Origin of the sequence: Leclercia adecarboxylata, assembly GCF_035787115.1 — a bacterium.
GTDB classification, from domain to species: domain Bacteria; phylum Pseudomonadota; class Gammaproteobacteria; order Enterobacterales; family Enterobacteriaceae; genus Enterobacter; species Enterobacter adecarboxylatus_E.
On record NZ_JALKTL010000007.1, the window covers coordinates 1 to 57,671 of the forward strand.

The window sequence follows — 57,671 nt, forward strand, 5'->3', positions numbered from 1 at the left end:
TGTCATATTCAACGTGAGAAGTGTTGATGGTGATACCACGAGCTTTTTCTTCTGGTGCGTTATCGATCTGGTCGAAAGCACGAGCAGCACCGCCGTAGGTTTTAGCCAGTACGGTAGTGATTGCAGCGGTCAGCGTTGTTTTACCATGGTCAACGTGGCCGATAGTACCGACGTTAACGTGCGGTTTTGTACGTTCAAACTTTTCTTTAGACATCGATTGTCCCTCTAAGACACGGATAAATCGGTGATATCACCACATCAACCAGGCGAAATGCCTGAACTGTTGAATACATTTAAATTGAAACAGAGAGAAAGGGGAGGGAGAAGTGAAGTGGTGCTGATACCCAGAGTCGAACTGGGGACCTCACCCTTACCAAGGGTGCGCTCTACCAACTGAGCCATATCAGCACGTATTGGAGCGGGCAGCGGGAATCGAACCCGCATCATCAGCTTGGAAGGCTGAGGTAATAGCCATTATACGATGCCCGCATCCTGAAACTCGGCTACCCAGTTCTTTCTGTAACAAAAAAAGAGATTTCTCTCTTTTTAAGTTCGAGCTGGTTAATTTTTTCAACCAACTCCGGCTGCGTTAACGCTGCCAGAAAGTGGTGGTGGGGGAAGGATTCGAACCTTCGAAGTCTGTGACGGCAGATTTACAGTCTGCTCCCTTTGGCCGCTCGGGAACCCCACCGGACTTGATGGTGCCGACTACCGGAATCGAACTGGTGACCTACTGATTACAAGTCAGTTGCTCTACCTACTGAGCTAAGTCGGCATCAAGTAGCGCGCATTCTATGGAGACCTGCGCAGTCATGCAACTAAAAATTTGCATAAATCGTTCTTTCGCTCACATTTTGTGCGAGAAGAGAGAATAACGCTGTATTTCCAGGCAAACACGCGCAAATATTCACCTTATACCGCTCTGAAATGGGTGCAAACCCGGTCTGTGACGATTCACGCTTAACGCAACACGGGGCCACATTTTTTCTTATTATTCGGCTCATCTGGTGTTAACCTCCTGCCCATTGTCCAAAATTAACTAATACGTGATGTGCCTTCCCCCATAGGGTAAGTCTCCGTTGTGGGGTGCAATGGCTCACACAAGCATGCTTATGAGCAAAAAAGAGCAAACGTTAATATCGCCATATCTCCACTTTAGCCGCAGCCAGTGGGCTGCTCTGCGTGCTTCCGTCCCGATGACCTTAACGGAAGGCGAAATCGCACGGCTAAAAGGGATAAACGAAGACCTGTCGCTTGAAGAAGTGGCCGAAATTTATTTGCCTCTGTCACGTTTGCTGAATTTCTATATCAGTTCTAACCTGCGTCGACAGGCGGTACTGGAGCAGTTCCTCGGGACTAACGGACAGCGCATTCCTTATATCATCAGTATTGCCGGCAGCGTGGCCGTGGGGAAAAGCACTACCGCACGCGTACTGCAGGCGCTGCTGAGCCGCTGGCCGGAACACCGTAGCGTTGAGCTGATCACCACCGACGGCTTCCTGCACCCCAACGAGGTGTTAAAAGAACGCGGCCTGATGAAGAAGAAGGGCTTCCCGCTCTCATATGATATGCATCGCCTGGTGAAATTCGTGTCGGATCTGAAATCAGGCGTGCCGAACGTCACGGCTCCGGTCTATTCGCACCTGATCTATGACCGCATCCCCGACGGGGACAAAACGGTGGTGCAGCCGGACATTCTGATCCTGGAGGGGTTAAATGTCCTGCAAAGCGGGATGGACTATCCCCATGACCCACATCATGTCTTTGTCTCCGACTTTGTCGACTTCTCTATTTATGTTGATGCACCGGAAGATTTGCTGCAAAACTGGTATATCAACCGCTTCCTGAAGTTCCGCGAAGGGGCATTCACTGACCCGGACTCCTATTTCCACAACTACGCTCAGCTCTCAAAAGAAGAAGCGGTCAACGTGGCGACCTCGCTGTGGAATGAGATTAACTACGTAAACCTGAAAGAGAACATTCTGCCGACACGCGAACGCGCCAGCCTGATCCTCACCAAGAGCGAAAAGCACGCTGTCGACCAAATCCGTTTACGAAAATAGCGTCGCGCAACCCAATAAAAAAACCGGCTTATCGCCGGTTTTTTTATCACTTACGTCTGAGGCTTTTCGCCGTTTTCGTCCTGGTCCACCGCAAAGCAGGCCACCAGCTGTCCACTGTAGTCTTTTAACTGCGGTTGTAGCTGGGTGCAGGGCCCAAAACGACGGCGGCAGCGGGCGTTGAACGCACAACCCGGCGGCGGATTGAGCGGGCTTGGCAGCTCACCGGTCAGCTTAATACGCTCCCGACGTTCATCCGGGTTCAGGCGCGGTGTCGCAGAGAGCAACGCCTGCGTATAAGGATGGCGCGGGTTATTAAAGATCTGATCCTTCGTCCCCTTCTCCACGCAGCGGCCCAGATACATCACCATGACTTCATCAGCGATGTGCTCCACCACCGACAGGTCGTGCGAGATGAAAACGTACGAAAGACCTAAATCCTGCTGCAAATCCATCATCAGGTTCAGCACCTGCGCCCGCACAGAAACGTCCAGCGCAGAGACCGGTTCATCGGCGATCACCACGTCCGGGTCGAGCATCAGGCCACGGGCGATGGCGATACGCTGGCGCTGACCGCCCGAGAACATATGCGGATAGCGATCGTAGTGTTCGGTCTTAAGCCCCACTTTCGCCATCATCGCCAGCGCCTTCTCGCGCCGCTGCTCCTTGCTCAATGCGGAGTTAATTTGCAGCGGCTCCTCCAGAATTTGTCCCACTTTTTTACGCGGGTTCAGCGAACCATAGGGGTTCTGGAACACAATCTGGATTTTCTGCCGCCGCAGCTTCTGGGCGTCAGGGTCGTGCTTGAGCAGATCCTGCCCCTGGTAATAAAGCTCGCCCCCGGTCGGCGTTTCAATCATCGTCAACAGACGTCCCAGCGTGGATTTCCCGCATCCGGATTCCCCCACCACCGCCAGCGTTTTACCGCGCTCCAGGGTAAAGGAGACGCCATCCAGCGCTTTTACCAGGCGTTCCGGGGTAAACAACCCTTTCTTCACCGGGTAGTGTTTTTTCAGATCGATAGCCTGCAACAGCGGCTGTTGCATGGTGGCCTCTTGCGTACTCATAGTGTGGGCCTCCCGGCATCATCGAGTGGGTAGTGGCATTTAGACTGACGACCGTCACTGAGCGTATAGAGATCCGGTTCATCAACGCGGCATTTGTCCGTGGCATACGGGCAACGCGGGTTCAACAGACAGCCTGTCGGGCGGTCATATTTACCCGGTACCACGCCCGGCAGTGACGCCAGACGCGCTTTATCCTGGGCGAACTCCGGCAACGCACGCAGCAGTGCCTGGGTATAAGGGTGACGCGGCGCGCGGAAAATATCGTGCGAGCTGCCGGTTTCCACTACCTGCCCGGCATACATTACGATGATTTTATGCGCCGCCTCGGCCACTAACGCCAGGTCATGGGTGATCAGGATCAGCGCCATGTTCTCTTTCTGCTGCAACTCCAGCAGCAGCTCGATGATCTGCGCCTGAATGGTCACGTCCAGCGCGGTTGTCGGTTCATCGGCAATCAGCAGTTTTGGACGACAGGCAATCGCCATGGCGATCATCACGCGCTGGCTCATCCCGCCGGAGAGCTGGTGCGGATAGACATCCAGACGCGACGCCGGATCAGGAATACCCACCTGCGTCAGCAGGTCGATCGCGCGCTGGCGACGGGTTTTCTTATTACCACCTTGATGCACCTTGATGGCTTCCATAATCTGGAAGCCCACGGTGTAGCATGGGTTGAGGCTGGTCATCGGATCCTGGAAGATCATCGCCACTTCAGCACCGACCAGATTGCGGCGCTCTTTTTCAGAAATACGCTTCAGATCCTGACCGTTAAATTCCAGGTTCTCCGCCATCACGCGGCCAGGGAAATCAATCAGCCCCATGATCGCCAGTGAACTTACCGACTTACCGGAACCGGATTCACCAACAATGCCGACCACTTCACCCTGATTTACGCTGTAGCTAACACGGTCTACGGCGCGAAACTCGGAGCCTACGTCACCGAAGTGCACCGATAATTTATCTACATTTAATAACGCCATCTCGTGCCTCTTACTGCTTCAGTTTGGGATCAAGTGCATCACGCAGACCATCACCCATCAGGTTAAATGCCAGCACCGTCAGCAGGATCGCCAGACCCGGGAAGGTCACGACCCACCAGGCGCTTTGCGCGAACTGCAACACGTCGGAGAGCATGGTGCCCCACTCCGGTGTTGGCGGCTGCGCACCCATGCCAAGGAAGCCAAGAGCGGCCATATCGAGAATGGCGTTAGAGAAACCGAGCGACGCCTGAACAATCAGCGGCGCAAGGCAGTTCGGAAGAATGTTGATGAACATCTGGCGCATCGCACCGGCACCCGCCACGCGAGACGCGGTAACGTAGTCACGGTTCACTTCCACCAGCACCGCCGCGCGGGTTAATCGCACATAGTGAGGAAGCGCAACAAACGTCAGGGCCAGCGCGGCGTTGCCGATTGACGGGCCGAAGATCGCCACCAGCACCAGCGCCAGCAGCAGGCTTGGCAGGGCCAGCATTATGTCGACGATACGCATAATCACGTTATCCACCAGACCGCCGAAATAACCGGCGATCAGGCCCAGCACCACGCCGAGGATCAGCGAAAGCACCACCACCAGACAGCCGACCAGCAGTGACAAGCGCGCACCGTACATCAGGCGGGACAGCACATCGCGACCCACATCGTCGGTACCCAGAAGGTGCGCTAATGATCCCCCTTCCTGCCAGGCCGGCGGTGCCAGCAGCACGTCGCGGAACTGCTCCGCCGGGTTATGCGGCGCAAGCACGTTCGCAAACACGGCAATCAGGATCATGATGGAAACGTACACCAGCCCGACGACCGCGCCTTTGTTGCGCTTGAAGTAGTGCCAGAACTCCTGCAGCGGCGTCATTGGCACCGGTGCAGCTTTATTTGCAGAAACTTGTGACATGATGGCCCCTTACTTCTTATGACGAATACGCGGGTTCACCACGCCGTACAGCAAATCGACCAGCAGGTTGACGAGGATAATCATCGTCGCCACCAGCAGCACACCGCCCTGCACAACCGGATAGTCACGGCGCTGCAGTGCGTCAATCAGCCAGCGACCCAGGCCCGGCCAGGAGAAGATGGTTTCGGTCAGGATTGCACCTGCCAGTAGCGTACCCACCTGCAGACCGATAACCGTGACCACCGGCAGCATGGCGTTACGCAGGGCATGGACGATGATCACGCGCATGCGGGTCAGCCCTTTGGCGCGAGCAGTACGGATATAATCCTCGCCCAGCACTTCCAGCATCGACGAGCGGGTCATACGCACGATAACCGCCAGCGGGATCGTTCCGAGCACCATTGCAGGCAGGATCATGTGCGCCAGCGCATCAATAAAGTTGCCCTCTTCACCCCAGATAGCCGTGTCGATCAGCATAAAGCCGGTCAGCGGATTAGTGTCATCGAGGAAGACCATATCGCTGACGCGTCCTGAAACAGGGGTCAGGTTTAGCTGCACCGAAACCAGCATAATCAGCATCATGCCCCACCAGAAGATAGGCATGGAGTAGCCGGTCAGCGCCAGGCCAACCGCAGTGTGATCAAAGATTGAGCCGCGTTTCACCGCAGCCAGCACGCCCACCGGAATACCAACGGCGACGGCAAAAATCATAGCGCAGACACCGAGCTCCAGCGTCGCCTGAAAACGTGGTACGAACTCTTCCCATACCGGAAGACGGCTTTTCAGCGAAATACCCAAATCACCATGCATTACACCCCAGATATAATGGAGATACTGCTGCCACATCGGCTTATCCAGCCCCAGTTCAGCCAACAGTTGTGCATGACGTTCAGGAGAAATGCCACGCTCGCCCGCCATAATCATGACCGGATCACCGGGGATCATATGGACGAAAGCGAAGGTGAGAAGGGTGATACCGATAAACGTGGGGATAACAAGTCCCAGACGTCGGAGGATGAACTGCAACATAACCCGGATTCTCTCTAATGACGCTCGCCTGATGGCGTAACGTCTGTATTGCTCACAAATGTAAATTCCCTCTCCCTTTGGGAGAGGGTTAGGGTGAGGAGATGCATGCACAGCCCTCACCCCTGCCCTCTCTTAAAAGGAGAGGGAGAACACCCTACTTATTATTCAACAGAGACGTTTTCGAAGTGGTGTTTGCCCAGTGGATCAACCACATAGCCTTTAACTTCTTTACGCACTGGTTCGTATACGGTTGAGTGAGCCACGATCAGCGCCGGAGCCTGCTCATGCATTACAACCTGAGCCTGTTTGTACAGTTCGATACGCTTGTTGTGATCTTCCGCAGCACGCGCTGGCTGAATCAGATCTTCAAACGGCTTGTAGCACCAGCGAGAGTAGTTAGAACCATCCTTCGCCGCTGCGCAGCTGAACAGGGTTGCGAAGAAGTTATCCGGATCCCCGTTGTCACCGGTCCAGCCCATCATCACAGCCTGGTGTTCGCCTGCTTTCGCACGCTTCAGGTACTCGCCCCACTCGTAGGTCACGATCTTGGCCTGAACGCCAATCTTAGCCCAGTCAGCCTGAACCATTTCCGCCATACGGCGTGCGTTCGGGTTGTATGGACGCTGAACTGGCATCGCCCACAGCTCAACGGTAAAGCCTTTATCCTGGCCTGCTTCTTTCAGCAGCGCTTTCGCTTTCTCAGGATCGTAGGTGTAGTCTTTAACGTCGTCGTTATAGCCCCACATTGTTGGTGGGATCAGGTTCTTGGCAGCAACGCCAGCGCCCTGGTAAACGGCTTTGATGATCGCTTCTTTGTTCACCGCATAGGTCAGCGCCTGACGCACTTTCACGTCATCAAACGGTTTTTTCTCGGTGTTGAAGGAGAGGTAGCCGACGTTCAGACCCGCCTGCTCCAGCAGGTTGATGTTTTTGTCCTGCTTCATACGCGCGATGTCAGCCGGGTTCGGGTACGGCATCACCTGGCATTCGTTCTTCTGCAGCTTGGCGTAACGCACAGAAGCGTCAGGCGTGATGGAGAAGACCAGACGGTCGATCTGCGGCTTGGTGCCCCAGTAACCTTCGAAGGCTTTATACAGGATGCGGGAGTCTTTCTGGTACTGCAGCATCTGGAACGGACCGGTACCGATTGGGTTCAGGTCAACTTTCTCCGGGGTGCCAGCTTTCAGCATGTTGTCCGCATACTCTTTTGACAGAATAGAGGCGAAGTCCATAGCCAGGTCAGCCAGGAATGGCGCTTCCGGACGCGTCAGCACGAACTGAACGGTGTTGTCGTCCACTTTTTTGATTTCGCTGATCAGATCCGGCAGACCCATGCCTTCGAAGTACTCATAGCTGCCGCCGGAGACTTTGTGGTACGGGTTCTGGGCATTTTTCTGACGATCGAAGGAGAACACCACGTCGTCTGCATTCAGATCGCGTGTAGGTTTGAATTCTTTGCTGTCCTGCCACTTCACGCCCTGACGCAGGTGGAAGGTGTAGGTTTTGCCGTCTTCGCTGACTTCCCACTTCTCTGCCAGACCCGGAATGACTTCCGTAGTACCGGTTTTGAATTCAACCAGGCGGTTATAGATAGGTACAGAGCTTGCGTCGTACGTTGTACCAGAGGTAAAGAGCTGTGGGTTAAAGCCTTCCGGTGAGCCTTCAGAACAGTAGACCAGGGTTTTTGCCTGTACGCTTGCTGCGACAGTCATGGCTACCAGGCTCAGGCCAAGCTTCAGCATCCCTGACTTCTTCAAGGAAATTCTCATTGTTATTCTGCTCCAATGTGATGTTTTTTGTTGTGTTACTCCGCCTGACCTTTAATTTATTTTTTACCCGGTCCGGTCGGTGCTGCCCTGAGGCGTTATAAGGGATGGAGATTCCTTTCAGAAGAGCGACTGAGTTGCAGCGCAGATCCTCCCTGAAGTGCCCCTCGTGCCCTACAATCTGTCAACAGAATGTGAAAACGTCAATACAGGTGACGGGGATTTGCGCTAAGTGTGAGAATTCGCAAACAAAGATTAAAAAAACTACCGGGGCCTATTTTCAGCAGGGAAATTTATGCTACCCGCCATGATGCAGCACAACGCTCTGCACATTCTGCTACAACCAGTGATTAACATTTATTCAATCAGGATAAATTTTCTTACGGAATGGCGATTATCTGCGCACTAAATGCCGTGAACGTTAAAACGCACAGGGGAAAATGCTGAGGTTATGTATAAGCAACGCGAAAAAAGATCATTCCATATATAAAAAAATACAATGGAATATGTCACATAATCGTTAACAGGCAGAGTGAAACAGAGGTAAGGCGTATTTTGGTCAGTTAAGTCAGATAAGCCATTCGGGGAGTTAATTTCTGCAGGTGATAAATGCAAAAAACCCCGCTCTGAGAGCGGGGTTTTCGAATGTGGTCGGCGAGAGAGGATTCGAACCTCCGACCCACTGGTCCCAAACCAGTTGCGCTACCAAGCTGCGCTACTCGCCGAATGCGGAGCGCATCTTACTGCTACGCTACGCCCCCGTCAATCCCTTATTCTGAAAAAGCCATTCGATCGGCTATAAAGTCGCCAGGCCAGTTAATTCGCGGCTTTCGCGGCACTGTCCGGGACTTTACACCAGTTGTTATTCTCGTTAATCCCGCCGTCTGGCGAGGTATAACCGAGGCAACCAAGAATGGTGTCGTACAGCTCCACATGACGACGCGCCACCTTCATATCCGCCTGCTCCTTGAGATGAGCAAACATTTTGGCTTTCTCCGGGTTCTCCAGATACTTGTCAGACATCCATACCATCATCGGTACGCGGAACTGCTCCGGCGGCGCCATCTTACGTGGCGTACCGTGCAGATGCTCTTTCTCGTTAATCGACTCACCATGATCGGCGGCGTAGAAGACAATCGCTTTCTTATCACGTACCTGGTCAATCACGCTGTCAATAAAGTGATCCACATAGGTCACCGAGTTGTCATAGGAGTTGATCAGCTGCTGTTTAGAGCAGTCTTTATCCACGCCCTTACACTCCGGCGTCCATTTCGCAAAGCTGCGCGGATAACGCTGGGTGTAGTTAAAGTGCGACCCTTTGGTATGCAGAATGATCATATGCTTACCGTCCTGGTTGCCCTGCAGCGAACGTTTCATCTCATCGATCAGCAGCATATCGTCTACGCTCTTGCCGCGGTTACGCGGCTCGGCGCCAATCTGCTCACGATAGGCAATGTTGTTAGCCATGGTGTTGCTGTAGAACCACATCTCGCTCTGCATGGCGTAGAGGTCGGAGCTAAAGCCCAGCTGGTGCAGTACCGCGAAGACATTCTGCTCTTTCAGGGTTCGCTGCGGGTTATCGCTTGCCCCGCCCTCACGCACGAACATACAGCGCAACGAAAGCTTGGTCGCGGTATCGCACGAGTAACCGCGGAAGGCGACGAGGTTTTTCTCCTGCGCCAGCTTCGGTGTGGTATCCCGCTCATAACCCAGGAGACCCATATGATCCCAGCGCGTGGTTTCACCAATAATGAAGATCATATAGGTATCATCAATATCAGCAGGCGCCTGATAGGTGAATTTCTTCGCCGGGTTCATCAGTGATTTATTGTCGGAAGATTCATCCACCTGCGCCCAGGCATATAAACCCAGCGCGGAGATCCAGTTGGAAGGCAGATAAGAGTTCGCCACCACACCGCCGTAGCTCGGCATATCCACGCCGGAAGTACGCTCAACGTTCTTCTGCTGTAAATCCAGCAGTCGGATAGGCCCCCAGACCATTAATCCCGCCAGTACGACCACCGCTGCGCTTCTGATGCGCTGCCCGGGGGTACGCAGCTGGCGCAACAGCGTATAGCGGCAACGATTGTTCCAGATAAGGAGCAGCGGCAGAATGCTGACGCACACCAGCCAGATCATAAAGTGTAAACCGACCACCTCTTTCGAGAGGTCGATGTCCGTGGTCATCACCGAGGCAATAATGCCGTAGCCGATCACCACGTTCATAAAGGTCATATAATAGCTGGCACCTGCCGAGCACAGCACCACCAGCGTGGCGAGTACGCGCCAGATACGGCGGCCAAATAGCGACAGCAAACGCAGTAAAAAGAAGGTAACCAGCACAGTGGCAACCAGTTCAACGACCGCAGCGACTCCTTTCCAGGCGGTAAAATCTTGCGCATAACCATCAAACCGACGGAAAAAAACCGCGCCATTCATAAACAGGCCGATGTACAACGCGAGCAAAAAACTGAGCTTTTGTTGCGTCATCGCTTTGATATATTTCATTAATGTAACCTGGAAAAAGATAAAGTAGAGCCGCTTCACTGTTGATTGAAAAGTGAACAGGATGATTCATTGCCTGGGAGTACGTTATAGGAAACGTCTGTAAGCGCGGTAAGTAGACCACAGGGAAAAGAAAAAGTGGCAGCAGAGAATGTGATCCCTGCAAATATTTACAAAAAAACAAGTCCGATGACATACCGGCAACCTGTTCTTTACCCTTTCCAGAGACAAAAAAGGCCGGAATATCCGGCCCTTAGGGAGAGTGCTAATCAAGCATGCGCTTGTTTGAATATTTCACGTTGCGGCTGGCGAATGGTGGTGGACAGCGCCAGGGAAAGTATCAATAAAGCGAATATTACGCAGAAGGTCACATAAAAACCGCCAAACAGCGAAGCAATCAGCGAACCGCAAATACTGCCAATCCCAAACCCTAAATAAATCACGCCGTAGTTTTTCGCCAGGTTATTTAGCCCGAAGAACTCACTCACCAGCGACGGGAAGACGGTAATGGTGCCGCCGAAGTTAAACGCGACGCAGGCAATGGCAGCGAAGAAGGTCACTTCATTGAGCGGGGCGAAAAGCAGTGCAGCCATCCCCACCAGCGAAACCACCTGGCCCAGGGTAATAACGCGGATACGGGCAATTTTATCAGACAGGATCCCCAGCACCAGACGACCAGAGAGGTTGGCGATAGAGATAATGGTTACCGCATTAGCCGCCGTAGCAGCATCCAGTTTTACCATGCCCTGGGCGATATCTTTCGCCACGCCAATCACATACAGTCCACTCATGCATGCGGTCAGGAACATCACCGCCAGCATCCAGTACTGTGGCTTACGCATCGACTGCGCCAGCGTAAAATCGTTCTCTATCACGCCGTTAACGGCTTTTACTTCCTGCTGCGGTGCATCTTTCATCAGCGTGGCGCCGAACAGAATCATCACCAGTACGATTGCGCCCCAGATCATAAAGGTCTTTTCAAGGCCGACAGTGGCCAGTAAGTGGCTGTCGATAAATTTGAAGCCCAGGCTGCCCAGGCCATAAGACCCGATCGCAAAGGCGGAGATCAGCCCTTTGCGTTCCGGGAACCATTTCACGCAGTTCGACAGGGTTAACAGATAGCCCGCGCCATCTGCCAGCCCAACCAGCACCCCGGCACTCAGCCACAGCATCATCAGATTGTTAGAATGCGCAGTCAGGAAGAAGCCGAGCCCCAGCAATATACCGGAAGCCATAGTGACGCGTTTAACGCCGAAACGTTCCTGTAATTTACCGGCGACGGACGATGAAAGCGCCAGGCCCAGGCTCAGCAAGCCAAAGGAGAAAGCCACCTGGCTCACCGGTGCATCGAGCTTATCGGAAAGGGCGCTATTAAACAGGCTCCAGGTATAGACTGAGCCCAGAGCAAACTGGGTCACGATGGTACCGATAAGGGTCAGCCACCGGGTGCGGTTGTAAGATGATGTGTTCATGGCAGTTGTCCTGCAGCAGAAAAAAGGGAAATTCACTGCTGACAACGATATCCAAAACCTTACCTTACCAGGGGTAAAACGGCATGAAATGCAGGGGGCGTGGAATGAAATGCCGAAAATCAGGAATGAATGACCTGGACCGACACGCGAACCGCACCGGAGAAGGCTCACTTCCGGTGCAGCTGCTCAGGCCGCTCATCTGCTCTTTTCAGAACCTCGCGCTGACGCCAAGGGTATAAAGATAATCTTCTCCGGTAGTCATGTTTTCGGCCTGCGACATTGAGGCGTACGCTGCCATATATGGATTGATCAGCATATCGGCCCCGACGGTGACATCCATCCAGTTACCGTATTGCGTGGACGGTGCAAGGCGACCCAGGCCGGACTGCATTTTCCACTGATTATCACCAAACTGCTGGTTATAGCTGATTTGCGCCCAGGGTCGCAGATCGCCCATTCGCGTATCGACGCGCCAGCCGAGCGTGCTCACGCTTGCATGCCAGAGCGGATCCGTCAGCGACTGGGTATTGATGCTGTCGCCAAACTCGTTATACATGTTGGGCGTGGAGCCATCATAGTGCCAGGCAGCAACCGGCCCGGTGGTAAAACGGCGGGCCACGGGAATACTCCAGCCAACGCTCATTGAGCTGGTCGCCTCTACCGGCGAAGAGTCAGGTAAATTCAGCGCTAAACCGGGCATATTCTGCGAAGAGAGGATCCGCTCTTTAAGAATGTCCTCATAACGCGGTTGGTGATCGTCGTCCCAGGTATAACGCTCCGTGGTATTACTTTTTGTATCCGAAACGATATATTCCTGTTGCCAGGCATTTGCTGTGTTGCCTGAAAGCAGACAGGCCAACAAGCTCACCAGACCTGTCACGGTATGGCGGCCACTGATTTTTTTTATCATCATCAAAGCGACTCCAGAGAAGAGCCGAATTCGGCGATTTTTGTGATTGTTTAAGAGAGGCCAGTTGCGACATGAGGGATGTTGCGTATCAGCCTGTATTAACTATTGTCTCTTTAGGTGACACGTCAAGCCGGGTCGGTTGAAATTTTTGTAATTTCAGGAGCAAAAGGGAGAGAACCGATGCAACGTTGTGGCTGGGTTAGTCAGGATCCGCTTTATATCGCCTATCACGATGAAGAGTGGGGCGTGCCAGAAACTGACGGAAAATATTTATTCGAGATGATCTGTCTTGAGGGTCAGCAGGCCGGTTTATCCTGGATCACGGTGCTTAAAAAACGGGAAAACTATCGTCAGGCCTTTCACCGGTTTGATCCGGTTCTTGTCGCCGGGATGACCTCTGCCGACGTCGACAGGCTAGTGCTGGACGCGGGCATCATTCGTCATCGCGGCAAAATCGAAGCCATTATCGGTAACGCCCGGGCTTATCTGGCGATGGAAGAGAACGGCGAGCGGTTTTCCGATTTTATCTGGTCCTTTGTCGATAACACCCCGCAGGTGACCCGGGCGGCGACGCTGGCGGAGATCCCCGCCTCAACGCCCATATCCGACGCCCTGTCGAAGGCGTTAAAAAAACGCGGCTTTAAATTTGTCGGCACCACTATCTGTTACGCCTTTATGCAGGCCTGTGGGCTGGTCAACGATCACGTCACCACCTGCCACTGTCACCCCGGAGGTCAACATGATCCGCAAATGGCTCAGCGATGACCTCGAGCCGCTGCTGGCACTCTGGCTGGAGAGCACCACCGTCGCCCATCCGTTTATCGATGCGCAATACTGGGTGGAGAGCGAAGCGGTGGTGCGCGAGGTTTACCTGCCTGCGGCCGAGACATGGGTTTGGGAAGAGGAAGGCGCGCTTCGCGGGTTTATCAGCGTGATGGAGTCCAGGTTCATCGGCGCGCTGTTTGTCGATCCGGCCTGGGCCGGACAGGGGATCGGGCACGCGCTGATAAACCACGTTCAACAGCGCTACCCCGCTTTAAGCCTCGAGGTTTACCAGAAAAACAATCGGGCGGTGAATTTCTACCATGCGCAGGGCTTTCGCATTGAAGACAGCGCCTGGCAGGAAGATACCCAACACCCGACCTGGCTTATGAGCTGGCAGGCGGATCAAATGCCGTCAGCGTAAGCGTCGGTCCCTGATACTTTTCCAGCCACGCCAGCGCGGTATTCCCCGCGCAGCCATTCCCCAGCTTCGAGCTGGGGAGATCTTTGGTCAGCACGTTGACCGCCCCGTTCTTACAAATCCCGTCGTTATCAGCATCCAGATCCGGCCATGCCCCCTGATGAATGCAGATCACTCCCGGCTTAATGCCTTCGCTGACCACCGCGCCTGCCAGCACCTGACCGCGAGGGTTCCAGACGCGTACCACGTCGCCATCGACAATGCCGCGCGCTTTTGCGTCATCCGGGTGCAGCGTCACCGGCTCGCGTCCGGCCACCGCGTACTGCTCGCGCAGGGAGGAGTAGTTCAGCTGGCTGTGCAGACGGTGCGCCGGGTGAGCGGAGAGGATTTGTAACTGCCCCGGTTCGGCATTGCCATGCCACTCATCCGGCTCCAGCCACATCGGGTGAGGCGGACAGTCGGCATACTGGAAGCTGGCAATGCGCTCTGAGTAGATCACAATTTTGCCGCTCTCGGTTTTGAGCGGATGGTTCTCGGGATCGCGACGGAAATCGGCGAAGCGCACGAACCTGGCGTTGTCTTCGGATTCCGGCATTTCGACGATGGCATTGGCCTCCCAGAACTCAGCAAAGGGTGCTAAGGTCACCCCCTGTGCCGCGCCGCGCTGCCCGGCAATCTCATAAAACGTCTCCAGCCACTCCAGATCGGTTTTGCCTTCGGTAAAGCGCTCGCCGCCCCCCTGTTCCCAGCGCTCGCTCAGCTCCGCGAACACATCCAGATCGTCACGCGCCTCATCGCGCGGCGCCACCACCCGCTTCATCGGCACCATATGCTGGTTGCTGTAGTCGCCGGTCATGGTCATGTCGTTACGTTCAAATGAGGTGGTGGCCGGCAGCACAATATCGGCGTGCTTCGCCGCCGCCGTCCAGAAACACTCCGAAATCACCACCAGCTCCGGCTTTTGCCAGGCGCGGATCAGGCGGTTGGTGTCCTGATGATGGGTGAAGTTGGCGCCGCCTGCCCACCAGACAAAGCGAATATCCGGGAAGTGGCGATCCAGACCGTTGTGCTGATAAAAACCGCCGGGATTTTCCAGCGCTTCCACAATACGGGCGACCGGGATTTTATCCACCGCGTCGGTACCGCCCTTGACCGAGCCCTGCATCGAGGCCAGCACTGCAGCACGACGCGTCGGGTTACCACCGTTGGCAAAGTGATACGACAGCCCAAAACCGCCGCCCGGAGTACCGATCTGGCCGAGCATCGCCGCGAGCGTGACCAGCATCCAGTGTTTTTGCTCGCCAAACTGCTGGCGCTGCATGCCCCAGCCGGACATCAACATGGTGGTGTTATGGTGGAATAATGCCGCCAGTTCACGAATTTTAGCCGCCGAAACGCCGCAAATGTCGGCGGCCCATTCCGCGGTTTTGACGATACCGTCTGTTATCCCCAGAAGATAGTCGGCGAACGCCTCATAACCGGAGGTACAGCGCGCCAGAAATGCTTCATCCTGCCAGCCGTTTTCCACCAGCGTATGCGCGATGCCAAGCATCATCGCCACATCGGTACCCATGTGCGGAGCGATCCACTCGGCGCTGTCGCCAAAGAAATCCATGGTTTCGGAGCGCATCGGATCGATGCAGATCAGGCGCTTGCCGCTTTTACGCAGCGCGTCGAAATAGGAAATGCCCTGCTCGTCGCTGGCATTCCACGCAATCTTAAGGGTGTTGAGCGGGTTAGCGCTCCACAGCACCACTACCTCGCTGTGCTCCAGCACCAGCGGCCAGCTGGTCTGCTGCTGATACACTTCGTTGCCGCCCACCACATAGGGCATGATGGCCTGCGCCGCGCCGGTTGAGTAATCCCCCAGATGGCCGGTGTAGCCGCCCGCCAGGCTCATATAACGCTGAAGCAGAGTGGCGGCTTTATGCAGCACGCCATTGGAACGCCAGCCGTACGAACCGGCGAAAATGGACGATGGACCATAACTCTGACGAATACGTTTATGCTGCGCATCGATAAGCGTTAACGCTTCATCCCAGCTGACGCGCACAAACTCATCCTGCCCGCGTACCCCCTGTGGGTTGTCCGGCGAGGCGAGAAATCCCTTACGCACCATCGGCCAGCGCACGCGCGTTTTGCTGTGCACCTGATCGCGTACAACGGTCTGCAGGGAGTTGGGGTGCTGTGTAGGCAAAGCGCCGCGGGATGACAGCACGCTATCGCCGTCGGTCTCTACCAGCATGGGCCCCCAGTGGGCTGCAGTCAGAATGGTTTTTGTTGATGTGGTCACAGCATGTGCTCCTGGATTGCCGGTTGCAGGTTTTCTCAGCCTTCATTGAGGCTGTTTATGATTAGACACAAATTTAAGAGTTATCCCCGGAATTTTCTCCGTAACTGCACGTCATAATCAACCGCCACGCCCGTCGTGGCAAAGAATAAAAAAGCTTAAGGAAAGAAGATGAAAAAAAGCGCACTTATGATTGCCGCCGTGGTTAGCGGCGCACTGGTTGTTTCAGGCTGTACAACGAACCCCTACACCGGCGAACGCGAAGCGGGTAAATCAGGTATTGGCGCGGGCATCGGCTCACTGGTAGGCGCCGGTGTTGGCGCACTCTCCTCCTCGAAAAAAGATCGCGGTAAAGGGGCACTCATCGGTGCAGCGGCAGGCGCAGCACTGGGCGGCGGCGTCGGTTATTACATGGACGTGCAGGAAGCCAAGCTGCGCGACAAAATGCAGGGTACCGGCGTGAGCGTGACCCGCAGCGGCGATAACATCATCCTGAACATGCCAAACAATGTCACCTTCGACAGCAACAGCTCAACGCTGAAACCGGCGGGCGCCAACACCCTGACCGGGGTGGCTATGGTGCTGAAAGAGTATGAAAAAACCGCGGTAAACGTGCTGGGCTATACCGACAGCACCGGCAGCCAGGATCTGAACATGCGTCTCTCCCAGCAGCGTGCTGACGCGGTGGCCAGCGCGCTGATCACCCAGGGCGTGGCGGTGAACCGCATTCGCACCAGCGGCATGGGTCCGGCAAATCCAATCGCCAGCAACAGCACGGCAGAAGGCAAAGCGCAGAACCGCCGCGTTGAGATCACCTTAAGCCCAATTCAGTAGGTAAAAGCAAAACGGCAACCCGGTTGCCGTTTTTAGTGTTTGCCCCCTCTCCCTGTGAGAGAGGGCCGGAGTGAGGGCATCAGGCCGCCCCCCCTCCAGCGCAGGCCGGATGAGCGAAGCGCCATCCGGCATCAAGCGCTTGCCATCGTTGATTTTCACGCTAAGGTGTTCTCACCCAAGGTAAGGAAATCAGCGATGAGCAAATCTACACGGCCCACCATCAGCGATGTGGCAAAAGCCGCAAAAACCGGTAAAACCAGCATTTCCCGTTATCTCAATGGCGAGAAACACCTGCTGTCCGACGCGCTGCTGGCCCGCATTGAACAGGCCGTCGCCGAACTCGACTATCGTCCGAGCCTGATGGCCCGGGGCCTTAAACGTGGCCGGACCCGCCTGATCGGGCTCATTATCGCTGATATCACCAACCCCTACTCCGTTAACGTCCTCAGCGGCATCGAAGCCGCCTGCCGGGAAAAAGGATTCACCCCGCTGGTGTGTAACACCAACAACGAAGTCGACCAGGAGCTGCACTACCTCGATCTGCTGCGCAGCTATCAGGTGGAGGGCATCGTTGTTAACGCCGTGGGCATGCGCGAAGAGGGGCTAAACCGCCTGCAACAGTCGGCCCTGCCCATGGTGCTGATTGACCGCAAAATCCCGGATTTCGCCTGCGACGTGGTGGGGCTGGATAATACCCAGGCCGCCACCACCGCCACCGAACACCTGATAGACCAGGGCTTTGAAGCGATCCTCTTTCTGAGCGAACCGCTGGGCATGGTCAATACCCGCCGCGAGCGCCTGAACGCGTTTCGCGCCACCCTCTCCCGCTATGCTGGCGTGGTTGCTGAAAATATCGAAATTCCCCTGCACGAAGCCGAACAGCTGGATAATGCCCTGCGCCAGTTCCATACCCGGCATCGCGGCATGCGCAAGGCGGTCATCTCCGCTAACGGCGCGTTAACGCTGCAGGTCGCCCGATCGCTCAAGCGCATTGGCCTGCACTGGGGCAGCGATATCGGCCTGCTGGGCTTTGACGAGCTGGAGTGGGCGGAGCTGGCCGGCGTCGGTATTACCACCCTCAAACAGCCCACCTGGCAGATTGGCTTCGCCGCTGTCGAGCAGGTTGTCCGCCGTATCAACGGCGCCGATGAGGCCGTGCGCGAGCAGGTTTTCTCCGGCGAGCTGATCGTCCGCGGCTCCACGGCACGTTAACTCCCCTTCGTGATGGCGATCATAAATCCGGCATCATGACCTTTTCTTTGGAACCGGTTCCATCTAGCGTAAAGAGTATCAGCTACGTGATGGAGTCCGCCGATGGGCAGAAAAATTATTGTCGTCACCGCCGCGTACGGCGCTGACAAGGTACGGGAAGCCGGTGGTCAGCGCGCCTTACTGCCGGTGATAGCCGGTGCAGGCGCCGATGGCGTCGAGATCCGTCGTGAGTTATTCAGCGATGCCGAACTGGCAACCTTACCCATGCTTGCCGAGTCCATTGAACTGCTCGGCCTGCTGGCTTGCTATTCCGCGCCCGATGCTCTCTTTACCCCGGATGGCGTTCTCAACCCGATGCTGCCCCGCTATTTTGCCGAAGCCGCGACGCTTAACGCCCTGTGGCTGAAGGTCTCCCTCGGCCACTTCAACGATAAGCAGCAGCTCGATGCGCTGCGTGCCCTGCTCGATGAAACGGGCATGACGCTGGTGGTGGAAAACGACCAGACACAGTGCGGTCAGCTGGCGCCGATGCAGCGTTTTAAAGCGGCCTGCCGGGTGATGAGTCTGCCGGTCACGCTGACGTTTGATATGGGCAACTGGCTGTGGGTAGGCGAATCACCGGAGGAAGCGGCAAAGCATCTGGCCCCTGCGGTGAGCTATATCCACGTCAAAGCCGCTATCCCCCATAAACAGCACTATCGCGCTGTGCCGCCGGACACCGACAGCATCCGCTGGCAGGCGCTGCTGGAGCAGCTGCCTGCGGACGTCCCTCGCGGGATCGAATTTCCGCTTGAAGGGCCAGACCTGACGGCTGTCACCCGTCACTACGTCAATTTACTGCGCGAGGAGTAACGCGATGCCGGACGCTCTGGATGTCATCACCATTGGTGAAGCCATGGCCATGTTTGTGGCCACGAACCCTGGCGACTTAAGCGAAGTCGATCAATTTATGAAGCGCGTTGCGGGTGCGGAACTGAACGTTGCCACCGGGCTGGCGCGCCTTGGCCTGAAGGTGGGCTGGGTGAGCCGCGTAGGCAATGACAGCTTTGGCCAGTTTGTGCTCGACACCCTGAAAAAAGAGGGGATCGACACCGCAGGCGTAACCCTGGACGGGCGTTATCCCACCGGTTTTCAGCTGAAATCGAAAGTTACCGATGGAACCGATCCCATTGTGGAGTATTTCCGTAAAGGCTCGGCGGCCAGCCATCTCTCCGTAGAAGATTTCAATCCGGTCTGGTTTACCGCGGCACGACATCTGCACCTGAGCGGCGTGGCGGCGGCATTGTCTGCCAGCTCTTACGCGCTGCTCGATCACGCCGCAGGGGCAATGAAAGCCGCGGGTAAAACCATCTCGTTCGATCCCAACCTGCGCCCGGTGCTGTGGAAGAGCGAAGCAGAGATGGTAGAGAAGCTGAACCACCTCGCCTTCCAGGCCGACTGGGTGTTACCCGGGCTGAAAGAGGGCGTCATCCTGACCGGAGAAAACACCCCGGAGGGGATCGCCGATTTTTACCTGAACAAGGGGGTGAAAGCCGTGATCCTGAAAACGGGCAGTGACGGTGCCTGGTATAAAACCGCCGACGGCGAGCAGGGTGCCGTGGCGGCGGTGAAGGTTGAGAACGTCGTCGATACCGTCGGCGCGGGAGACGGCTTTGCCGTGGGTGTGGTCAGCGCCCTGCTGGAAGGCAAAACGCTGCATCAGGCCGTCACGCGCGGCAATGTTATTGGTTCGCTGGCGATCCAGGTTCAGGGCGACAGCGAAGGATTACCCACCCGGGCGCAGCTGGACGCATAAATTCCCTCTCCCCACGGGGAGAGTGGGCTAACGATTAAGCCACCCTGTACCCTACAGACAGCGGCGGTCATTTCCTCAACCACAGAGGCAAGCCTATGAACAATGCAACAAACGCAGTAAAACGCTGGTGGTACATCATGCCGGTCGTGTTTATCACCTACAGCCTGGCGTACCTTGATCGTGCCAACTTTAGCTTCGCGTCTGCCGCAGGCATTACGGAAGATCTGGGGATCACCAAAGGCGTCTCCTCGCTGCTGGGCGCCCTCTTCTTCCTTGGTTACTTCTTTTTCCAGATCCCTGGCGCCATCTATGCCGAACGCCGCAGCGTCCGCAAGCTGATCTTCATCTGCCTGATCCTCTGGGGTGCCTGTGCCTCCCTGACCGGCGTGGTGAATAACATCCCGGCGCTGGCGGCCATTCGCTTTATCCTTGGCGTGGTGGAAGCGGCAGTCATGCCCGCAATGCTGATCTACATCAGCAACTGGTTCACCAAATCCGAACGCTCGCGCGCCAATACCTTCCTTATTCTCGGCAACCCGGTCACCGTGCTGTGGATGTCGGTGGTCTCCGGATATCTGATCCAGTCTTTCGGCTGGCGGGAGATGTTCATTATTGAAGGTGTACCGGCCATTATCTGGGCCTTCTGCTGGTGGGTGCTGGTAAAAGACAAACCGGCGCAGGCCAAATGGCTGTCGGAAGATGAAAAAGCCGCTCTGCAGGCGCAGCTGGATAAAGAGCAGCAGGGGCTGAAAGCGGTGCGTAACTATGGCGAAGCCTTCCGTTCCCGCAATGTAGTGCTGCTGTGCATGCAGTACTTCACCTGGAGCATCGGGGTTTACGGTTTCGTTCTGTGGCTGCCGTCCATCATCCGTAGCGCGGGCGATAACCTCGGCATGGTCGAGGTTGGCTGGCTGTCTTCCGTACCTTACCTGGCGGCTACCATCGCCATGATCGTGGTCTCCTGGGCGTCGGATAAACTGCAAAACCGCAAGCTGTTCGTCTGGCCGCTGTTGCTGATTGCTGCCTGCGCCTTTATTGGTTCGTGGGCGGTGGGCGCAAACCACTTCTGGGTTTCTTACACCTTGCTGGTGATCGCCGGTGCTGCCATGTACGCCCCTTATGGCCCATTCTTTGCCATCATCCCGGAAATGCTGCCGCGTAACGTGGCGGGTGGCGCGATGGCACTGATCAACAGCATGGGTGCGCTGGGCTCATTCTTTGGTTCATGGTTCGTGGGCTATCTGAACGGGGTGACCGGCGGCCCGTCGGCTTCGTACATCTTTATGGGGGTGGCGCTTTTTGCCTCAGTGTGGCTTACTTTAATTGTTAAGCCTGCTAATAATCAAAACATTCCCGTCGGCGCACGCCACGCCTGAACCCTTTTAAAATCAACGGAGATTAGCATGAAGCCGTCCGTCATTTTGTATAAAGCCCTGCCTGATGCCCTGCAGCAGCGCCTTGAAGATCATTTTACCGTTACCCGGGTTAACAACCTGAGCCCGGAGACGGTACAGCAGCATGCTGAGGCGTTTGCCGGCGCCGTCGGGCTGCTGGGCTCCAGCGAAAAAGTGGATGCCGCGCTGCTGGAGAAAATGCCCGCGCTGCGTGCAACCTCGACCATTTCGGTGGGCTATGACAACTTCGACGTCGATGCGCTGAATGCCCGCAACGTTCTGCTAATGCACACTCCAACCGTGCTCACCGAAACCGTCGCGGATACGCTGATGGCACTGGTGCTCAGCAGCGCGCGTCGCGTGGTGGAAGTGGCCGAACGCGTCAAAGCCGGGGAATGGACCAAAAGTATCGGCCCGGACTGGTTTGGCGTTGACGTACATGGCAAAACGCTGGGCATTGTCGGGATGGGCCGCATCGGCCTGGCACTGGCCCAGCGCGCCCATTTCGGTTTCAACATGCCGATCCTGTATAACGCGCGCCGCCAGCATAAAGAAGCCGAGGATCGCTTTAATGCCCGCCACTGTGACCTGGATACGCTATTGCAGGAAGCGGACTTTGTCTGCCTGATCCTGCCCCTGACCGATGAAACGCATCACATGATCGGTAAGGCGCAGTTTGAGAAGATGAAGAAATCCGCCATCTTTATTAATGCCGGACGCGGTCCGGTGGTGGATGAGCAGGCGCTGATTGCGGCGTTAAAAAACGGCGAGATCCACGCGGCGGGGCTGGACGTGTTCGAGCAGGAGCCGCTGCCGACCAGTTCAGAACTGCTGACGATGCCCAACGTGGTGGCGCTGCCGCACATTGGCTCTGCCACGCACGAAACGCGCTACAACATGGCGGCCTGTGCGGTGGACAACCTGATCGACGCACTACAGGGCAAGGTGGATAAAAACTGCGTCAATCCGCAGGCCAAACCTTAAACGAAAAAAACCCGCCAGAGGCGGGTTTTTGAATTCTTATTGCTGAGCTGGAAGCTTACAGGCTTACAACGTTACCAGCTGCTGGGCCTTTAGCGCCGCTTTCGATGGTGAAGGAAACTTTCTGACCTTCGTCCAGAGATTTGTAGCCATCGTTCTGGATAGCAGAGAAGTGTACGAACACGTCTTTAGAGCCATCGTCAGGAGTGATGAAGCCGAAACCTTTATCAGCGTTGAACCATTTTACCAGACCAGTCATTTTACCAGACATAGATATTACCTTTTAAAAATTTGTTTTGCCTTCCGGCGCGATGATGGAATGTGTTACAGATTTTTAAGCGATGAAGGAAGGGTCACTACGAAGGGTATCTAAGATAACGCATCTGGACTGCTTTACTAAACTGCTTTAGGTCTGTGTAACAAACCGACGGGGTGTATTAAGACATAGTTAGCGGATCAAAGACAAGCTTTATTTTCTGCCAGAAGAAAAAACCCCGCGTGTTAGCGGGGTTTTCGTTTTTATTCCGTTGCGGCCATCGCCGCACCCCACGCCTGGCTAAAAGCCTGGTGCTGCGCTGCCAGCGGCCCAATCAGCGCGTTATACTGGCTGGCCTGCTGCGAAGTCGGGAACTGAATGCCGTTAGAGACAAAGCTCACCTGAGTGCCCTGCTGGGAAATATAATCCGCCACCTGCACCAGCTGCTGAGTGAAGATCTGGGCGGCCGGAATGAGCGGCTGCAGAGCATCGGCAGGTTTGGTCACTACCTTGTCATACACTTTATCGAACACAGGTTTCAGATCGTCGCCCTGTTTGAGCGCGGAGCGCGCGCCATCGGCCTGCATTTTGGCGTTCTGCAGCTGCTGGCCCAACACACCCAGTGCGCCGTTTGACTGGCTCAGCGGTTCGCGCTGGGTCACATAATCCTGCGGCACGCGGATCGCATTTACGCTATCCACCACCGGACGCAGACCCGCGTCCATCGCCTGATTCACCTGCTGTGAATAGCCATACAAAATGGCATAGTCGGAAACGAAGGGACCAAACTGTTTTTTCTGATCCGCAGTCAGCGTTGGTAAACGCTCGCCACTGCGCATCGCAGTATTTTGCAGGAAATCGATAAACGCTTTGCGCTGATCGCCTTCCTTATCGAAACACCCACTCAGGCTAATGACCATTAATAACGCCGCAAGCGGCGCAAACCAGCGAGAGCAGGGCTTTCCTGTCGCCATTGTTATTACTCCTTTCACCCATAAAAGCGCACACCGGCACACGCGTGCCCAACGGTGACAAGAATAGTCCAGGTCAGGCCCGCAAGATACCCTTTTCATATAAAACGCCTTTAGCCATATAAATTCTTACCATTTACAAAAAAATACCTGCTGCTATGGCGCTACTGATTTATCAGGTTTTTAGCACAGGTCATCAACCTGAAAACAAGCGGGCGAAACGTATCGCCCAAAATTAATCACGCACGTTACGATCTCCTGTCAGTTTTACCGACTATTCTTAAATTGCTCTCTAATGTTCACGATCCCGCAGTGTGATTTATGAGGAGTTCTCAATGGAATTAAAAGATCCTATGTTTGATCTGCTAAGCAGTCTGGAACAGATTGTTTTTAAAGATGTACCGCAGACGGTTACCCGTTCGCAAAAGTCTAACCCCTTTACGGAATTTGAGCGCTTACGCAAAGGGACAGGGATGAAAACTGATGATTTTGCACGAGCGATGGGTGTCAGCGTAGCGATGGTTCAGGAGTGGGAATCGAAAAGAGTGAAGCCCTCCATGACCGAGCTGAAGCTGATGAGTCTGATTCAGGCTAACCCGGCACTCCGCAAGCAGTTGACTGAATAGTAATGACTGAAGAGTAAATTTTTGCCCCCGCCTTTGCGGGGGTTTGTGTTTTTATTACCGCCTTTCACCGCGCCACTCCCCGTCCAGCCACGCCAGTTCATGATTCAGTTTCAGCCCATCCAGAAAAGCCTCGTCATGAGAGGCCACCAGCAGTGCGCCTGCAAAGTCCGCCAGCGCCGCCTCGATAGCACGCGTTGAGGCCAGGTCCAGATGGTTAGTCGGTTCATCAAGCAGCAACAGTTGAGCCGCCTCTTCACGCCACAGCACGCAGGCCAGCGCCGCTTTCAAACGCTCGCCGCCGCTGAGCGCTGCCAGCGGAAGCGTAACCCGATCGGCATCAAGCTGTAGCTGGGCCAGACGGCTGCGCAGTGTCCCCTCCTCCAGCGGCGTGTTGTGCAGATTGAGATGGGAGATCACTGATTGCGTCAGATCCAGCTGCGATAAATGCTGATCGAGATACGCCACATTAACCGATACGCGGCAGCGACCGGCAACGGGCTCGCATTCGCCAACAATTGCTTTCAGCAAGGTGGATTTCCCGCAGCCATTCGGCCCGCGCAACGCCACCCGCATCGGCCCATCCATACGCCAGTTGAGCGGCGCCATGTTGATATACGGCAGCATCAGATCCTCCAGCACCAGCACCTGCTTCCCCTCCGCTATCTGGCTGCCCGGCAGGGTAAGCATCACCGGGTTATCCTCTTCCACCCGCTCTCGCGCCTGATTGACCGCCGCGTTCAGCGCCTCCTGTTGGTCATGATGTTGTTTACGCCACGCACCCGGGCGCGCCTTTGCCGCGCCTTTATATTTAACCCGTTCAAACGAGGCGATATTGAGCGAGTCGACGGTGCGCAGGGTTTTCGCCGAACGGCGCAGGCTGTCGTCATGCTCCTTTTGCTGACGCGCGCGGGTGCGTTTACGCTCGGTGGTTGCATGCTCCAGCGCCGCGCGGGCGGCCCGCTGCTCCGCATTCCGCTGGCGTTGATAATCCGCGTAGTTGCCACCGTAGCGGTGTAACCCTGACGTGCTGAGTTCCAGAATGCGCGGCACCCGTGCCAGCAGCTCGCGATCGTGGGACGCGATCAGCACGCCCCCGCTATGTCGGGCAAGTTGCTGGTAAAACCACACCCGCCCCTGACGGTCGAGGTGGTTGGTGGGTTCGTCCAGCAGCAAAAAGTCCGCATTCGCCGTAAACGCGCCGCACAGCAGAGCGCGAACCCGCTCGCCGCCGCTGAGTTCGCAGGCCAGCCTGTCGGGATCAAACGGCGGAAGTCCGGCGCTGATAAACGCCTCGCTCAGACGTTCGGCCAGATCCCAGAAACCGTCGAGACGCTCCAGATCCTCAGGCAGATAAGTACCGCTGTCGATACGCCTGCGGGCAGCGAAAAGGTCATCATAGCCAAGCAGCTGAGCCAGCGTGGTGTGCGGGGAGATATCGTGCTGTTGCGCCACATAGTGGTGCGTGCCGAAACGTTCGATATGGCCGCTGGCGGGCGCGTCCAGACCGGCCAGCAGGCGCAGAAGACAGGTCTTGCCGCTACCGTTGCGGCCAACCAGCGCGCACAGCGCAGGCTCCAGCGAGACATTCAGCGGACCAAAAAGGGTATCGCCTGTCGAAAACTGGCAGGTGACCTGATGCAAAATAAAAGAAGGGGATTGCGCAAAATGAGCCATAAGCACTCCTGAATGAAATCATAACCTCCCCTGCCGACGCGGTGGCGTTTAGCAAGGATCGACGTTCATCAGGCGTGGTTGTTCATTTTTGGGGGGCGCTCCAGGGGAAGAAAGTTAACGGGGGTAAGGATAGCGGTAATTTGTTGTCCGTTTCAAGGTTAAATTATGCACACCGAGCATCCTCTCACATTCAAAGCGACACTGATTTTTCCCCTCTCCCTTTGGGAGAGCGCCAGGGTGAGGGTAAGGGAAGAGGCCACACCGATACTGCTTGTGGATCGACCAGTTTGGCACATCAATTAGCTGAATCTGGCCTGTTTAATTATAAGAGAGCGTATATCGCCACTTTAAGCTGTCTGGCGTTCATTCTATGCATCGGAATATTGAACATTCCCGTCGCAATACTTCCAGGTGATTTTCTCATATCGCAACTGTATGCCTTCATTATGGTTATGAATTTGCAATGCAGGTTCTTTGCAGTTATGCATTACCGGATTAACACTCACCACTCTGACATTCTCAAGAAGCATATTGAAATATTCAACCTCTTGTCCTGCGTCATTTATTTTATACCATTTAAACTCTGCACTTTTAAGCGTCTGACCAGTTACTGCTGCTTTGTAAAAATAGGGACTGGATGAATCAAATTCCTTTTCGAATGTGAGAGGTGAATGTAAGCGAGTTCCAGTAATCTTTCCTGTATTACTATCTGTGGGCACTAGCACTCCATGACTGAATGATAGAATTTCTATGCTACCCTCACGATCTTGTGCATCAACAGACCCTTTAATATCTGCGCCACCATCATCTTTAATCCAAAGATAAGCAGGGATTGCCATGATTTAATTCCTCTATTAGACATGAAGCCACATTAAATAAAAAAAATAAAAAAAGATTCAATAATGAATTGAGTTATAAACGTCAACAATAAAATACGCTCACTCATTCAAGATTTATATTGTTAATTTGAAAGGTGGTTTAATTTCCTTCGTTAATATATTATCGCAATATGTTTATTTCCTGTTTTGACTAATTAAAGGAATCATTACGATGGCTTGTATCCCGCTTTATCCTCCAAAGGGACTCGAAATATTAAGAGAGCATATCAGGCTCGCCCGGGCACGGCGGGAAGTGCAGGGAATGGCAACACCCTTGACCTATCTCTGGTTTTATCAACGAGTACGAAATAACGGGGAATGGGATTACAAGCAGAAGAACCGGCTCTGAGCTGATTTTGGAAATTTTCACTATGGCGCGATTGGTTACGCCGCTGGTATACCCGAAAAAATATTACATATTGCTGGCGGTGCAACTCAGGAGGTTGCCGGTACGTCTGATTCTGAAAAATGGGGGCATTTCTATTCTGACCGCCCGCCGTTCGGGGATGACCCAGTGGACCAATTTTGGATAAGACAAAGAATAGACTATGTTAAACAGCACCACCTTTAGGGCGCTGCACTGGATACTCTCAATCATTATGGCCATGATGATCGCGGGCCATTTTTATTTCGAGCACCAGAAGCGAATAACGGTACGAGATAGGTTATACGAGATGCGTCAACTCACTCCCCGAACATGGTTATATGTTACTGAGTACAAAGGCGCGAACATGACCACAGGGAATGTGTACCGCTATTATCTAGCGAGCAAATTTTTGGGCAATCCTTTGGCGGCCTTTGAGAAGCAAGGAATAGCCCCAACGCTTACGGCAAATACGCCCGGCGCGAGAGTCGATGGTATAGGTAATAACGTATCATTTACGGTTTACGGGACGGTGTATGATTTTTCAACCTCCGCTTTTTTCTATGATGCAGAAGGAATAGCGGTTATACCCACAGTAGATCTTACCGCCCGCGGTGAAGGGTGGGATAAAGGCAAATTCAGCCGATAAAAAACCCGCCGAAGCGGGTTTTTAGTACTCACAGGCCCGTGCAAGCGTAGCGCCGCAGGGCAAAGGCACCTTACTGCAGCAGCGAAATATCCGCCACGCGCAGGAACAGCTCGCGCAGTTTCTCGAGCATGGAGAGACGGTTAATACGCAGATCTTTATCCTCTACGTTAACCATCACTTTCTCAAAGAAGGCGTCGATAACATCACGCAGTTCGGCCAGCTCCACCAGCGCTTCCTGGTAGCGACCTTCCGCGAAGACCGGCTCCAGCTTGTCGCGCAGCACCACAACCTGCATCGCCAGAGCGATCTCTTCTGGCTCTTTCAGCGTCGCGGCGTTTACGCGCTCGTTCAGCTTTTCGTCAGACTTCGCCAGGATGTTGGAGACACGCTTGTTGGCCGCAGCCAGCGCCGATGCCGCTTCCAGGGTACGGAAGTGGGACACCGCCTTCATACGCGCATCGAAATCTGCCGGACGGGTCGGACGACGCGCCAGCACCGCCTGAATAGTGTCGACGGCATAACCTTCGTCCTGATACCAGGCGCGGAAGCGGCCCAGCATAAAGTCGATGACCTCATCCACCACGTTAGCGTTGGTCAGCTTATCACCGTACAGACGCACCGCCTCTTCGGTCAGGGTCTGCAGATCCAGGTTCAGGTTCTTCTCAACGATGATGCGCAGCACGCCCAGCGCGGCACGACGCAGCGCAAACGGGTCTTTATCGCCTTTCGGATGCTGACCGATACCGAAGATACCCGCCAGGGTGTCCATCTTATCGGCAATCGCGACCGCACAGGCCACCGGGTTAGACGGCAGATCGTCACCGGCAAAGCGCGGCTGATACTGCTCGTTCAGGGCCACGGCTACGTCTTCTGCTTCACCATCGTGACGGGCGTAGTGCATGCCCATGACGCCCTGGGTGTCGGTGAATTCAAACACCATGTTGGTCATCAGGTCGCACTTGGAGAGCAGACCTGCACGGGTGGCGTGGTTGACGTCGGCACCGATTTCACGGGCGATCCAGCCGGACAGCTCCGCAATACGATCGGTCTTGTCACGCAGCGTACCCAGCTGCTGCTGGAACAGCACGGTCTGCAGGCGTGGGAGGTGATCTTCCAGGCGCTTTTTACGGTCGGTATTAAAGAAGAACTCGGCATCCGCCAGACGCGGGCGAACCACCTTCTCGTTACCGGAGATAATCTGCACCGGATCTTTCGATTCGATGTTCGCCACGAAGATGAAGTTCGGCAGCAGCTTGCCGTCGTTGGCATAGACCGGGAAATATTTCTGGTCGCCCTTCATGGTGTGAACCAGCGCTTCTGCCGGAACCGCGAGGAATTTCTCTTCGAACTTCGCGGTCAGCACCACTGGCCATTCCACCAGCGAGGTCACTTCTTCCAGCAGGCTGTCGCTCAGGTCAGCGTTACCGCCAATCTTGCGCGCCGCCTCTTCCGCATCGGCTTTAATTTTGGCTTTACGCTGCTCGTAGTCAGCAATGACTTTACCGCGTTCCAGCAGAATTTCAGGGTACTGATCGGCGTTATCGATGGTGAACTCCGGCTCGCCCATAAAGCGGTGACCGCGGATCACGCGATCGGATGCAACGCCCAGAATGGTGGCTGGAATAACGGTCTCGCCCAGCAGCAGGGTCACGGTGTGAACCGGACGCACAAAGTGCACGTCGCTTGCGCCCCAGCGCATCAGTTTAGGGATTGGCAGCTTCGCCAGCGAGGTGGCGATCATGTTTGGCAGCAACGCTTCTGCGCTCTCGCCTTTAACATGGGCGCGATAGAGCAGCCATTCACCCTTGTCGGTGGTCAGACGCTCGGCCTGGTCAACGGTGATCCCGCAGCCACGCGCCCAGCCTTCTGCCGCTTTGCTTGGTTTGCCTTCGGCGTCGAACGCCTGGGCAATTGCCGGGCCGCGCTTTTCTACTTCACGATCGGGCTGGGAAGCGGCCAGATTTGCCACTTTCAGCGCCAGGCGACGCGGAGCAGCAAACCATTCAATCTTGCCGTGTGCGAGGCCAGCGTTATCCAGCTCCGCAGTCACGTTCGCAGCAAAAGATTCCGCCAGGCTGCGCAGGGCTTTTGGTGGTAGCTCTTCGGTGCCGATTTCCACCAGGAAAGTTTTCTCAGACATGGCCGCCTCTTATTTGTTTCGGTTGCACATCGGGAAGCCAAGGGCTTCACGGGACGCGTAATAAGCTTCTGCAACGGCTTTAGTCAGGGTACGAATACGCAGAATGTAGCGCTGACGTTCAGTCACGGAGATCGCTTTACGGGCGTCCAGCAGGTTGAAGCTGTGGGCGGCCTTCAGAATACGTTCGTAGGCTGGCAGCGGCAGCGGAGTTTCCAGCGCCAGCAGCTGCTGGGCCTCTTTCTCGTACTGCTCGAAGCAGGTGAACAGGAAGTCCACGTCCGCGTATTCGAAGTTATAGGTGGATTGTTCCACTTCGTTCTGATGGAACACGTCGCCGTAGGTGGTTTTACCCAGCGGGCCGTCGCTCCAGACCAGGTCGTAAACGCTGTCTACGCCCTGAATGTACATGGCCAGACGTTCCAGACCGTAGGTAATTTCACCGGTGATCGGTTTACATTCCAGACCGCCAACCTGCTGGAAGTAGGTGAACTGCGTCACTTCCATACCGTTCAGCCACACTTCCCAACCCAGACCCCAGGCACCCAGCGTCGGGTTTTCCCAGTTATCTTCCACGAAACGAATGTCGTGAATGGTCGGATCCATACCCAGCTCTTTCAGCGACCCGAGGTACAGCTCCTGAATGTTGTCTGGCGATGGCTTAATCACCACCTGGAACTGATAGTAATGCTGTAAACGGTTCGGGTTTTCACCGTAGCGACCATCGGTCGGGCGGCGTGATGGCTGAACATAGGCAGTCGCCATCGGCTCTGGCCCCAGCGCGCGCAGGCTGGTCATCGGGTGTGAGGTGCCGGCGCCCACTTCCATGTCCAAAGGTTGAACAATGGTGCAGCCCTGGCGAGCCCAGTAATCCTGTAAGGTCAGGATCAGGCCCTGGAAGGTCTTAGTATCAAACTTTTGCATAGTATTTCGTGCTGGATACGTGTGGTTTTAAATGGAAGGGATCAGTATACCCGTCGGATGCAAGATATACAGTACGAAACGGGGTTGTTTAGGGAAAATTGGGAAATAAGCGTAGCGGGCAGCGTCTCAGGACGCAGCCCGCTCGTCATAAAGCGGTCTTAGCGCATTGAAAGGTGCAAAAAATGGCCGTCAGCGTCAAAAGAACAGATGAAACTCTCATTGCGGGCAGTAAACCCCTGCATCTCGTAGCTACCCTGAAACTGTTCGAACCCGGTGACGTCGATTTTTTGCGCACCGGTATTGTAGCGCTGAGCCGCCCGATCCTTACACAGCTGTTCCATATCCAGCGAACGTACCGGACTCACTTTTTTGGTTTGCGCTTTTTGCGCCGGCGGCGGCTCCTGCGCTGCGCAACCGGCCAGTAACGCGGGAAGCAAAATCAATATCGCGCGCATCATCATTTATATTATCGCCCTGTGCTGTGGCTGTTATTTTTAATATCTAAACTTTATAGAGTATGGCCCGGCATTCTGCGAATCTCACCGCCCAGGCACAAGCAGGACGATGCAAACTCAGAATTTTCCAACGAGCGTCTGAAGCAATATCAGAGTCAGACTCTTTTTAATGCGTAAACAGAGGGATGAATGCAGGAAAAAATTAACTGGATTGATAATCTGCGGGGAATTGCCTGTTTGATGGTGGTGATGATCCATACCACGACCTGGTATATCACTAATGCCCCGAGCATCAGCCTCGTTAACTGGGATATCGCCAACGTACTCAACTCCGCCTCGCGGGTGAGCGTGCCGCTGTTTTTCATGATCTCCGGCTATCTCTTTTTTGGCGAGCGCAGTGCGCAACCGCGCCACTTTTTACGTATCGGGCTGTGCCTGCTGTTTTACAGCACCGTGGCGTTCCTCTACATCGTGCTGTTTACGTCGATTAACAGCGAACTGTCGCTGCGCTACCTGCTGCAAAAACCGGTGTTCTATCACCTGTGGTTTTTCTTCGCCATTATCGTGATTTACCTGCTCTCCCCGCTGCTACAGGTGAAAAGCGCGAGCGGTAAAATGCTGCTGGCGCTGATGATCGTTATCGGCATCCTGGCCAATCCCAACACGGTTTCGCAAAAAATTGATGGATTTGAATGGCTGCCAATCAATCTGTATATCAACGGCGACACCTTTTATTACGTGCTCTATGGCATGTTGGGCCGTGCCCTGGGCATGATGGACACCCGCAGGCGCTGGCTGAATGGGATTTGTGCCGCCCTGTTTATCGCCGCGGTGGCGGTGATCTCTCGCGGTACGCTGCATGAACTGCAGTGGCGCGGCACCTTCGCCGATACCTGGTATCTCTACTGCGGCCCGATGGTCTTTATCTGCGCGGTTTCATTATTTACCCTGGTGAAAAATACGCTGAATGCGCGCCCCCTGCCGGTGCTGGGGTTAATTTCTCGTCACTCGCTTGGGATCTACGGTTTTCACGCGCTGGTGATCCACGCCCTGCGCACCCGCGGCGTGGAGTTAAAAAGCTGGCCGCTGCTGGATATCGTCTGGATCTTCACGATAACGGTGGCTGTCAGCCTGCTGCTGTCGATGCTGTTGCAGCGCATTGATACGCGCAGGTTTGTGAGCTAGGCGCGGCTTGCTCGCCCGGCGGCGCTTCGCTTACCGGGCCTACAACGATCCCAGGCCGGGTAAGGCGAAGCCACCACCCGGCGCTGTTTCACGACATCAACGGCAGAAGCTGCTGATAGATCTTGCGGAACACTTCGCGGCGCTCGGCATAGCGGGCATGACGTGCGGGGTCCGGGATGTGCTGCTGTTCCAGCGTAAGCTGCGGCAACAGCGCCGACAGCGGCTTGCCCGGATTCAGTGCAATTTGCGCCAGACGCGCGGCACCCAGTGCAGGCCCGACATCCCCACCGGTACGGTAATCGAGCCGCTGCCCGCTAATATCCGCCAGCATTTGCCGCCAGTAAGGGCTGCGTGCCCCACCGCCAATCAGCGTAATGCTGGACGGTTGTAAACCGCACTCATGTACCACATCCATCCCATCTGCCAGGGCATAGCCCACCCCTTCCAGCACCGCGCGCGCCAGTTCCGCCGGGCCATGTTGATGGGATAAGCCAAAAAAGACCCCTTTCGCCTGGGGGTTGTTATGCGGCGTGCGCTCACCGGAAAGATAGGGCAGGAACCAGACCGTGCCCGCGTTTTCATCGGCCTGCTGTGCAGCGTCGAGCAGAGCCGGTACGTTCTCTAGCCCGGTCAGTTTCGCCGCCCAGTCCAGACAGGATGCCGCGCTGAGCATCACCGACATCAGGTGCCATTTGCCGGGCAGCGCATGGCAGAAGCTGTGTACCGCGCTGTCCGGATTACTGCGATAGCCGTCGCTCACGGCGAAATAAACGCCGGAGGTGCCCAGCGACAGCATCGCCTGTCCGGCATCGGCCATCCCCACGCCAACCGCGCCCGCGGCGTTATCGCCCCCGCCCGCCACCACGGGCACCGGTGGCATGTTCCACTGCTCAGCTACCGACGGCAGCAGCGTGCCCGTCTGTTCACAACCTTCGAACAGTGCAGGCATATGGTCGCGGGTGAGATGGCAGGCTTCGAGCATCGTCTCGCTCCAGTCGCGTTTTGCCACGTCGAGCCACATGGTGCCTGCGGCATCGGACATATCGCTGGCGTAGTCGCCGGTCATCCGCAGACGCAAATAATCTTTTGGCAGCAGCACCTTCGCCACCTGGTTGAAAATCTCGGGTTCATGGCGCTCTACCCACAGCAGCTTCGGCGCGGTAAAGCCCGGCATCATCAGGTTACCGGTGATCTCCCTTGAGGTCGGTACGCGCGCTTCCAGCAGGGCGCACTCTTCACCGCAGCGGCCATCGTTCCATAAAATTGCCGGGCGCAACACGCGGTTGTCCTTATCCAGCAGGGTGGCGCCGTGCATCTGCCCGGCAATCCCCAGCGCTTTAACGTCCCGCAGCGAGTGCTGTTGGCCCAGTGCTTTCAGGGCGCGATCCGTTGCCAGCCACCAGCTTTCAGGATCCTGTTCAGACCAGAGCGGGTGCGGTCGTGATACGTGCAATTTTTCGGTTTGCGTTGCCAGCACGTCACCCTGTTCATTTAACAGAATGGCTTTAATACCCGATGTGCCAAGATCGATCCCGATATACATTGCGGTGACTCCTTTAACAGAAATGCCCGGACGCACGCAGCGGTTCCGGGCCAGGGCTAACCGTAGGCCAGGCAAGCGTCGCGCCGCCCGGCGATACCCGGTTACTTATCAAACAGATAATGATTAACCAGGTTTTCCAGCAACTCCTGATGACCACTCTGATGCTGTGGCGCCAGATTATGCTGTTCAGCGTACTTCGCGATATCCGTCAGCGATAACTGACCTTTCAAAATTTGCTGGCCCAGCTCACTGTTCCAGCCGCCGTAGCGTTTCGCCACGCGCTTATCCAGCTCGCCATCTTCAATCATGCGGGCAGCCACTTTCAGCGACAGCGCCATCGTGTCCATAGCGCCAATATGACCATAGAAGAGATCGTATTTGTCGGTACTCTGACGGCGCACTTTGGCATCAAAGTTCAGTCCGCCGGTGGTAAACCCGCCCGCTTTGATAATTTCGTACATCACCAGCGCATTCTCTTCCACGCTGACCGGGAACTGATCGGTATCCCAGCCCAGCTGCGGGTCGCCGCGGTTAGCATCCACGGAGCCGAAAATACCCAATGCGATAGCGGAGGCGATCTCGTGATGGAACGAGTGGCCAGCGAGGGTCGCGTGGTTGGCTTCGATATTCACTTTGATCTCTTTTTCCAGCCCGAACTGCTTCAGGAAACCGTACACCGTAGCCACATCGTAATCGTACTGATGCTTGGTCGGCTCCTGCGGCTTCGGCTCGATCAGCAGCGTGCCCTGGAAACCGATTTTGTGTTTATGCTCCACCACCATCTGCATGAAGCGGCCAATCTGCTCGCGCTCCTGACGTAAATCAGTGTTCAACAGCGTTTCGTAGCCTTCACGCCCGCCCCACAGCACGTAGTTTTCACCGCCCAGCTTATGGGTCGCGTTCATTGCCGTTACCACCTGGGTCGCCGCCCAGCTGAACACTTCCGGATCCGGGTTGGTAGCGGCACCTGCGCCATAGCGCGGATGGGTAAAGCAGTTAGCGGTACCCCACAGCAGCTTCACCCCGCTCTGCTGTTGTTTTTCGCCCAGCACGTCGACCATCTGCGCAAAGTTATTCAGATACTCTTTCAACGATGCGCCTTCCGGTGAAACGTCAACATCATGGAAGCAGTAATAAGGCACGTTCAGCTTGTGGAAGAACTCAAAGGCGACATCTGCTTTACGCTTCGCCAGCGCCAGCGCGTCCCCTGGCTGCTGCCACGGACGATCGAAGGAACCCACGCCAAACATATCGGCACCGTTCCAGCAGAAGGTGTGCCAGTAGCAGGCCGCGAATCGCAGGTGATCTTCCATGCGCTTACCCAGCACCAGCTCGTCCGGGTTGTAATGACGAAACGCTAAAGGATTAGAGGATTTCGGGCCTTCGTAACGAACGCGATCGAGTTGATCGAAATAAGCTTGCATAGTGAGCTCCATAATCAGGGATGCGGCAAAGAGTTGATACTGGAGTAATAGTGAATAGCGATCGCAGGTTGCTCAATTACGTTATTTCACACTGCTATTGAGAGAATGCACAAACGTGCGCTGGCTCGCAAAATCAATTTGCAGCCAAACGAATTTCACCACGCAAATTCCATAATCATGTGTAATTAAGCGCTTATGTAATTTAAAATCCGATCGCGGTCATAAATTCGAAAATAAACCAAATATCATAACGAGAAGATAAAAATCTGTAATTGCCAGTCTGCTGTTCCCCGTTAAGAATTTGCTACGTCTCTTGCAATGATTGTTTCTTTTATCTCAGCAACCTAACCCTACAAAAGGCAATACAATTATGAAGATAAAGAACCTGTGCCTCACTCTTTGTGCATCGCTGCTGCTGGCGAGTACGGCGAGTCATGCAAAAGAAGTCAAAATCGGCATGGCGATTGATGACCTTCGCCTGGAACGCTGGCAAAAAGATCGCGATATTTTTGTCAATAAGGCAGAAGCATTAGGTGCAAAGGTTTTTGTGCAATCCGCCAATGGCAATGAAGAAACCCAGATGTCGCAAATCGAAAATATGATAAACCGCGGCGTCGATGTGCTGGTTATTATTCCGTATAACGGCCAGGTTTTAAGTAACGTGGTAAAAGAAGCCAAACAAGAAGGCATTAAAGTGCTGGCCTATGACCGCATGATTAATAATGCCGACATCGATTATTATATTTCTTTCGACAATGAAAAGGTCGGTGAATTACAGGCGCAAAGCCTGGTTGCCAAAGTGCCTCAGGGCAATTATTTCCTGATGGGCGGCTCGCCGGTAGACAACAACGCCAAACTGTTCCGCGCCGGGCAGATGAAGGTGCTGAAGCCTTATATTGATGACGGCAAAATCAAGATCGTTGGCGACCAGTGGGCGGACGGCTGGTTACCCGAAAACGCGTTGAAGATTATGGAAAACGCCTTAACCGCCAACAATAACAAAATCGATGCCGTTGTCGCCTCCAACGACGCAACCGCAGGCGGCGCCATCCAGGCACTCAGCGCCCAGGGGCTGGCCGGAAAAGTGGCGATCTCCGGGCAGGATGCGGATCTCGCCGGGGTGAAACGTATTGTGGCGGGTACCCAGACCATGACGGTCTATAAACCTATCACCGAGCTTGCCACCACGGCCGCAGAAATTGCCGTTGAGCTGGGCAATGACCAACAGCCTAAAGCGGACGCCAGCTTAAACAATGGCCTGAAAGATGTCCCTTCCCGACTGCTGACCCCTATCGAAGTCAATAAAGAGAACATTGACGCCACGGTTGTGAAAGACGGTTTCCACAAAAAGAGCGAACTGTAATCCATCATCGCCCCTGCCGTGCGGGGGCGCATCGACTTGTACTGTTTTCCTTCGGGTCATGTGGGGCAGTTATGTCTTATTTACTTGAAATGAAAAGTATCACCAAAACCTTTGGCGTGGTGAAGGCTGTCGATAATGTCAGCCTGCGCTTAAAGCCCGGCGAGATCATGTCGTTGTGCGGCGAAAATGGCTCCGGCAAATCCACCTTAATGAAGGTGCTGTGCGGAATTTATCCCCACGGCAGCTATGAGGGTGAGATTGTGTTTTCCGGCGAAACGCTGCAGGCCACGCACATACGTGACACCGAGCGCAAAGGGATCGCCATCATTCACCAGGAGCTGGCGCTGGTGAAGCATCTGACGGTGCTGGAGAATATCTTTCTCGGCGCCGAGATAACCCGTCACGGTCTGCTGGATTACGACACCATGACCCTGCGCTGTGAAAAATTGCTGGCGCAGGTGAGCCTCGCCATCTCCCCCGATACCCGGGTGGGTGACTTAGGGCTGGGGCAGCAGCAGCTGGTGGAGATCGCCAAGGCGCTGAATAAGCAGGTGCGTCTGCTGATCCTCGATGAGCCGACGGCGTCGCTGACGGAACAGGAAACCGCGGTATTGCTGGACATCATTCGTGACCTGCAAAACCACGGTATTGCCTGCATTTATATCTCTCACAAGCTCAACGAAGTGAAAGCCATATCTGACACGGTCTGTGTCATTCGCGACGGGCAGCATATCGGCACCCGTGAAGCGCAGGGGATGAGTGAGGACGACATCATCACCATGATGGTTGGCCGTGAGCTGACCGCGCTCTACCCAAATGAACCCCATACCCTGGGTGAAGAGGTGCTGCGCGTCGAGCACCTTACCGCCTGGCATCCGGTGAATCGCCACATCAAAAGGGTAAATGACGTCTCTTTTTCGCTGCACCGCGGTGAGATTCTGGGCGTGGCGGGGCTGGTCGGCGCCGGGCGCACCGAAGCCGTACAGTGTCTTTTCGGCGTCTGGCCCGGCCGCTGGGAAGGCAGCATCTTTATCGATGGACAGCAGGTTGAGATTAAAAACTGTCAGCAGGCCATTGCCCGAGGGATTGCGATGGTGCCGGAAGATCGCAAAAAAGACGGCATCGTGCCGGTGATGGCGGTGGGCAAAAATATCACCCTGGCCGCGCTGGATCAGTTCAGCGGCACGCTGAGCAGCCTGGATGATGCTGCAGAACAGAACTGCATTCTTCAGTCCTTACAGCGGCTAAAAGTCAAAACCTCCTCCCCGGAGCTGGCGATTGGCCGCCTGAGCGGCGGTAATCAGCAGAAAGCGATCCTTGCCCGCTGCCTGCTGCTCAATCCGCGCATTTTGATCCTCGATGAACCTACCCGCGGGATTGATATCGGAGCGAAGTACGAAATCTACAAGCTGATCAACCAGCTGGTCCAGCAGGGTATCGCCGTGATTGTGATCTCCTCGGAGCTGCCCGAAGTGCTGGGTCTGAGCGACCGGGTACTGGTAATGCACGAAGGAAAACTGAAAGCCAACCTGATAAACCAGAACCTGACGCAGGAACAGGTAATGGAAGCCGCACTAAGGAGCGAACGCCATGTCGAAAAGCAATCCATCTGAGTTGAAAGTCACGGCACCCGCACCGGGTCTGTTTTCCGGGCTGAAGGCGCTCAATCTGCAGGTGTTTGTCATGATTGCCGCCATCGTGGTGATTATGCTGTTCTTTACCTGGATGACCGACGGCTCTTATCTCAGCGCGCGTAACGTCTCCAACCTGCTGCGCCAGACCGCCATTACCGGCATTCTGGCGGTGGGGATGGTATTTGTGATTATCTCCGCGGAAATCGACCTCTCCGTGGGCTCGATGATGGGCCTGCTGGGCGGCGTGGCGGCGATTTTTGACGTCTGGCTGGGCTGGCCGCTACCGCTCACCGTAGCCGTCACCTTGCTGCTTGGTTTAGTGCTCGGTACCTGGAACGGCTGGTGGGTGGCCTACCGCAAAGTGCCGTCGTTTATCGTCACGCTGGCGGGAATGCTGGCCTTCCGCGGCATCCTGATTGGCATCACCAACGGCACCACCGTTTCTCCTACCAGCGCGTCCATGTCGCAGATTGGGCAGAGTTATCTCTCCGACGGGATCGGGTTTACCCTGGGTGCGATTGGCCTGATGGCGTTTGTCGCCTGGCAGTGGCGCGGCAGAATGCGCCGCCAGACGTTAGGGTTAGCCACGACGCCTTCAACCTCCGTTGTCGGCCGTCAGGCGCTGACGGCGATGATTGTGCTGGGCGCCATCTGGCTGCTTAACGACTATCGCGGCGTGCCAACGCCGGTGTTACTGCTGGTTCTGCTGCTGCTGGCTGGAATGTTTATGGCCACCCGTACCGCCTTTGGCCGTCGCATTTATGCCATTGGCGGTAACCTCGAAGCCGCACGGCTGTCCGGTATCAACGTTGAACGCACCAAGCTTGCCGTCTTTGCCATTAATGGCCTGATGGTCGCCGTGGCGGGCCTGATCTTAAGCTCGCGTCTGGGAGCGGGTTCTCCGTCTGCGGGGAATATCGCGGAACTCGACGCCATCGCCGCCTGCGTTATCGGCGGAACCAGTCTTGCTGGCGGTGTCGGCAGCGTCGCAGGGGCGGTGATGGGCGCATTTATTATGGCGTCGCTGGATAACGGAATGAGTATGATGGACGTCCCGACATTCTGGCAGTATATCGTTAAGGGGGCCATTTTGTTGCTGGCGGTATGGATGGATTCCGCAACCAAACGGCGCGCCTGAGGATGCCTTATCACCTGTCACTGATTCTGGAAAAATAGCGCCATGTTTGAGAAGCGTCACCGCATTACGTTGTTATTCAATGCCAACAAAGCTTACGACCGACAGGTTGTCGAAGGCGTTGGAGAATATTTGCAGGCGTCGCAATCCGAGTGGGATATTTTCATCGAAGAAGATTTCCGCACGCGAACCGATAATATCAAAGAGTGGCTGGGCGACGGCGTTATCGCGGATTTTGACGACGCCGTTATCCAGCAACTGCTGGTCGATGTCGATGTGCCCATCGTCGGCGTCGGTGGCTCTTACCACAAACCGGAAAACTACCCTGCCGTGCACTATATCGCGACCGACAACCACGCACTGGTTGAGAGCGCGTTTCTTCATCTCAAAGAAAAAGGGGTTCACCGCTTCGCCTTTTATGGCCTGCCCGCTTCCAGCGGAAAAGGCTGGGCGGCGGAACGGGAGTATGCGTTCTGTCAGCTGGTGGCAAAAGAGAAGTATCGCGGCGTCGTCTATCAGGGGCTGGAAACAGCCCCGGAAAACTGGCAGCACGCCCAGAACCGCCTCGCCGACTGGCTGCAAACCCTGCCGCCGCAGACCGGGATTATCGCCGTGACCGATGCCAGGGCCCGGCACGTGCTGCAGGTGTGCGAACATCTGCATATCCCGGTGCCGGAAAAACTGTGCGTTATTGGCATCGACAACGAAGAACTCACCCGCTACCTCTCACGGGTGGCGTTGTCATCCGTGGCGCAAGGAACACGTCAGATGGGCTATCAGGCGGCCAAGCTGCTGCACCGGCTGCTGGATAACGAAAGCCTGCCTTTGCAGCGCCTGCTGGTGCCGCCGGTCCGCGTCGTGGAGCGCCGTTCAACGGATTACCGTTCCCTGAACGATCCGGCCGTCATTCAGGCGATGCACTACATTCGTAACCACGCCTGCAAAGGTATCAAAGTGGATCAGGTGCTGGATGCGGTAGGTATTTCTCGTTCAAACCTTGAGAAGCGTTTTAAAGAAGAGGTGGGAGAGACGATCCATGCGGTTATTCATGCGGAAAAACTGGAAAAAGCCCGTAGCCTGCTGATTTCGACGTCGCTTTCTATTAACGAGATTTCGCAGATGTGTGGGTATCCGTCGCTGCAATATTTCTATTCGGTATTTAAAAAAGAGTATGACACCACGCCGAAAGAGTATCGCGATCGCTACAGTGAGGTACTGATTTAAATAAAAAAGGCCTTCCGGGTGGAAGGCCTTTTTTTTACTGTTACATATGTGCGGCAATTAAGCGCTGGTTATCCTGGTACATCGCAAACAGATAGTTGTTATAGCGTTGGCCCTGAGTTGAGTAACCTTTCAGCTTATGGATCATGTTGCTCGCCGTCACTTCCTGGTCAGCTTTACGCAGCTGCGCACGAGACTTACGGAAAGATTTATATGCCGGATGCGTGTTCAGATTCACAACATAAGCATTCACGGAATCTTTTACCGATTCAAACTGTGAGTAGCCTTTCACTTTACCCGGCGCATTGGTACAACGACCTTTCGCACATTTCATGCCGAACAGGTTGTTGTTGCTACGGGCCAGCTTCGAGGTCCCCCAGCCGCTTTCGGCTGCTGCCATCGTTGCGACCATGCTGCCCGGGATGATATCCACACGCTCAAGCAAGGTGTTCCACGGCACACGACGCGTGTTCCCGTTCCAGCTTACTTTATAGCTTTTGGCAATCTCTTTCAGGCGCGCACGCTCGGACGGCGACCAGCGGCTGTCGTACTGCTTAGAAATAAGCCAGTTACGATCCGCCGTAATCGCGGCATTTTGACTTGTAATGTAAGGCATTACCGTCCGGAGAAACGCTTTTTTCCTTGGTGTTCCGGAAGGGTATTTTCGCAAATCAGGAAGTGAACTACTCTTTGCACTATTGCGAGAATACTCTTGTTTACTGCTAACCTTACTACTTGTCGTCTTTATGACGTGGGCTTTCTTACTCGTTGTATCCGTGTGCGTCTTTGCAAGCACCCCACCAGAAAATGCCATGGTGAGTAACATGAGTATCGTAGCCCCATATCGTCGAATGGGAGTCGATATCATTAGGTCTCCTGGTCGGATAGAAACATTCCAACACCTTATTTTTTTCGAAAAATGAGAGGCGAATCTCAAATCCTAGCAAAAATAGACGAGAAGAGCACCCAAAGAAATAGTCCAAATCCGAAACCCTGTCACCTGAAATTTGCTCGCTTAAGCATCATTTTCATCAAAATGTGCTCAATATCGCAGTTAAGTAGCGTACTTAGCGTGAGATCACTCACCCTCGTTGCTCCTCCCTGCGCGATAGCGCCAGGGGATGAGTTTGCCCGCTAAAATAGGTGGCAAACTGAGCAAAATGCTGTGACAGGAAAATGGTATGAAACGTTCTGCTCTCGCTCTTTTGTTCTTGCCTGCCATGGCCAGCGCCGACTGGTCAGCCCCGGGTTTTCCGGCCTTTACCGCTGAAGGTTCAGGGGTATTCACGGCCCAGGCAAAGCTGACGAAGGGTACCCGCCCGTTGACGCTGAGTTTTGACAAGGCGTGCTGGCAGCCCACAAACACGATAAAACTCAACGAGATGATGTCACTTAAGCCGTGCGAAGGCGATCCGGCGCAGTGGCGCATCTTCCGCGATGGCGATTATCAGGCACGGATTGATACCCGTTCCGGCACGCCCACACTGATGTTAACCGTCGCCAGCGAGAGCGAAAAGGCGGTGGCCAGCGTGGTGCGCCAGTGCCCCAAATGGGACGGCAAACCGTTAACGCTCGACGTCGGCAGCACCTTCCCGGAAGGGAGCGTGGTGCGTGACTTTTACAGCAAACAGACCGCGACCGTGCAGCAGGGCAAAATTACCCTGCAACCCGCACCGGGCAGTAACGGCCTGCTGTTACTGGAGCGGGCAGAAACTGACAAGCCCGCGCCTTTCACCTGGCAAAACGCCACCGTCTATTTTGTACTTACCGACCGGTTTGAAAATGGCGATCCGCGCAACGACAACAGCTATGGGCGCCATAAAGACGGTATGCAGGAGATTGGCACCTTCCACGGCGGCGATCTGAAAGGGCTCACCAGTAAACTGGACTATCTGCAGCAGCTTGGCGTTAACGCCCTGTGGATCAGCTCCCCACTGGAGCAGATCCACGGCTGGGTCGGCGGCGGCACGAAAGGGGATTTCCCCCATTACGCCTATCACGGCTATTACACCCAGGACTGGACCCGGCTTGACGCCAACATGGGGACAGAAGACGATTTACGCCAGCTGGTGGATGAAGCCCATCGTCGGGGGATCCGCATCCTGTTTGACGTGGTGATGAACCACACCGGCTACGCGACGCTGGCGGACATGCAGGAGTATCAGTTCGGCGCCCTCTATCTGCAGGGTACAGAGCTGAAAAAAATCCTGGGCGATCGCTGGACCGACTGGAAGCCGGGCGCCGGCCAGAGCTGGCACAGCTTTAACGATTACATTAACTTCAGCGATAAAGCGGGCTGGGAAAACTGGTGGGGCAAACAGTGGGTGCGCACCGATATCGGTGATTATGACAACCCCGGTTTTGACGATCTGACCATGTCCCTGGCGTTCCTGCCGGACCTGAAAACAGAATCGACCACCCCATCGGGCTTGCCGAATTTTTATCGCCACAAACCCGATACCCGGGCGCAGGCCATCGACGGTTATACCCCCCGGGACTACCTCACCCACTGGCTGAGTCAGTGGGTGCGTGAGTACGGTATCGATGGTTTTCGGGTCGATACTGCTAAGCACGTTGAGCTGGCGGGCTGGCAGCAGCTGAAAGACCAGGCCAGCGACGCGTTAAAAGCCTGGAAGCAGGCCAACCCGGAGAAAAAACTCGACGATGCGCCGTTCTGGATGACCGGCGAAGCCTGGGGCCACGGGGTGATGCAGAGCGACTACTACCGTCACGGCTTCGATGCGATGATCAATTTTGATTATCAGGAACAGGCGGCCAAAGCGGTGGACTGTCTGGCTGATATCGACCTGACCTGGCAGCAGATGGCGGAAAAGCTGCAGAGCTTTAACGTCCTGAGTTACCTCTCCTCCCACGATACCCGCCTGTTCCGCGAAGGCGATCGGCGTGCGGCAGAGCTGCTGTTACTGGCGCCGGGTAGCGTACAAATTTTTTATGGCGATGAATCTGCACGCCCCTTTGGTCCAACGGGCTCTGACCCCTTACAGGGAACACGCTCGGACATGAACTGGCAGGATATCAACGGTTCACAGGCAGAAACCGTCGCCCACTGGCAGCGGATCGGGCAGTTCCGCGCCCGCCATCCGGCGGTCGGTGAAGGCACACAGACCACGCTGACGATGCCTCAGGGCTACGGTTTTGTCCGCGAGCATCAGGGCGACAAAGTGATGGTGGTGTGGGCGGGCAATCGCTGATCGTGCTCGACAGATCCCCTCTCCCGTCGGGAGAGGGGGAGCAGGATAATTCGCTGCCAGAGGTCAAACTGATAATACAAAACAGCCATTATTCATTTCGACGCTGATTTGCACCCGCGCAGTTGTAGCGTTATGGTGAGCCACACTCAGAATACGCTCGACAGATCACCTGCTATGACTTTTTCACTTTTCGGCGACAAATTCACCCGCCATTCAGGCATTACCCGCCTGATGGAGGATCTCAACGACGGGCTGCGCACACCGGGCGCCATCATGCTTGGCGGAGGTAACCCGGCACAAATCCCCGAGATGAACGCCTATTTTCAGACGCTCCTCGCGGACATGCTGGAAAATGGCAAAGCCACTGATGCGCTGTGCAATTACGACGGTCCACAAGGTAAAACCGAGCTGCTCGCCACCCTGGCGGAGATGCTGCGCGACACGCTCGGCTGGGAGATAGACCCACAGAACATTGCACTGACAAACGGCAGCCAGAGCGCGTTTTTCTACTTATTTAACCTCTTCGCCGGCCGACGTGCCGACGGCACCACTAAAAAGGTGCTTTTTCCGCTGACGCCGGAGTACATTGGTTATGCCGACGCTGGCCTGGAGGACGATCTTTTCGTCTCTGCACGCCCGAACATTGAGCTGCTGCCGGAAGGCCAGTTCAAGTATCACGTCGATTTTGAGCATCTGCATATCGGTGAAGAGACCGGGATGATCTGCGTCTCGCGGCCAACCAACCCCACCGGCAACGTCATCACCGATGAAGAGCTGATGAAGCTGGATGCGCTGGCCAACCAGCATGATATTCCGCTGGTGATTGATAACGCCTACGGCGTCCCCTTCCCGGGCATTATCTTCAGCGAAGCGCGCCCGCTGTGGAACCCGAACATAGTCCTGTGCATGAGCCTCTCCAAGCTGGGCCTGCCGGGCAGCCGCTGCGGGATCATCATCGCCAATGAGAAAATCATCACCGCCATTACCAATATGAACGGCATTATCAGCCTGTCACCGGGCGGAATTGGCCCGGCGATGATGTGCGAGATGATTAAGCGCAACGATCTGCTGCGCCTGTCCAATGAGGTAATTAAGCCTTTCTACTATCAGCGCGTACAAGAGACTATCGCCACGATTCGCCGCTATTTACCGGAAGATCGCTGCCTTATCCATAAACCCGAAGGGGCGATTTTCCTCTGGCTGTGGTTTAAGGATCTGCCGATCACCACCGAGCTGCTGTATCAGCGTCTGAAAAAGCGCGGGGTACTGATGGTGCCAGGGGATTACTTCTTCCCGGGGCTGGATAAACCCTGGCCGCACACCCACCAGTGCATGCGCATGAACTATGTGCCAGACCCGGAGAAAATCGAAGCTGGCGTGAAGATCCTCGCAGAAGAGATCGACCTCGCCTGGCGGGAAAACGGTCAGTAACGATTTATGCCAGATAACGCAGCCGTTCGCCGCGTAATCTGGCAGGATCCACGCAGCTTAATGCGCGGGTTGGGCAGGCCTCCACGCAGGCAGGCCCGCCTTCGCGATGCGAGCAGCGATCGCACTTCAGCGCCTGCACCTTTCCAGCCTCTCCCGTCACCTGCATCGCCCCGAACGGGCAGGCAACCATGCAGCTTTTACAGCCGATACAGCGCCGCTGATCTACCAGCCAGACGCCTTTTTCTCGCTGAATAGCCTGTGTTGGACAGACGTTGGCACAGGGGGCATCTTCACACTGGTGACAGGTGACCGCCGTGGTAAAGCATCCGCCTTTCACTACCCGAATGCGGGAGATAAATGCCTTTGCCGTCACCGCCGCACAATTCTGACTCTCCTGATGCGACACCACGCAGGCCACTTCGCAGGTGCGACAGCCAATACATTTCGTCGGGTCCGCAATGATAAAGGGGTTCATCGCCTGCTCCATCCTTGTTGAAAAAGTCAGGTTGCCAGAGTGTCCAGGCCGCGCGCTTTGATCAAACAGGGCAAAATGCCACTTTTGTGCGCCCTGCCGTGAAAACTGGCCATCTGCCATAACGCTCAGGCGGAATTGATATGCTCCTTGCAGTAGCGACGCTTCCAGACGCCGGGCGTTAACCCCGTATGCTTACGGAAGATTTGCCGGAAATAGCCTGTGTCGTTAAATCCGCAGCGCACCGCCACCTCTTTTAGCGATACGGCATCGTTGAGCAGTAACTTTTCGGCGGCCCTGACGCGCTGACGATGGATAGCCTCGGTGAGCGTCAGATGAAAGACCCGACGAAACACCCGCCCGAGATAATCCGCGTTGCAGTGTAGCTCCCGGGCGAGCTGCGATGTCGAGAGCGGCAGGTGAAACTGGGTGCTGATCGCCTGCCGCGCCTTCCACGCCAGATTGACCCCCGCTTCATCCGGGGCCCGCTCCTGCCCGGGCGTCACGGAGAGCTGTTGCAGGATCAGCAGCAGAATAAATTCCAGCGCCGGGCTGCGCTGTAGTTTCTCCTGCTCCGTCAGAAATTGCCGGAACAGGGCAACCATCGCCTGCGGATCGCCGATTTTTGCGTGCTGCTGCATCGACAGCGTCGTGCTCAGGGATGACGCTGAGGTTTCATCCTGAATCTCAAAATGCAGCCAGTAAAAGCGTAAATCGGCAGGAAAATCCTCGATTCCCTTGTGTCGGCGGTGGGGCCAGAGGAGCAAACTCTCTCCGGCATGGACTTCAAATACCGTCGAATCTTCCTGGATCGTTAATGTCCCCTTTTCGACAAAGATAACCTCCCACGAGTCGAGCCTGCGCGCCGGATGTCGCCCTACCCCCCGGGAGATAAAGTACCCGCCATTCTGAACCCTGATCGGAAGCGTTATGGATAATTCGAGCATGGTTATTCACTTTCTCGCTATTAATGAACAAACTCTTTCTCTTCATCACTGATTATTAACAGCTATTTTCTGTTCTTCCCGATCAAAATCACATTTTACGAATAAGGTCGGAATCCTCACCTTTTTATACTTTTCCCTTCCCTTGTTGCCCCCGGGGAACAGTGCACAATTAGTCGGGTACTCTGCAAAACAACATAAAAAATCCAACCCGAGGAGTTACCTCATGACTTCCACTCCGATTACACAGACAGAGATTGCCCAACAGGCCGTCAACGATCGCCTGACGATACGAGAAAAAATAGGCTACGGCCTGGGTGATGCTGGCGGGACGGTGATCACCTGTCTGATCATGAACTTTTTGACCTTTTTCTATACCGATGTCTTTGGCTTAACCCCGGCGCTGGTCGGCACCCTGTTTATCGCCCTGCGTATTTTCGACGCGATCTCCGACCCGGTGATGGGGATCATCGCCGACCGTACCCAAAGCCGCTGGGGACGCTTTCGCCCGTGGCAGCTCTGGGTCGCCCTGCCGATAGGCGTTATCGGCGTGCTGACCTTCACCGTGCCGGACGCGGGCATGGGGGTCAAAATCGCCTGGGCCTTCGGCACCTATCTGCTGCTCTCGGTGGGTTATACCGCCATCAACGTCCCCTACTGCGCGCTGATCAACACCATGACCACCCGCCACAGCGAAGTGCTCTCCTGCCAGTCCTGGCGCTTTGTGCTGTGTGGGGTGGCCGGTTTTCTGGTCTCCGTGGGCCTGCCGTGGCTGGTTGAGCTGCTTGGCCAGGGCAACGTGGCGCAGGGTTATCAGCTGGGCGTGGGGGTGTTGTGCGCCATTGCGGTGGTGATGTTCCTGTGCTGCTTCTTCTGGGTTCGCGAGCGCGTACCGCTGGCGATGATGGGGAAATTTACGCTAAAGGAGCACCTCGCCGGTCTGCGCCAGAACGACCAGCTGCTGCTGATGCTGGTGATGTCTTTCCTGCTGATTAACGTCTTCAACATTCGCGGCGGCGGCTACATGTATTTCATCACTTACGTGCTGGAAGGCAGCACCGCCTACACCTCGCTGTTCTTCACTATGGTTACCTTTGCCGCCATCCTGGGCGCGGTGATCGTTAACCTGCTGTCGCGCCGCAGCGATACCGTCAAACTCTACTACTACACCAATCTGGTACTGGCAGTACTGGCGGTAGGGATGTGGTTCCTGCCCGGCGGACCGGCGTACCAGACCCTGTGGCTGGTAGTTATTCTGGCGAACGGCGTGATCCTTGGCTTTACCCTGCCGCTGCACTTCGCGTTGATGGCCTTTGCCGATGACTACGGCGAGTGGAAAACCCGCGTGCGCTCCTCCGGCATGAACTTCGCCTTTAACCTGTTTTTCATCAAGCTGGCATGGGCCTCCAGCGCCGGGATCATCAGCCTGGTATTTATTTTTGTCGCCTACCAGCCGGGGGCGGGCAACCAGACGCCCGCATCGCTGCAGGGCATCACCGCGATGGAGACCCTGCTGCCTGCCCTCTTCCATCTGCTGCTGGCGCTGGCGATCCGCAAGTGCCGACTCAATAACCCGATGATGGCGCGCATTGCCACCGACCTGCGCCAGCGTCACGCTCAATCCTGAGGAGAACATGATGTCCATAATGGAACCCGACCTGCATAACCTGAAAATCAGCGACCCGTTTCTGGGCCAGTATCAACAGCTGGTGCGCGATGTGGTCATCCCCTATCAGTGGGATGCCCTGAACGATCGCATTGATGAGGCCGAACCCAGCCATGCCATCAGCAACTTCCGCATCGCGGCGGGCCAGCAGAGCGGTGAATTTTACGGGATGGTCTTTCAGGACAGCGACGTAGCGAAATGGCTGGAGGCGGTCGCCTGGTCGCTGTGCCAGAAGCCTGACGCGGAACTGGAAAAGACCGCCGATGAGGTGATCGAGCTGGTAGCCGCCGCGCAGTGCGACGATGGTTATCTGAACACGTACTTCACGGTAAAAGCGCCTGAGGAACGCTGGACCAACCTGGCGGAGTGCCATGAGCTGTACTGCGCCGGGCACATGATTGAAGCGGGGGTGGCGTACTTCCAGGGTACCGGCAAACGCCGTCTGCTGGAGGTGGTCTGTAAGCTGGCTGACCATATCGACAGCGTTTTTGGCCCGGGCGAGCAGCAGCTGCACGGCTATCCCGGCCACCCGGAGATCGAGCTGGCGCTGATGCGCCTGTTTGATGTTACCCAGGAGCCGCGCTATCTGGCGCTGGTGAAGTATTTCGTCGAGGAGCGCGGCACTCAGCCGCACTTCTACGACATCGAATATGAAAAGCGCGGCAAAACCTCTTACTGGAACACCTACGGCCCGGCGTGGATGGTGCAGGATAAAGCCTACAGCCAGGCGCATCAGCCGCTGGCGGAACAGCAAACCGCAATCGGTCATGCGGTGCGCTTCGTCTATCTGATGACCGGCGTCGCGCATCTGGCCCGTCTGAGTCAGGATGAGGGCAAGCGCCAGGACTGCCTGCGCCTGTGGAACAACATGGCCCGGCGCCAGCTGTACATTACCGGCGGGATTGGTTCCCAGAGCAGCGGCGAGGCCTTCAGCAGCGATTACGATCTGCCGAACGACACCGTGTACGCCGAAAGCTGCGCCTCAATCGGCCTGATGATGTTTGCCCGCCGCATGCTGGAGATGGAGGCCAACAGCCAGTACGCCGACGTCATGGAGCGGGCGTTATACAATACCGTTCTTGGCGGTATGGCGCTGGACGGCAAACATTTCTTCTACGTTAACCCGCTGGAAGTGCATCCGAAGACGCTGAAATTTAACCATATCTACGACCACGTGAAGCCGGTTCGCCAGCGCTGGTTCGGCTGCGCCTGCTGTCCGCCTAATATCGCCCGCGTCCTGACCTCGATTGGTCACTACATCTATACCCTTCGCGACGATGCCCTGTTTATCAACCTCTACATCGGCAACAGCATGACTTTCCCGGTGGGGGAGCAGGAACTGCAGCTGCGGATCAGCGGCAACTACCCGTGGCAGGAGCAGGTCAAAATCGAGATCGTCTCGCCTGTCGCCATCGACCATACCCTGGCCTTACGCCTGCCGGACTGGTGCGACTCACCACAGCTCACGCTGAATAGCGAAACTGTTATGGGTGAGGTGCGTCAGGGCTATCTTTACCTGACCCGCCGCTGGCAGGAGGGCGATACGCTGCTGTTAACCCTGCCGATGCCGGTCCGCCGGGTTTACGGTAATCCCCAGGTGCGCCAACAGGCCGGAAAAGTGGCCCTTCAGCGCGGGCCGCTGGTCTACTGTCTTGAAGAGGCGGATAACGGCGCGGGGCTGCACAACCTGGCGCTTCCTGCGGACAGTGAATTTAAGCTGTTTGAAGGAAAAGGGATTTTTGCTCACAAGATGCTGATCCAGACCCAGGGGTTGACCCGTCACGCCGCGGATGCTGAACAACAGCCGCTGTGGCAGTACGATCGCGCGCCTACCTCCCAACAGGCGCAGACGCTGACTTTTATTCCGTGGTTTAGCTGGGCCAACCGGGGCGAAGGGGAGATGCGGATCTGGGTGGATGAGGCGTAAGCAGCAAACGATTGAGGCAGCCCTCGTCCCTGAGGGCTGATTTTTGGAAACTCAGAACGTCCAGGTGAGGCCGGTCATCAGCGCAACGCTGTCGTCACGATCGATCATCGGGCTGTTTTTCACCTCGTCAGGCAGCACGGTATACACGGCGCTGGCGTTGAGATAGAGGTTCTGCGTCAGCGGGTATTTGGCTGCCACACCCACGTAAGGGGTCACGGTTTCGCCGGCGGTGTACTGCTGCAGATCACTGCGACGCGACTCTTTCTCCGATACGCCATAGTAGTAGTCGTTAAAACTATCGTCGTGGAAGAATACCCCCAGCGACGGCGTCAGGGTCAGGCGCTCTATGCGGAACGGCCGAAACCAGGACATTTCACCCATCATGCCGCCGCTCTCGTCCATTGCATCGGCGGCAATCGCCAACTTCAGGCTCCCCCAGCTTTCGTGGTGGTAGTACGCTCCCCCCAGCATCGCCGAGGCTTTGCGCTCATCCAGCTGCTTCATCGCAGGATCGTCGTTGTCTTCCGGGTCGAAGTGCAGCGGCATCCAGGAAGTCGTCAGGCTGAGTTCGTTTTTAGCATCTTTCCAGACGATCCAGCCGCCGGTCGCCTGACGCACGTAGAAGTGTTCCCCTTCGTAGCTTATTAACGGGACAGCAGAAACATTCTCGTTATAACCTTTATACGGCGATTCATTAAAAACAGCGCCAGCGCCAATTGAAAAACCTTCGGCCATCACGGGGGCGGCCGCAAATAAAACAGTGGCAATAAGTAAACTCTTTTTAAACTTCATTGTTTGTAATCCATTAATTTTCCAGCGAGCCGGCGCATAATAATGGTTACAAAAATCGCAATGCAATTTCGTTATTTGTATAATATTATATATAAATTCATATAGATGAGCATCAGGCAATGAATAAGCTGCAAATCAAGCCGCGTGAATTAAAAATTATTTCCGTCATTGCCGCCACTCACAGCATCGGAGATGCTGCCGCGCTGTTGGGGATGGCCCAGGCCAACGTCAGCAAATATCTTTCAGATTTCGAAACCCGCGTCGGCCTGAAGATTTTTGAGCGCACTACCCGCCATCTGGCGTTGACCCAGTTTGGTGAAGCCCTGCTGCCTTTCATCAACGCATCGCTGGAAAAGAACGACCAACTGGTTAATTTTATTGCCGATTATAAACATGAAAAACGCGGCAAGGTCACTATCTATGGTCCGACGGGGATCGTAACTTATCTGGCCCGCCACGTGGTTCATCAGATCGAAAATATTGGCGATATTCGCATTAGTCTGAAAACCTATAACCTGAATGGCAGCGAGTTTCTAGAAGGCGTGGTGTTCCCCGATGATTGTGATATTTTAATAACCTATGCCCAACCCAAAGATGAAAGCCTGGTCGCCAGCACCTTAACCAAATATTCGGTTACGGCTTTTGCCACCCCGGAATATATTAAAAAGCACCCTATTAGCCACCCCGAAAATTTAATTAACCACTCCTGTATTCTTATTGATTCGATGATCATCGATGATGCGAATATCTGGCGTTTTCGTTCGAATAACAGCAATCAGGTGCATGACTACAAAGTCACCGGAAACTATATTTGCGATAACACCCAGACGGCGCTGGAACTGGCGCGTAATCATCTGGGGATCGTATTTGCGCCCAAAGAGAGCCTGCAGAAAGAGATCGAACTGGGCGTCCTGGTGCCCTGCTTCACGCATCAGGAGGAGTGGTGGCTGGATCTGGTGGCGATCTTCCGTAAACGTGACTATCAACCCTGGCGGGTACAGTTTGTGCTCGACGGCGTGCTGAATACCCTGCGCAAGCAGATTGCGCAGGCCGCCCAGGGGCGGCCTGCGCTGAAGGATCAGAACAGCCCGAGCGGTTTGTCGGAGTAGCTCACCAGCAGGCACTTGGTCTGCTGGTAATGTTCCAGCATCATCTTGTGCGTTTCGCGGCCAATACCCGACTGCTTATAGCCGCCAAAGGCGGCATGGGCCGGATAGGCGTGATAGCAGTTGGTCCACACGCGACCGGCCTGGATCCCGCGCCCCATCTGATAGGCCAGATTGCCGTTACGGCTCCAGACCCCGGCCCCCAGGCCATACTGCGTATCATTGGCCAGCTCCAGCGCCTCCTCCATGGTTTTGAAGGTGGTTACCGCCAGGACCGGGCCAAAGATCTCCTCCTGGAAAACGCGCATGTTGTTTTTGCCGGACAAGATGGTCGGCTCAAGGTAGTAACCCTCTTTCAGCTCACCGTCCAGCATCTTACGCCGTCCGCCGGTTAAAACGTCCGCCCCCTCTTTCTTGCCGATATCAATGTAGTTAAGGATGGTTTCCAGCTGCCCGTGGGAGACCTGGGCCCCCATCTGGGTGACGTTATCCAGCGGGTTACCGCTGCGGATCGACTCCACGCGACGAATGGCGCGCTCCATAAAGCGTTCGTAAATGGACTCCTGCACCAGCGCCCGGCTTGGACAGGTACAGACTTCACCCTGGTTGAAGGCAAAGAGCGCAAACCCTTCCAGCGCCTTATCAAAGAAGGCGTCCTCTTCATCCATCACGTCGGCAAAGAAAATGTTCGGGGATTTCCCGCCCAGCTCCAGCGTCACCGGAATAATGTTCTGGGTGGCATACTGCATGATCTGCTGGCCCACTTCGGTCGAGCCGGTAAAGGCCACCTTGGCGATCCGTTTGGACGTCGCCAGATATTCGCCGATTTCCCCACCAGCACCGTTCACCACGTTCACCACGCCCGGCGGGAGCAGGTCGCCCACCACGTCCATCAGCAGCAGTATCGACAGCGGGGTTAAGCGCGCCGGCTTCAGCACCACGCAGTTGCCTGCCGCCAGCGCGGGCGCCATTTTCCAGGCGGCCATCAGCAGCGGAAAGTTCCACGGAATGATCTGCCCGACCACGCCCAGCGGCTCATGGAAATGATACGCCACGGTGTCTTTGTCCACCTCGCTGATCCCCCCTTCCTGCGCACGAATACAGGAGGCGAAATAGCGGAAATGATCGATGGCCAGCGGCACGTCGGCGGCCATGGTTTCGCGGATCGGTTTACCGTTGTCCCAGGTTTCTGCGGTGGCTAACAGCTCCAGGTTCTGCTCCATGCGATCGGCGATTTTGAACAAAATCGCGGCGCGATCCTGTACCGAGGTGTGGGCCCACTTCTCTTTCGCTTTATGGGCGGCATCCAGCGCCAGATCGATATCGCGCTTGCCGGAGCTGGCGATCTCGCACAGCGGCTGGCCGGTCACCGGGGTGAGGTTCTGATAATACTCGCCGTCAGCCGGGGGAACCCAGTCGCCGCCGATAAAGTTGTCATAACGGGCTTTAAGCTTGAGAGGAAAACCATATTCGCCAGGCAGGATACGTGCTGATGGAGGGTTGTTCGTCATGACTGTCTCCTTGTGTGTAGTGTCATTCAAAGGTAGACCGCGGCGGTGAAAACATCGCCAGTCGTCGCCTGCTTTGCGAGCCCCTTCACGCATTACCTTACTTTACGTTTGGTTTCTGGCGCTGAGCCATACTTAAAGCGCATAAACCGGGTGGAGGTAAGGATAAATGCGGCTTTTTATCGGCTTTGACGTGGGCGGAACCCACATTAAACACGGCGTGATCGACGAGGAGGGCAACGAACTCGCCACCGATCAGTTTGATACGCCAGAGGACGAAGAGAGTTTTAAGCAACAGTGGCGCGAGGTGGTCGAGGCGTACCAGAAAGAACATGAGATCGCGGCGATCGGGGTGAGTATCCCGGGGCATATCAACACCCATACCGGCGAGGCCGCAAAAGCGGGCGCGCTGGAGTACCTGGATAACGTCAACCTGTATGAATTTTTCGCGGAGCTGACCGATCTGCCGCTGGTAGCCGACAATGATGCCAGCTGCGCCGCCCTGGGTGAGCGCTGGCGCGGTGCCGGACGGGAATATGAGAATTTTGTCTGCATGACGCTCGGCACCGGGATCGGCGGCGGCATTGTGGTGGAGGGCGATCTCTGGCGTGGCTCGCACTACCGCGCCGGGGAGTTTGGGGTGATCCCGGTAGGTAAGAACGGTGAAGGGATGCATGAGGTGGCCTCGGCCAAAGGGCTGATGGAGACCTGCCGCCGGGCGCTGGGGGTTTCCGGGGATGATATGCCGAAAGGCGAAGAGCTGTTTGAGCGTATGGAAAACGACCTGCATCTGCGCGAAGCCGTAGAAGAGTGGGCGCTGTTTCTGGCCCGCGGCGTCTACAGCGTGATCTCGATGTACGATCCGCAGGTGGTGCTGATTGGCGGCGGGATCAGCGAGCAGGAGAAAATTTATAAACTGCTCGACAGACACCTGCAGACCTTTGAAGAGTGGGAGGCGTTGCAGGTGCCCATCCTGCCCTGCCAGTTAGGTAACCAGGCGGGCAGGCTGGGGGCCGTATGGCTGGCAAAACAGAAGCTTGCCAGAAGCGAGGTTTAAGGCTGCTGCGCTTCCCCGGTAAAGAGCAGGGCGTCACGCAGGAGGTGATCGTTACCGCGGCGGCGGGTGAAGCCAATGCGGTTGAAATACTCCAGGATCTGGATCGCCAGCTTACGTCCGACGTTCAGCCGATCGCGGAAATCCGCCGCGCAGGTTGAGCCGCGCTCGCTATCCAGCGTCCGGATCAGATTCGCAAAGGTGACGATACGATCGTGACGGTAGTAGCGATCTTTAACGATCGCGGTGATCAGCCCCTGCTGCGCCGCATGCTTCAGCACCTGACGCATGGCCTGCTCGTCGGTGGCGGTTTCACGCGCCAGATCGCGCACCCACCAGGACTCGTCGCCAAACAGCGCCTGCGCTTTTTGCCAGACAGCCTGCTGCTCCGGGGTAAAGCCCGCTTTATGATCCGGCAGATGCAGCCAGCCGTGATAGCTGTGCAGATCCCCGCTCGCGCGCATCCGCTCGATTAACAGCAGCACCAGAGCTTCGTCTTCCATCGGCAGCGCCATACGCCGCAGGCGTTCACGCCCGGGGCCAGGTTCATCCTGATGCTGTTGATGATAGGTTGCCAGCACGTCCAGAATTTTACGCTGCCAGCGGGCCGCGACAGCGGTGTTTAGCAGGCTGGTACCGGCCTGGATGAACGTCGACTGTTGCGTCAGCTGGCGCAGCCCTTCCTCGCTGAGCTGGCGCACCCAGCCAAACTCATCCAGATTAACTGCGCCACGTTCCAGATGCGCCAGCAGCGCGCTGTGGTCATCCTGCGCGGTTACCAGCGTCGCCAGCCAGTGCAGGTACTCCGGCTTACGCTTTCCGCGACGCGGGGGATTAAGCGTCACCACCCGCGCGCCGGCCAGTGTGGCGCGGGCAGAAATATCGCGCAGCACCAGACGATCGTTGTCAGCAAGCCATAGCGGGTTATCAAAAACCAGCTCCGCCAGCGCCCCCTCCAGCAGCGAGACGCGACCGGTCACGTGGCTGGCAGCATGGTGAATATGCAGCGGCTGCCACTGCGTGAGCGGTACGTCGCCCTGCAGAGTGACGATAACGCGCGTGGCCGGCTCCGGCGGTGCCTCAGCCAGCAGCCAGTCGCCGCGGTTAAGGCTGGCTTTTTCCGTATCGCCCACCAGATTAAGGGCAATGCGCTGCCCGGCGTGAGCCTGTTTGACGGGCTGATTTTGCGCATGCAAGCCACGAATACGCACCGGCTTATTGACTCCGGTCAGCCACAGACTGTCACCCACGCGCACTTCTCCTGACAGCGCCGTGCCGGTCACCACCAGCCCCGCCCCTTTTACGGTAAAGGCGCGGTCGATTGCCAGACGAAAACGGTGATGGTCAGCATGAGCGCGGTCAGGCAGCTGTTGCAGATGGGCGCGCAGGGCATCAATTCCCCGCCCTTCGGTGGCGACGGTGACAAACAGCGTGGCATCCGCGAAACCAGCGTCGCGCAGGGTGGCCAGCACCTCTTCGCGCACCTCTTCCACCCGGGCGTCATCGACGCGGTCGGCTTTGGTCAACGCCACCGTCAGCTGTGGACGACCGGTCAGCGTGAGGATCTGCAGGTGCTCACGCGTCTGGGCCATCACCCCGTCATCGCAGGCCACCACCAGCAGGGCGTGGTCGATGCCGCCTACGCCCGCCAGCATGTTTGATAAAAACTTTTCGTGCCCCGGCACGTCGATAAACCCCAGCACCCGGCCATCCGGCTGCGGCCAGTAGGCATAACCCAGATCGATGGTCATGCCGCGCTTTTTTTCTTCCGGCAGACGGTCGGCGTTGACGCCGGTGATCGCCTGCAGCAGCGTCGTTTTGCCATGGTCAACGTGACCGGCAGTGGCAATAATCATTTCAACAACATCTCCAGAAACAGGGCGTCATCTTCCAGACAGCGTAAATCCAGCCACAGGCGCCCGTCCTTTATTCGTCCGAGTACCGGCACGGGCAGCGAACGCCAGCGTAACGCCAGCGCGTCCAGTTGGCTACCGCGTCCGTCGCGTGGGGTGAACGTCAGGGCTGCGCCGGGCAGGCGATCTACCGGCAGCGATCCGCTCCCCGGCTGGGACAGGCACGCTTCCACGCGCACCTCAAAGTCAGGGTAATGGGCGGCGACCTGAGTCAGCAGCCGCTCCCCCTGACGGTGAATGGCGGCGGCATCGCGGCTTAACAGGCGCAGCGTTGGTAGCCGCTCAGCCAGCGTCTCCGGGTGAAGATAGAGACGCAAGGTCGCCTCCAGCGCGGCCAGGGTCATTTTATCCGCCCGCAGAGCGCGTTTCAGCGGGTGGCGTTGCAATCTGGCAATCAGATCGCGCTTACCGACGATAATCCCGGCCTGAGGACCGCCGAGTAACTTGTCCCCGGAGAAGCTCACCAGGCTGACGCCAGCGGCGATCAGCGCCTGCGGCATCGGCTCTTTCGGCAGGCCGTAGCGGCTGAGATCCACCAGCGAACCGCTGCCCAGATCGACAACCACCGCTACCCCTTTCTCTTGCCCGATGCGCACCAGCTCCGCCTCATCAACGGCACTGGTGAAGCCTTCGATCTGATAATTACTGGTATGAACCTTCATCAGCAGGGCGGTGTTTTCACTGATGGCGGCGGCATAGTCCCGGTCATGGGTGCGGTTGGTGGTGCCCACTTCGTGAAGCTGGCACCCGGCCTGGGTCATCACGTCGGGTATGCGAAACGCGCCGCCAATCTCCACCAGTTCGCCGCGCGAAACCACCACC

General features: G+C 55.9%; 50 protein-coding genes and 5 tRNA genes (1 of these 55 running past the window's edge). 24 read left to right on the forward strand and 31 right to left on the reverse strand.

Going from position 1 to position 57,671, the window contains the following annotated elements:
- From MXM41_RS18795 to MXM41_RS18815, 5 genes are all read right to left on the reverse strand, one after another.
- A partial coding sequence (locus MXM41_RS18795) for a GTP-binding protein (protein WP_000031662.1) occupies nt 1–214 on the reverse strand: 214 nt, incomplete at its 3' end.
- 118 nt (nt 215–332) lie between these two features.
- Nucleotides 333–408, reverse strand: a tRNA-Thr gene (locus tag MXM41_RS18800).
- A 6-nt stretch (nt 409–414) separates the two neighbouring features.
- Nucleotides 415–489: transfer RNA gene (locus tag MXM41_RS18805), tRNA-Gly, on the reverse strand.
- Nucleotides 490–606: 117 nt separating this feature from the next.
- Nucleotides 607–691, reverse strand: a tRNA-Tyr gene (locus MXM41_RS18810).
- 8 nt (nt 692–699) lie between these two features.
- A tRNA-Thr gene (locus tag MXM41_RS18815) sits at nt 700–775 on the reverse strand.
- A gap of 337 nt (nt 776–1,112) precedes the next feature.
- Between MXM41_RS18815 and coaA the strand changes: the two genes are divergently transcribed.
- Entirely contained in the window at nt 1,113–2,063 is a 951-nt protein-coding gene (gene coaA / locus MXM41_RS18820; protein ID WP_325933653.1) for a type I pantothenate kinase, read from the forward strand.
- A gap of 50 nt (nt 2,064–2,113) precedes the next feature.
- On the opposite strand, the gene dppF is transcribed toward coaA, so the two are convergent.
- From dppF to MXM41_RS18860, 8 genes are all read right to left on the reverse strand, one after another.
- Nucleotides 2,114–3,127: a dipeptide ABC transporter ATP-binding subunit DppF gene (dppF, locus tag MXM41_RS18825; RefSeq protein WP_325933654.1), complete on the reverse strand. Its 1,014-nt coding sequence runs from the start codon at nt 3,125–3,127 to the stop codon at nt 2,114–2,116.
- Nucleotides 3,124–4,107 (reverse strand): dipeptide ABC transporter ATP-binding protein, encoded by a 984-nt coding sequence (gene dppD, locus MXM41_RS18830; RefSeq protein ID WP_325933655.1) that lies wholly within the window; start codon nt 4,105–4,107, stop codon nt 3,124–3,126. Before dppD ends, dppF begins: the two co-directional genes overlap by 4 nt.
- Nucleotides 4,108–4,117: 10 nt before the next feature.
- Complete coding sequence (dppC, locus tag MXM41_RS18835) at nt 4,118–5,014, reverse strand: dipeptide ABC transporter permease DppC (RefSeq protein WP_325933656.1); 897 nt, start codon at nt 5,012–5,014, stop codon at nt 4,118–4,120.
- Nucleotides 5,015–5,023: 9 nt separating this feature from the next.
- Entirely contained in the window at nt 5,024–6,043 is a 1,020-nt protein-coding gene (dppB, locus tag MXM41_RS18840; protein ID WP_325933657.1) for a dipeptide ABC transporter permease DppB, read from the reverse strand.
- 161 nt (nt 6,044–6,204) lie between these two features.
- Nucleotides 6,205–7,812, reverse strand: coding sequence for a dipeptide ABC transporter periplasmic-binding protein DppA (gene dppA / locus MXM41_RS18845; protein WP_325933658.1), 1,608 nt, complete (start codon nt 7,810–7,812; stop codon nt 6,205–6,207).
- A 645-nt stretch (nt 7,813–8,457) separates the two neighbouring features.
- Nucleotides 8,458–8,534, reverse strand: a tRNA-Pro gene (locus tag MXM41_RS18850).
- A gap of 91 nt (nt 8,535–8,625) precedes the next feature.
- Complete coding sequence (gene eptB, locus MXM41_RS18855; protein ID WP_325933659.1) at nt 8,626–10,317, reverse strand: kdo(2)-lipid A phosphoethanolamine 7''-transferase; 1,692 nt, start codon at nt 10,315–10,317, stop codon at nt 8,626–8,628.
- A 266-nt stretch (nt 10,318–10,583) separates the two neighbouring features.
- Nucleotides 10,584–11,786, reverse strand: a complete 1,203-nt coding sequence (locus MXM41_RS18860) for an MFS transporter (RefSeq protein WP_325933660.1) — start codon at nt 11,784–11,786, stop codon at nt 10,584–10,586.
- On the opposite strand from MXM41_RS18860, the gene MXM41_RS18865 reads away from it, so the two are divergent.
- Complete coding sequence (locus tag MXM41_RS18865; RefSeq protein WP_325933661.1) at nt 11,785–11,919, forward strand: hypothetical protein; 135 nt, start codon at nt 11,785–11,787, stop codon at nt 11,917–11,919. The two genes, MXM41_RS18860 and MXM41_RS18865, sit on opposite strands and share 2 nt — an antisense overlap.
- Before the next feature lie 75 nt (nt 11,920–11,994).
- On the opposite strand, the gene MXM41_RS18870 is transcribed toward MXM41_RS18865, so the two are convergent.
- Nucleotides 11,995–12,699, reverse strand: a complete 705-nt coding sequence (locus MXM41_RS18870; RefSeq protein ID WP_325933662.1) for an autotransporter domain-containing protein — start codon at nt 12,697–12,699, stop codon at nt 11,995–11,997.
- A 177-nt stretch (nt 12,700–12,876) separates the two neighbouring features.
- On the opposite strand from MXM41_RS18870, the gene tag reads away from it, so the two are divergent.
- Nucleotides 12,877–13,461 (forward strand): DNA-3-methyladenine glycosylase I, encoded by a 585-nt coding sequence (gene tag / locus MXM41_RS18875; protein ID WP_325933663.1) that lies wholly within the window; start codon nt 12,877–12,879, stop codon nt 13,459–13,461.
- Nucleotides 13,436–13,882 (forward strand): N-acetyltransferase, encoded by a 447-nt coding sequence (locus MXM41_RS18880; protein ID WP_325933664.1) that lies wholly within the window; start codon nt 13,436–13,438, stop codon nt 13,880–13,882. The genes tag and MXM41_RS18880 overlap by 26 nt, the downstream gene beginning before the upstream one ends.
- On the opposite strand, the gene MXM41_RS18885 is transcribed toward MXM41_RS18880, so the two are convergent.
- Nucleotides 13,845–16,172: a molybdopterin guanine dinucleotide-containing S/N-oxide reductase gene (locus MXM41_RS18885; RefSeq protein WP_418936800.1), complete on the reverse strand. Its 2,328-nt coding sequence runs from the start codon at nt 16,170–16,172 to the stop codon at nt 13,845–13,847. The two genes, MXM41_RS18880 and MXM41_RS18885, sit on opposite strands and share 38 nt — an antisense overlap.
- 168 nt (nt 16,173–16,340) lie before the next feature.
- Between MXM41_RS18885 and MXM41_RS18890 the strand changes: the two genes are divergently transcribed.
- The 6 genes from MXM41_RS18890 (at nt 16,341) to ghrB (ending at nt 22,388) form a co-directional block, all read left to right on the forward strand.
- Nucleotides 16,341–17,003: an OmpA family lipoprotein gene (locus tag MXM41_RS18890; protein WP_325933665.1), complete on the forward strand. Its 663-nt coding sequence runs from the start codon at nt 16,341–16,343 to the stop codon at nt 17,001–17,003.
- A gap of 195 nt (nt 17,004–17,198) precedes the next feature.
- Entirely contained in the window at nt 17,199–18,215 is a 1,017-nt protein-coding gene (locus tag MXM41_RS18895) for a LacI family DNA-binding transcriptional regulator (RefSeq protein ID WP_325933666.1), read from the forward strand.
- Between the two features lie 102 nt (nt 18,216–18,317).
- Nucleotides 18,318–19,067, forward strand: coding sequence for a sugar phosphate isomerase/epimerase (locus tag MXM41_RS18900; protein ID WP_325933667.1), 750 nt, complete (start codon nt 18,318–18,320; stop codon nt 19,065–19,067).
- 4 nt (nt 19,068–19,071) lie between these two features.
- Nucleotides 19,072–20,010 carry a sugar kinase gene (locus MXM41_RS18905; RefSeq protein ID WP_325933668.1) on the forward strand — a complete coding sequence of 313 codons (939 nt, stop codon included), beginning with the start codon at nt 19,072–19,074 and terminating at the stop codon, nt 20,008–20,010.
- A gap of 95 nt (nt 20,011–20,105) precedes the next feature.
- On the forward strand, nt 20,106–21,386 hold the full coding sequence (locus MXM41_RS18910; protein ID WP_103177780.1) for an MFS transporter: 1,281 nt from the start codon (nt 20,106–20,108) through the stop codon (nt 21,384–21,386).
- A gap of 27 nt (nt 21,387–21,413) precedes the next feature.
- Nucleotides 21,414–22,388, forward strand: coding sequence for a glyoxylate/hydroxypyruvate reductase GhrB (gene ghrB / locus MXM41_RS18915; RefSeq protein ID WP_325933672.1), 975 nt, complete (start codon nt 21,414–21,416; stop codon nt 22,386–22,388).
- A gap of 55 nt (nt 22,389–22,443) precedes the next feature.
- Here the strand turns inward: ghrB and cspA are convergent, their stop codons facing one another.
- Both cspA and MXM41_RS18925 read right to left on the reverse strand, forming a co-directional pair.
- A complete protein-coding gene (cspA, locus tag MXM41_RS18920) occupies nt 22,444–22,656 on the reverse strand; it encodes an RNA chaperone/antiterminator CspA (protein ID WP_032615822.1) in 213 nt (70 codons plus the stop codon).
- Nucleotides 22,657–22,904: 248 nt separating this feature from the next.
- Nucleotides 22,905–23,615, reverse strand: coding sequence for a DUF3053 domain-containing protein (locus MXM41_RS18925; protein ID WP_325933674.1), 711 nt, complete (start codon nt 23,613–23,615; stop codon nt 22,905–22,907).
- Between the two features lie 332 nt (nt 23,616–23,947).
- Between MXM41_RS18925 and MXM41_RS18930 the strand changes: the two genes are divergently transcribed.
- On the forward strand, nt 23,948–24,238 hold the full coding sequence (locus MXM41_RS18930; RefSeq protein WP_142487783.1) for an HTH-type transcriptional regulator: 291 nt from the start codon (nt 23,948–23,950) through the stop codon (nt 24,236–24,238).
- A 54-nt stretch (nt 24,239–24,292) separates the two neighbouring features.
- On the opposite strand, the gene MXM41_RS18935 is transcribed toward MXM41_RS18930, so the two are convergent.
- Nucleotides 24,293–25,912 carry an ABC-F family ATP-binding cassette domain-containing protein gene (locus tag MXM41_RS18935; protein ID WP_325933678.1) on the reverse strand — a complete coding sequence of 540 codons (1,620 nt, stop codon included), beginning with the start codon at nt 25,910–25,912 and terminating at the stop codon, nt 24,293–24,295.
- Nucleotides 25,913–26,280: 368 nt separating this feature from the next.
- Nucleotides 26,281–26,751: an Hcp family type VI secretion system effector gene (locus MXM41_RS18940; protein WP_325933679.1), complete on the reverse strand. Its 471-nt coding sequence runs from the start codon at nt 26,749–26,751 to the stop codon at nt 26,281–26,283.
- A gap of 448 nt (nt 26,752–27,199) precedes the next feature.
- On the opposite strand from MXM41_RS18940, the gene MXM41_RS18945 reads away from it, so the two are divergent.
- Entirely contained in the window at nt 27,200–27,361 is a 162-nt protein-coding gene (locus tag MXM41_RS18945) for a hypothetical protein (protein WP_325933916.1), read from the forward strand.
- Nucleotides 27,339–27,803 carry a hypothetical protein gene (locus MXM41_RS18950; RefSeq protein WP_325933681.1) on the forward strand — a complete coding sequence of 155 codons (465 nt, stop codon included), beginning with the start codon at nt 27,339–27,341 and terminating at the stop codon, nt 27,801–27,803. The genes MXM41_RS18945 and MXM41_RS18950 overlap by 23 nt, the downstream gene beginning before the upstream one ends.
- A 70-nt stretch (nt 27,804–27,873) precedes the next feature.
- On the opposite strand, the gene glyS is transcribed toward MXM41_RS18950, so the two are convergent.
- The 3 genes from glyS to MXM41_RS18965 all read right to left on the reverse strand — a co-directional run bounded on the left by glyS (nt 27,874) and on the right by MXM41_RS18965 (nt 31,325).
- Nucleotides 27,874–29,943 carry a glycine--tRNA ligase subunit beta gene (gene glyS / locus MXM41_RS18955; protein ID WP_325933682.1) on the reverse strand — a complete coding sequence of 690 codons (2,070 nt, stop codon included), beginning with the start codon at nt 29,941–29,943 and terminating at the stop codon, nt 27,874–27,876.
- Between the two features lie 9 nt (nt 29,944–29,952).
- Nucleotides 29,953–30,864, reverse strand: a complete 912-nt coding sequence (gene glyQ, locus MXM41_RS18960) for a glycine--tRNA ligase subunit alpha (protein WP_003860141.1) — start codon at nt 30,862–30,864, stop codon at nt 29,953–29,955.
- 158 nt (nt 30,865–31,022) lie between these two features.
- Nucleotides 31,023–31,325 (reverse strand): YsaB family lipoprotein, encoded by a 303-nt coding sequence (locus tag MXM41_RS18965; protein WP_325933683.1) that lies wholly within the window; start codon nt 31,323–31,325, stop codon nt 31,023–31,025.
- Nucleotides 31,326–31,508: 183 nt separating this feature from the next.
- Between MXM41_RS18965 and MXM41_RS18970 the strand changes: the two genes are divergently transcribed.
- Nucleotides 31,509–32,504: an acyltransferase gene (locus MXM41_RS18970; RefSeq protein ID WP_325933685.1), complete on the forward strand. Its 996-nt coding sequence runs from the start codon at nt 31,509–31,511 to the stop codon at nt 32,502–32,504.
- Nucleotides 32,505–32,592: 88 nt separating this feature from the next.
- Here the strand turns inward: MXM41_RS18970 and xylB are convergent, their stop codons facing one another.
- Together xylB and xylA are read right to left on the reverse strand one after the other, a co-directional pair.
- The gene (xylB, locus tag MXM41_RS18975) at nt 32,593–34,047 is read right to left on the reverse strand and encodes a xylulokinase (protein ID WP_325933687.1); all 1,455 of its coding nucleotides are present in this window, start codon (nt 34,045–34,047) and stop codon (nt 32,593–32,595) included.
- A gap of 101 nt (nt 34,048–34,148) precedes the next feature.
- The gene (gene xylA, locus MXM41_RS18980) at nt 34,149–35,471 is read right to left on the reverse strand and encodes a xylose isomerase (RefSeq protein WP_325933689.1); all 1,323 of its coding nucleotides are present in this window, start codon (nt 35,469–35,471) and stop codon (nt 34,149–34,151) included.
- Nucleotides 35,472–35,841: 370 nt separating this feature from the next.
- Here xylA and xylF point away from each other — a divergent pair, with 370 nt between their 5' ends.
- The 4 genes from xylF to xylR all read left to right on the forward strand — a co-directional run bounded on the left by xylF (nt 35,842) and on the right by xylR (nt 40,827).
- Nucleotides 35,842–36,834, forward strand: coding sequence for a D-xylose ABC transporter substrate-binding protein (xylF, locus tag MXM41_RS18985; RefSeq protein WP_325933691.1), 993 nt, complete (start codon nt 35,842–35,844; stop codon nt 36,832–36,834).
- A 71-nt stretch (nt 36,835–36,905) separates the two neighbouring features.
- Nucleotides 36,906–38,447, forward strand: coding sequence for a xylose ABC transporter ATP-binding protein (locus MXM41_RS18990; protein WP_325933693.1), 1,542 nt, complete (start codon nt 36,906–36,908; stop codon nt 38,445–38,447).
- On the forward strand, nt 38,425–39,606 hold the full coding sequence (gene xylH, locus MXM41_RS18995) for a xylose ABC transporter permease XylH (protein ID WP_325933694.1): 1,182 nt from the start codon (nt 38,425–38,427) through the stop codon (nt 39,604–39,606). The genes MXM41_RS18990 and xylH overlap by 23 nt, the downstream gene beginning before the upstream one ends.
- Before the next feature lie 42 nt (nt 39,607–39,648).
- Nucleotides 39,649–40,827, forward strand: coding sequence for a D-xylose utilization transcriptional activator XylR (gene xylR, locus MXM41_RS19000; protein WP_325933696.1), 1,179 nt, complete (start codon nt 39,649–39,651; stop codon nt 40,825–40,827).
- A 40-nt stretch (nt 40,828–40,867) separates the two neighbouring features.
- Here the strand turns inward: xylR and MXM41_RS19005 are convergent, their stop codons facing one another.
- A complete protein-coding gene (locus tag MXM41_RS19005; RefSeq protein WP_325933697.1) occupies nt 40,868–41,692 on the reverse strand; it encodes a protein bax in 825 nt (274 codons plus the stop codon).
- A 313-nt stretch (nt 41,693–42,005) separates the two neighbouring features.
- Here MXM41_RS19005 and MXM41_RS19010 point away from each other — a divergent pair, with 313 nt between their 5' ends.
- Together MXM41_RS19010 and avtA are read left to right on the forward strand one after the other, a co-directional pair.
- Nucleotides 42,006–44,036, forward strand: a complete 2,031-nt coding sequence (locus MXM41_RS19010) for an alpha-amylase (RefSeq protein ID WP_325933698.1) — start codon at nt 42,006–42,008, stop codon at nt 44,034–44,036.
- A gap of 174 nt (nt 44,037–44,210) precedes the next feature.
- Entirely contained in the window at nt 44,211–45,467 is a 1,257-nt protein-coding gene (gene avtA / locus MXM41_RS19015) for a valine--pyruvate transaminase (protein WP_325933699.1), read from the forward strand.
- A gap of 4 nt (nt 45,468–45,471) precedes the next feature.
- Here the strand turns inward: avtA and MXM41_RS19020 are convergent, their stop codons facing one another.
- Nucleotides 45,472–45,942 carry a 4Fe-4S binding protein gene (locus tag MXM41_RS19020; RefSeq protein ID WP_325933700.1) on the reverse strand — a complete coding sequence of 157 codons (471 nt, stop codon included), beginning with the start codon at nt 45,940–45,942 and terminating at the stop codon, nt 45,472–45,474.
- 125 nt (nt 45,943–46,067) lie between these two features.
- Nucleotides 46,068–46,886 (reverse strand): AraC family transcriptional regulator, encoded by an 819-nt coding sequence (locus MXM41_RS19025; protein ID WP_325933701.1) that lies wholly within the window; start codon nt 46,884–46,886, stop codon nt 46,068–46,070.
- A gap of 223 nt (nt 46,887–47,109) precedes the next feature.
- On the opposite strand from MXM41_RS19025, the gene MXM41_RS19030 reads away from it, so the two are divergent.
- Nucleotides 47,110–48,510, forward strand: coding sequence for an MFS transporter (locus tag MXM41_RS19030; RefSeq protein WP_325933702.1), 1,401 nt, complete (start codon nt 47,110–47,112; stop codon nt 48,508–48,510).
- 10 nt (nt 48,511–48,520) lie between these two features.
- A complete protein-coding gene (locus tag MXM41_RS19035) occupies nt 48,521–50,476 on the forward strand; it encodes a glycoside hydrolase family 127 protein (protein ID WP_325933703.1) in 1,956 nt (651 codons plus the stop codon).
- A 51-nt stretch (nt 50,477–50,527) separates the two neighbouring features.
- Here the strand turns inward: MXM41_RS19035 and MXM41_RS19040 are convergent, their stop codons facing one another.
- Entirely contained in the window at nt 50,528–51,268 is a 741-nt protein-coding gene (locus tag MXM41_RS19040; protein WP_325933704.1) for a MipA/OmpV family protein, read from the reverse strand.
- Nucleotides 51,269–51,387: 119 nt separating this feature from the next.
- On the opposite strand from MXM41_RS19040, the gene MXM41_RS19045 reads away from it, so the two are divergent.
- Nucleotides 51,388–52,377, forward strand: a complete 990-nt coding sequence (locus MXM41_RS19045; RefSeq protein WP_325933706.1) for a LysR family transcriptional regulator — start codon at nt 51,388–51,390, stop codon at nt 52,375–52,377.
- On the opposite strand, the gene aldB is transcribed toward MXM41_RS19045, so the two are convergent.
- On the reverse strand, nt 52,347–53,885 hold the full coding sequence (gene aldB, locus MXM41_RS19050; protein WP_325933707.1) for an aldehyde dehydrogenase AldB: 1,539 nt from the start codon (nt 53,883–53,885) through the stop codon (nt 52,347–52,349). The two genes, MXM41_RS19045 and aldB, sit on opposite strands and share 31 nt — an antisense overlap.
- 166 nt (nt 53,886–54,051) lie before the next feature.
- On the opposite strand from aldB, the gene MXM41_RS19055 reads away from it, so the two are divergent.
- Nucleotides 54,052–54,939, forward strand: a complete 888-nt coding sequence (locus tag MXM41_RS19055; protein WP_325933708.1) for an ROK family protein — start codon at nt 54,052–54,054, stop codon at nt 54,937–54,939.
- Here MXM41_RS19055 and selB read toward each other — a convergent pair.
- Both selB and selA read right to left on the reverse strand, forming a co-directional pair.
- Nucleotides 54,936–56,792, reverse strand: a complete 1,857-nt coding sequence (gene selB / locus MXM41_RS19060) for a selenocysteine-specific translation elongation factor (protein ID WP_325933709.1) — start codon at nt 56,790–56,792, stop codon at nt 54,936–54,938. The two genes, MXM41_RS19055 and selB, sit on opposite strands and share 4 nt — an antisense overlap.
- Nucleotides 56,789–57,671 carry the 3' portion of an L-seryl-tRNA(Sec) selenium transferase gene (selA, locus tag MXM41_RS19065; protein WP_325933710.1) on the reverse strand. It continues 503 nt past the right edge of the window, so the window shows 883 of its 1,386 coding nt (coding positions 504–1,386); its start codon lies off the right edge, out of view; its stop codon occupies nt 56,789–56,791. The genes selB and selA overlap by 4 nt, the downstream gene beginning before the upstream one ends.

Bases quoted from the DNA above. Each gene is read 5' to 3' on its own strand.
- MXM41_RS18970 (WP_325933685.1), top strand. From the start codon at position 31,509: ATGCAGGAAAAAATTAACTGGATTGATAATCTGCGGGGAATTGCCTGT.
- MXM41_RS18900 (WP_325933667.1), top strand. From the start codon at position 18,318: ATGGGCAGAAAAATTATTGTCGTCACCGCCGCGTACGGCGCTGACAAG.
- MXM41_RS19035 (WP_325933703.1), top strand. From the start codon at position 48,521: ATGTCCATAATGGAACCCGACCTGCATAACCTGAAAATCAGCGACCCG.
- dppD (WP_325933655.1), bottom strand. From the start codon at position 4,107: ATGGCGTTATTAAATGTAGATAAATTATCGGTGCACTTCGGTGACGTA.
- ghrB (WP_325933672.1), top strand. From the start codon at position 21,414: ATGAAGCCGTCCGTCATTTTGTATAAAGCCCTGCCTGATGCCCTGCAG.
- MXM41_RS19025 (WP_325933701.1), bottom strand. From the start codon at position 46,886: ATGCTCGAATTATCCATAACGCTTCCGATCAGGGTTCAGAATGGCGGG.
- coaA (WP_325933653.1), top strand. From the start codon at position 1,113: ATGAGCAAAAAAGAGCAAACGTTAATATCGCCATATCTCCACTTTAGC.
- MXM41_RS18890 (WP_325933665.1), top strand. From the start codon at position 16,341: ATGAAAAAAAGCGCACTTATGATTGCCGCCGTGGTTAGCGGCGCACTG.
- MXM41_RS18860 (WP_325933660.1), bottom strand. From the start codon at position 11,786: ATGAACACATCATCTTACAACCGCACCCGGTGGCTGACCCTTATCGGT.
- MXM41_RS19020 (WP_325933700.1), bottom strand. From the start codon at position 45,942: ATGAACCCCTTTATCATTGCGGACCCGACGAAATGTATTGGCTGTCGC.
- MXM41_RS18925 (WP_325933674.1), bottom strand. From the start codon at position 23,615: ATGGCGACAGGAAAGCCCTGCTCTCGCTGGTTTGCGCCGCTTGCGGCG.
- xylB (WP_325933687.1), bottom strand. From the start codon at position 34,047: ATGTATATCGGGATCGATCTTGGCACATCGGGTATTAAAGCCATTCTG.
- MXM41_RS18965 (WP_325933683.1), bottom strand. From the start codon at position 31,325: ATGATGATGCGCGCGATATTGATTTTGCTTCCCGCGTTACTGGCCGGT.
- MXM41_RS18940 (WP_325933679.1), bottom strand. From the start codon at position 26,751: ATGGCAATCCCTGCTTATCTTTGGATTAAAGATGATGGTGGCGCAGAT.
- cspA (WP_032615822.1), bottom strand. From the start codon at position 22,656: ATGTCTGGTAAAATGACTGGTCTGGTAAAATGGTTCAACGCTGATAAA.
- MXM41_RS19010 (WP_325933698.1), top strand. From the start codon at position 42,006: ATGAAACGTTCTGCTCTCGCTCTTTTGTTCTTGCCTGCCATGGCCAGC.
- MXM41_RS18930 (WP_142487783.1), top strand. From the start codon at position 23,948: ATGGAATTAAAAGATCCTATGTTTGATCTGCTAAGCAGTCTGGAACAG.
- xylR (WP_325933696.1), top strand. From the start codon at position 39,649: ATGTTTGAGAAGCGTCACCGCATTACGTTGTTATTCAATGCCAACAAA.
- xylH (WP_325933694.1), top strand. From the start codon at position 38,425: ATGTCGAAAAGCAATCCATCTGAGTTGAAAGTCACGGCACCCGCACCG.
- MXM41_RS18895 (WP_325933666.1), top strand. From the start codon at position 17,199: ATGAGCAAATCTACACGGCCCACCATCAGCGATGTGGCAAAAGCCGCA.
- MXM41_RS18910 (WP_103177780.1), top strand. From the start codon at position 20,106: ATGAACAATGCAACAAACGCAGTAAAACGCTGGTGGTACATCATGCCG.
- glyQ (WP_003860141.1), bottom strand. From the start codon at position 30,864: ATGCAAAAGTTTGATACTAAGACCTTCCAGGGCCTGATCCTGACCTTA.
- MXM41_RS18950 (WP_325933681.1), top strand. From the start codon at position 27,339: ATGTTAAACAGCACCACCTTTAGGGCGCTGCACTGGATACTCTCAATC.
- xylA (WP_325933689.1), bottom strand. From the start codon at position 35,471: ATGCAAGCTTATTTCGATCAACTCGATCGCGTTCGTTACGAAGGCCCG.
- MXM41_RS18935 (WP_325933678.1), bottom strand. From the start codon at position 25,912: ATGGCTCATTTTGCGCAATCCCCTTCTTTTATTTTGCATCAGGTCACC.
- MXM41_RS18990 (WP_325933693.1), top strand. From the start codon at position 36,906: ATGTCTTATTTACTTGAAATGAAAAGTATCACCAAAACCTTTGGCGTG.
- dppA (WP_325933658.1), bottom strand. From the start codon at position 7,812: ATGAGAATTTCCTTGAAGAAGTCAGGGATGCTGAAGCTTGGCCTGAGC.
- eptB (WP_325933659.1), bottom strand. From the start codon at position 10,317: ATGAAATATATCAAAGCGATGACGCAACAAAAGCTCAGTTTTTTGCTC.
- glyS (WP_325933682.1), bottom strand. From the start codon at position 29,943: ATGTCTGAGAAAACTTTCCTGGTGGAAATCGGCACCGAAGAGCTACCA.
- MXM41_RS19045 (WP_325933706.1), top strand. From the start codon at position 51,388: ATGAATAAGCTGCAAATCAAGCCGCGTGAATTAAAAATTATTTCCGTC.
- aldB (WP_325933707.1), bottom strand. From the start codon at position 53,885: ATGACGAACAACCCTCCATCAGCACGTATCCTGCCTGGCGAATATGGT.
- MXM41_RS19030 (WP_325933702.1), top strand. From the start codon at position 47,110: ATGACTTCCACTCCGATTACACAGACAGAGATTGCCCAACAGGCCGTC.
- tag (WP_325933663.1), top strand. From the start codon at position 12,877: ATGCAACGTTGTGGCTGGGTTAGTCAGGATCCGCTTTATATCGCCTAT.
- MXM41_RS18870 (WP_325933662.1), bottom strand. From the start codon at position 12,699: ATGATGATAAAAAAAATCAGTGGCCGCCATACCGTGACAGGTCTGGTG.
- xylF (WP_325933691.1), top strand. From the start codon at position 35,842: ATGAAGATAAAGAACCTGTGCCTCACTCTTTGTGCATCGCTGCTGCTG.
- MXM41_RS18880 (WP_325933664.1), top strand. From the start codon at position 13,436: ATGATCCGCAAATGGCTCAGCGATGACCTCGAGCCGCTGCTGGCACTC.
- MXM41_RS19055 (WP_325933708.1), top strand. From the start codon at position 54,052: ATGCGGCTTTTTATCGGCTTTGACGTGGGCGGAACCCACATTAAACAC.
- dppB (WP_325933657.1), bottom strand. From the start codon at position 6,043: ATGTTGCAGTTCATCCTCCGACGTCTGGGACTTGTTATCCCCACGTTT.
- selB (WP_325933709.1), bottom strand. From the start codon at position 56,792: ATGATTATTGCCACTGCCGGTCACGTTGACCATGGCAAAACGACGCTG.
- dppF (WP_325933654.1), bottom strand. From the start codon at position 3,127: ATGAGTACGCAAGAGGCCACCATGCAACAGCCGCTGTTGCAGGCTATC.
- MXM41_RS19040 (WP_325933704.1), bottom strand. From the start codon at position 51,268: ATGAAGTTTAAAAAGAGTTTACTTATTGCCACTGTTTTATTTGCGGCC.
- MXM41_RS18865 (WP_325933661.1), top strand. From the start codon at position 11,785: ATGGCAGTTGTCCTGCAGCAGAAAAAAGGGAAATTCACTGCTGACAAC.
- dppC (WP_325933656.1), bottom strand. From the start codon at position 5,014: ATGTCACAAGTTTCTGCAAATAAAGCTGCACCGGTGCCAATGACGCCG.
- avtA (WP_325933699.1), top strand. From the start codon at position 44,211: ATGACTTTTTCACTTTTCGGCGACAAATTCACCCGCCATTCAGGCATT.
- MXM41_RS18905 (WP_325933668.1), top strand. From the start codon at position 19,072: ATGCCGGACGCTCTGGATGTCATCACCATTGGTGAAGCCATGGCCATG.
- MXM41_RS19005 (WP_325933697.1), bottom strand. From the start codon at position 41,692: ATGATATCGACTCCCATTCGACGATATGGGGCTACGATACTCATGTTA.